This is a genomic window from Herbaspirillum sp. WKF16, from assembly GCF_028993615.1.
GTDB lineage: Bacteria > Pseudomonadota > Gammaproteobacteria > Burkholderiales > Burkholderiaceae_D > Herbaspirillum.
In genome coordinates this window covers 4,760,450-4,815,998 of the sequence record NZ_CP118632.1, presented here as the reverse complement: position 1 = coordinate 4,815,998, position 55,549 = coordinate 4,760,450, and the positions used below count along the sequence as shown (strand labels likewise).

General features: G+C 67.0%; 51 protein-coding genes and 1 pseudogene (2 of these 52 cut by a window edge). 14 read left to right on the top strand and 38 right to left on the bottom strand.

Going from position 1 to position 55,549, the window contains the following annotated elements:
• Nucleotides 1-13: the end of a methyl-accepting chemotaxis protein gene (locus tag Herbaro_RS21720; protein WP_275011678.1), read on the top strand. It extends 1,751 nt beyond the left edge of the window; 13 of the gene's 1,764 nt are visible here — the last part of the coding sequence; the start codon falls outside the window, past its left edge; it ends in the stop codon at nucleotides 11-13.
• Between the two features lie 10 nt (nucleotides 14-23).
• Here Herbaro_RS21720 and Herbaro_RS21715 read toward each other — a convergent pair whose 3' ends face one another.
• From Herbaro_RS21715 to Herbaro_RS21675, 9 genes are all read right to left on the bottom strand, one after another.
• Nucleotides 24-932 (bottom strand): hydroxymethylglutaryl-CoA lyase, encoded by a 909-nt coding sequence (locus tag Herbaro_RS21715; RefSeq protein WP_275011677.1) that lies wholly within the window; start codon nucleotides 930-932, stop codon nucleotides 24-26.
• A gap of 55 nt (nucleotides 933-987) precedes the next feature.
• Entirely contained in the window at nucleotides 988-1,509 is a 522-nt protein-coding gene (locus Herbaro_RS21710; protein ID WP_275011676.1) for a YbaK/EbsC family protein, read from the bottom strand.
• 67 nt (nucleotides 1,510-1,576) lie between these two features.
• A complete protein-coding gene (locus tag Herbaro_RS21705) occupies nucleotides 1,577-2,506 on the bottom strand; it encodes an MBL fold metallo-hydrolase (RefSeq protein ID WP_275011675.1) in 930 nt (309 codons plus the stop codon).
• 3 nt (nucleotides 2,507-2,509) lie between these two features.
• Nucleotides 2,510-4,534, bottom strand: a complete 2,025-nt coding sequence (locus Herbaro_RS21700; protein ID WP_275011674.1) for an acetyl-CoA carboxylase biotin carboxylase subunit — start codon at nucleotides 4,532-4,534, stop codon at nucleotides 2,510-2,512.
• 42 nt (nucleotides 4,535-4,576) lie between these two features.
• On the bottom strand, nucleotides 4,577-6,211 hold the full coding sequence (locus Herbaro_RS21695) for a carboxyl transferase domain-containing protein (protein ID WP_275011673.1): 1,635 nt from the start codon (nucleotides 6,209-6,211) through the stop codon (nucleotides 4,577-4,579).
• Nucleotides 6,212-6,262: 51 nt separating this feature from the next.
• Nucleotides 6,263-6,685, bottom strand: coding sequence for a YchJ family protein (locus Herbaro_RS21690; RefSeq protein WP_275011672.1), 423 nt, complete (start codon nucleotides 6,683-6,685; stop codon nucleotides 6,263-6,265).
• Complete coding sequence (locus tag Herbaro_RS21685; protein WP_275011671.1) at nucleotides 6,685-7,287, bottom strand: 2-hydroxychromene-2-carboxylate isomerase; 603 nt, start codon at nucleotides 7,285-7,287, stop codon at nucleotides 6,685-6,687. The genes Herbaro_RS21690 and Herbaro_RS21685 overlap by 1 nt, the downstream gene beginning before the upstream one ends.
• 18 nt (nucleotides 7,288-7,305) lie before the next feature.
• Complete coding sequence (locus tag Herbaro_RS21680) at nucleotides 7,306-8,490, bottom strand: isovaleryl-CoA dehydrogenase (RefSeq protein WP_275011670.1); 1,185 nt, start codon at nucleotides 8,488-8,490, stop codon at nucleotides 7,306-7,308.
• A 74-nt stretch (nucleotides 8,491-8,564) separates the two neighbouring features.
• Nucleotides 8,565-8,984, bottom strand: coding sequence for a MerR family transcriptional regulator (locus Herbaro_RS21675; RefSeq protein WP_275011669.1), 420 nt, complete (start codon nucleotides 8,982-8,984; stop codon nucleotides 8,565-8,567).
• A gap of 251 nt (nucleotides 8,985-9,235) precedes the next feature.
• Here Herbaro_RS21675 and Herbaro_RS21670 point away from each other — a divergent pair, with 251 nt between their 5' ends.
• On the top strand, nucleotides 9,236-10,300 hold the full coding sequence (locus tag Herbaro_RS21670) for an MBL fold metallo-hydrolase (RefSeq protein ID WP_275011668.1): 1,065 nt from the start codon (nucleotides 9,236-9,238) through the stop codon (nucleotides 10,298-10,300).
• Between the two features lie 67 nt (nucleotides 10,301-10,367).
• On the opposite strand, the gene def is transcribed toward Herbaro_RS21670, so the two are convergent.
• Nucleotides 10,368-10,892 (bottom strand): peptide deformylase, encoded by a 525-nt coding sequence (gene def, locus Herbaro_RS21665; RefSeq protein ID WP_275011667.1) that lies wholly within the window; start codon nucleotides 10,890-10,892, stop codon nucleotides 10,368-10,370.
• Nucleotides 10,893-11,133: 241 nt separating this feature from the next.
• Between def and Herbaro_RS21660 the strand changes: the two genes are divergently transcribed.
• From Herbaro_RS21660 to Herbaro_RS21645, 4 genes are all read left to right on the top strand, one after another.
• Nucleotides 11,134-11,949 carry a hypothetical protein gene (locus tag Herbaro_RS21660; protein WP_275011666.1) on the top strand — a complete coding sequence of 272 codons (816 nt, stop codon included), beginning with the start codon at nucleotides 11,134-11,136 and terminating at the stop codon, nucleotides 11,947-11,949.
• Nucleotides 11,946-13,145, top strand: a complete 1,200-nt coding sequence (gene dprA / locus Herbaro_RS21655; protein ID WP_275011665.1) for a DNA-processing protein DprA — start codon at nucleotides 11,946-11,948, stop codon at nucleotides 13,143-13,145. Before Herbaro_RS21660 ends, dprA begins: the two co-directional genes overlap by 4 nt.
• A gap of 86 nt (nucleotides 13,146-13,231) precedes the next feature.
• A complete protein-coding gene (locus Herbaro_RS21650) occupies nucleotides 13,232-13,708 on the top strand; it encodes a Smg family protein (protein ID WP_275011664.1) in 477 nt (158 codons plus the stop codon).
• A 324-nt stretch (nucleotides 13,709-14,032) separates the two neighbouring features.
• Nucleotides 14,033-16,705, top strand: a complete 2,673-nt coding sequence (locus Herbaro_RS21645; protein ID WP_275011663.1) for a DNA topoisomerase III — start codon at nucleotides 14,033-14,035, stop codon at nucleotides 16,703-16,705.
• Between the two features lie 233 nt (nucleotides 16,706-16,938).
• Here Herbaro_RS21645 and Herbaro_RS21640 read toward each other — a convergent pair whose 3' ends face one another.
• Nucleotides 16,939-17,712, bottom strand: coding sequence for an exodeoxyribonuclease III (locus Herbaro_RS21640; protein WP_275011662.1), 774 nt, complete (start codon nucleotides 17,710-17,712; stop codon nucleotides 16,939-16,941).
• Nucleotides 17,713-17,869: 157 nt separating this feature from the next.
• On the opposite strand from Herbaro_RS21640, the gene pyrE reads away from it, so the two are divergent.
• Nucleotides 17,870-18,529, top strand: coding sequence for an orotate phosphoribosyltransferase (gene pyrE, locus Herbaro_RS21635; RefSeq protein WP_275011661.1), 660 nt, complete (start codon nucleotides 17,870-17,872; stop codon nucleotides 18,527-18,529).
• An 81-nt stretch (nucleotides 18,530-18,610) separates the two neighbouring features.
• Here pyrE and Herbaro_RS21630 read toward each other — a convergent pair whose 3' ends face one another.
• The 6 genes from Herbaro_RS21630 to Herbaro_RS21605 all read right to left on the bottom strand — a co-directional run bounded on the left by Herbaro_RS21630 (nucleotide 18,611) and on the right by Herbaro_RS21605 (nucleotide 23,004).
• Nucleotides 18,611-19,108 (bottom strand): LapA family protein, encoded by a 498-nt coding sequence (locus Herbaro_RS21630; RefSeq protein WP_275011660.1) that lies wholly within the window; start codon nucleotides 19,106-19,108, stop codon nucleotides 18,611-18,613.
• Nucleotides 19,109-19,336: 228 nt separating this feature from the next.
• Nucleotides 19,337-19,864 carry a peroxiredoxin family protein gene (locus Herbaro_RS21625; RefSeq protein WP_275011659.1) on the bottom strand — a complete coding sequence of 176 codons (528 nt, stop codon included), beginning with the start codon at nucleotides 19,862-19,864 and terminating at the stop codon, nucleotides 19,337-19,339.
• A gap of 143 nt (nucleotides 19,865-20,007) precedes the next feature.
• Nucleotides 20,008-20,667, bottom strand: a complete 660-nt coding sequence (locus tag Herbaro_RS21620; RefSeq protein WP_275011658.1) for a BON domain-containing protein — start codon at nucleotides 20,665-20,667, stop codon at nucleotides 20,008-20,010.
• A complete protein-coding gene (locus tag Herbaro_RS21615; RefSeq protein ID WP_275011657.1) occupies nucleotides 20,660-21,256 on the bottom strand; it encodes a phosphoheptose isomerase in 597 nt (198 codons plus the stop codon). The genes Herbaro_RS21620 and Herbaro_RS21615 overlap by 8 nt, the downstream gene beginning before the upstream one ends.
• 115 nt (nucleotides 21,257-21,371) lie before the next feature.
• Nucleotides 21,372-21,770, bottom strand: a complete 399-nt coding sequence (locus Herbaro_RS21610; RefSeq protein WP_275011656.1) for a YraN family protein — start codon at nucleotides 21,768-21,770, stop codon at nucleotides 21,372-21,374.
• 10 nt (nucleotides 21,771-21,780) lie between these two features.
• Nucleotides 21,781-23,004 carry a penicillin-binding protein activator gene (locus Herbaro_RS21605; protein ID WP_275011655.1) on the bottom strand — a complete coding sequence of 408 codons (1,224 nt, stop codon included), beginning with the start codon at nucleotides 23,002-23,004 and terminating at the stop codon, nucleotides 21,781-21,783.
• A gap of 13 nt (nucleotides 23,005-23,017) precedes the next feature.
• Between Herbaro_RS21605 and rsmI the strand changes: the two genes are divergently transcribed.
• A complete protein-coding gene (gene rsmI, locus Herbaro_RS21600; protein ID WP_275011654.1) occupies nucleotides 23,018-23,914 on the top strand; it encodes a 16S rRNA (cytidine(1402)-2'-O)-methyltransferase in 897 nt (298 codons plus the stop codon).
• Here the strand turns inward: rsmI and Herbaro_RS21595 are convergent, their stop codons facing one another.
• From Herbaro_RS21595 to Herbaro_RS21565, 7 genes are all read right to left on the bottom strand, one after another.
• On the bottom strand, nucleotides 23,915-24,247 hold the full coding sequence (locus Herbaro_RS21595; protein WP_275011653.1) for an SMR family transporter: 333 nt from the start codon (nucleotides 24,245-24,247) through the stop codon (nucleotides 23,915-23,917). It lies immediately after the preceding gene.
• Between the two features lie 70 nt (nucleotides 24,248-24,317).
• Complete coding sequence (locus tag Herbaro_RS21590) at nucleotides 24,318-25,490, bottom strand: septal ring lytic transglycosylase RlpA family protein (RefSeq protein ID WP_275011652.1); 1,173 nt, start codon at nucleotides 25,488-25,490, stop codon at nucleotides 24,318-24,320.
• A 131-nt stretch (nucleotides 25,491-25,621) separates the two neighbouring features.
• Complete coding sequence (rodA, locus tag Herbaro_RS21585) at nucleotides 25,622-26,731, bottom strand: rod shape-determining protein RodA (RefSeq protein WP_275011651.1); 1,110 nt, start codon at nucleotides 26,729-26,731, stop codon at nucleotides 25,622-25,624.
• A gap of 67 nt (nucleotides 26,732-26,798) precedes the next feature.
• Nucleotides 26,799-28,769 (bottom strand): penicillin-binding protein 2, encoded by a 1,971-nt coding sequence (gene mrdA / locus Herbaro_RS21580; RefSeq protein WP_275011650.1) that lies wholly within the window; start codon nucleotides 28,767-28,769, stop codon nucleotides 26,799-26,801.
• Between the two features lie 21 nt (nucleotides 28,770-28,790).
• Nucleotides 28,791-29,300 (bottom strand): rod shape-determining protein MreD, encoded by a 510-nt coding sequence (gene mreD / locus Herbaro_RS21575; RefSeq protein ID WP_275011649.1) that lies wholly within the window; start codon nucleotides 29,298-29,300, stop codon nucleotides 28,791-28,793.
• Complete coding sequence (gene mreC / locus Herbaro_RS21570; RefSeq protein WP_275011648.1) at nucleotides 29,297-30,352, bottom strand: rod shape-determining protein MreC; 1,056 nt, start codon at nucleotides 30,350-30,352, stop codon at nucleotides 29,297-29,299. Before mreC ends, mreD begins: the two co-directional genes overlap by 4 nt.
• Nucleotides 30,353-30,630: 278 nt before the next feature.
• Nucleotides 30,631-31,674, bottom strand: coding sequence for a rod shape-determining protein (locus tag Herbaro_RS21565; RefSeq protein ID WP_180666880.1), 1,044 nt, complete (start codon nucleotides 31,672-31,674; stop codon nucleotides 30,631-30,633).
• Between the two features lie 371 nt (nucleotides 31,675-32,045).
• Here Herbaro_RS21565 and gatC point away from each other — a divergent pair, with 371 nt between their 5' ends.
• The 3 genes from gatC (at nucleotide 32,046) to gatB (ending at nucleotide 35,428) form a co-directional block, all read left to right on the top strand.
• Nucleotides 32,046-32,348 carry an Asp-tRNA(Asn)/Glu-tRNA(Gln) amidotransferase subunit GatC gene (gene gatC / locus Herbaro_RS21560; protein ID WP_275011647.1) on the top strand — a complete coding sequence of 101 codons (303 nt, stop codon included), beginning with the start codon at nucleotides 32,046-32,048 and terminating at the stop codon, nucleotides 32,346-32,348.
• Between the two features lie 104 nt (nucleotides 32,349-32,452).
• Nucleotides 32,453-33,919, top strand: a complete 1,467-nt coding sequence (gene gatA / locus Herbaro_RS21555; RefSeq protein ID WP_275011646.1) for an Asp-tRNA(Asn)/Glu-tRNA(Gln) amidotransferase subunit GatA — start codon at nucleotides 32,453-32,455, stop codon at nucleotides 33,917-33,919.
• A gap of 30 nt (nucleotides 33,920-33,949) precedes the next feature.
• Nucleotides 33,950-35,428 carry an Asp-tRNA(Asn)/Glu-tRNA(Gln) amidotransferase subunit GatB gene (gatB, locus tag Herbaro_RS21550; RefSeq protein WP_275014073.1) on the top strand — a complete coding sequence of 493 codons (1,479 nt, stop codon included), beginning with the start codon at nucleotides 33,950-33,952 and terminating at the stop codon, nucleotides 35,426-35,428.
• Between the two features lie 74 nt (nucleotides 35,429-35,502).
• Here gatB and Herbaro_RS21545 read toward each other — a convergent pair whose 3' ends face one another.
• On the bottom strand, nucleotides 35,503-37,170 hold the full coding sequence (locus Herbaro_RS21545) for an NAD(P)H dependent flavin oxidoreductase family protein (protein ID WP_275011645.1): 1,668 nt from the start codon (nucleotides 37,168-37,170) through the stop codon (nucleotides 35,503-35,505).
• 81 nt (nucleotides 37,171-37,251) lie between these two features.
• Between Herbaro_RS21545 and Herbaro_RS21540 the strand changes: the two genes are divergently transcribed.
• Nucleotides 37,252-38,748 (top strand): aminotransferase-like domain-containing protein, encoded by a 1,497-nt coding sequence (locus Herbaro_RS21540; protein ID WP_275011644.1) that lies wholly within the window; start codon nucleotides 37,252-37,254, stop codon nucleotides 38,746-38,748.
• 6 nt (nucleotides 38,749-38,754) lie between these two features.
• On the opposite strand, the gene Herbaro_RS21535 is transcribed toward Herbaro_RS21540, so the two are convergent.
• Entirely contained in the window at nucleotides 38,755-39,687 is a 933-nt protein-coding gene (locus tag Herbaro_RS21535) for a cupin-like domain-containing protein (RefSeq protein WP_275011643.1), read from the bottom strand.
• A gap of 176 nt (nucleotides 39,688-39,863) precedes the next feature.
• Between Herbaro_RS21535 and Herbaro_RS21530 the strand changes: the two genes are divergently transcribed.
• On the top strand, nucleotides 39,864-40,754 hold the full coding sequence (locus tag Herbaro_RS21530; protein WP_275011642.1) for a TauD/TfdA dioxygenase family protein: 891 nt from the start codon (nucleotides 39,864-39,866) through the stop codon (nucleotides 40,752-40,754).
• On the opposite strand, the pseudogene Herbaro_RS21525 reads toward Herbaro_RS21530, so the two are convergent.
• From Herbaro_RS21525 to Herbaro_RS21470, 12 genes and pseudogenes are all read right to left on the bottom strand, one after another.
• Nucleotides 40,679-42,320: pseudogene (locus tag Herbaro_RS21525) on the bottom strand (methyl-accepting chemotaxis protein). The gene Herbaro_RS21530 and the pseudogene Herbaro_RS21525 sit on opposite strands and share 76 nt — an antisense overlap.
• Before the next feature lie 189 nt (nucleotides 42,321-42,509).
• Nucleotides 42,510-43,433: a DMT family transporter gene (locus Herbaro_RS21520; protein WP_275011641.1), complete on the bottom strand. Its 924-nt coding sequence runs from the start codon at nucleotides 43,431-43,433 to the stop codon at nucleotides 42,510-42,512.
• Nucleotides 43,434-43,442: 9 nt separating this feature from the next.
• Nucleotides 43,443-44,936: a M81 family metallopeptidase gene (locus tag Herbaro_RS21515; RefSeq protein ID WP_275011640.1), complete on the bottom strand. Its 1,494-nt coding sequence runs from the start codon at nucleotides 44,934-44,936 to the stop codon at nucleotides 43,443-43,445.
• A gap of 8 nt (nucleotides 44,937-44,944) precedes the next feature.
• Nucleotides 44,945-46,204: a Zn-dependent hydrolase gene (locus tag Herbaro_RS21510; RefSeq protein WP_275011639.1), complete on the bottom strand. Its 1,260-nt coding sequence runs from the start codon at nucleotides 46,202-46,204 to the stop codon at nucleotides 44,945-44,947.
• 89 nt (nucleotides 46,205-46,293) lie between these two features.
• A complete protein-coding gene (locus Herbaro_RS21505; protein ID WP_275011638.1) occupies nucleotides 46,294-46,998 on the bottom strand; it encodes an ABC transporter ATP-binding protein in 705 nt (234 codons plus the stop codon).
• Nucleotides 46,995-47,762, bottom strand: a complete 768-nt coding sequence (locus Herbaro_RS21500) for an ABC transporter ATP-binding protein (protein ID WP_275011637.1) — start codon at nucleotides 47,760-47,762, stop codon at nucleotides 46,995-46,997. Before Herbaro_RS21500 ends, Herbaro_RS21505 begins: the two co-directional genes overlap by 4 nt.
• Nucleotides 47,759-48,751, bottom strand: coding sequence for a branched-chain amino acid ABC transporter permease (locus Herbaro_RS21495; RefSeq protein WP_275011636.1), 993 nt, complete (start codon nucleotides 48,749-48,751; stop codon nucleotides 47,759-47,761). Before Herbaro_RS21495 ends, Herbaro_RS21500 begins: the two co-directional genes overlap by 4 nt.
• Before the next feature lie 10 nt (nucleotides 48,752-48,761).
• Nucleotides 48,762-49,628: a branched-chain amino acid ABC transporter permease gene (locus Herbaro_RS21490; RefSeq protein ID WP_275011635.1), complete on the bottom strand. Its 867-nt coding sequence runs from the start codon at nucleotides 49,626-49,628 to the stop codon at nucleotides 48,762-48,764.
• Between the two features lie 167 nt (nucleotides 49,629-49,795).
• Nucleotides 49,796-50,989, bottom strand: coding sequence for an ABC transporter substrate-binding protein (locus Herbaro_RS21485; protein WP_275011634.1), 1,194 nt, complete (start codon nucleotides 50,987-50,989; stop codon nucleotides 49,796-49,798).
• A gap of 60 nt (nucleotides 50,990-51,049) precedes the next feature.
• Nucleotides 51,050-51,190 carry a hypothetical protein gene (locus tag Herbaro_RS21480; RefSeq protein WP_275011633.1) on the bottom strand — a complete coding sequence of 47 codons (141 nt, stop codon included), beginning with the start codon at nucleotides 51,188-51,190 and terminating at the stop codon, nucleotides 51,050-51,052.
• Nucleotides 51,191-51,526: 336 nt separating this feature from the next.
• Entirely contained in the window at nucleotides 51,527-53,020 is a 1,494-nt protein-coding gene (locus tag Herbaro_RS21475) for a CoA-acylating methylmalonate-semialdehyde dehydrogenase (RefSeq protein ID WP_275011632.1), read from the bottom strand.
• A 25-nt stretch (nucleotides 53,021-53,045) separates the two neighbouring features.
• On the bottom strand, nucleotides 53,046-54,368 hold the full coding sequence (locus Herbaro_RS21470) for an omega-aminotransferase AptA (RefSeq protein WP_275011631.1): 1,323 nt from the start codon (nucleotides 54,366-54,368) through the stop codon (nucleotides 53,046-53,048).
• A 338-nt stretch (nucleotides 54,369-54,706) separates the two neighbouring features.
• On the opposite strand from Herbaro_RS21470, the gene Herbaro_RS21465 reads away from it, so the two are divergent.
• Nucleotides 54,707-55,549 carry the 5' portion of an aminotransferase-like domain-containing protein gene (locus Herbaro_RS21465; protein ID WP_275011630.1) on the top strand. The gene runs 576 nt beyond the window's last position, so the window shows 843 of its 1,419 coding nt (coding positions 1-843); it begins with the start codon at nucleotides 54,707-54,709; the stop codon falls past the right edge of the window.

The following is a 55,549-nucleotide window of genomic DNA, read 5'->3' as shown; positions in this document are numbered from 1 at the left end:
GGGCGAGTTCTGAAGCGGCGCGCTCAGGCCGCGCGCTTGGCGGCGATGGCATTGCCGGCGCGGCTGACCGACTTGCGTCCCAGGTGCTGCGAGATGAACTGGCCGGCGTCGACCACCGCGTCGAGGTCGATGCCGGTGTCGATGCCCAGTCCCTTCATCATGTACAGCACGTCCTCCGAGGCGACGTTGCCAGTCGCGCCCTTGGCGTAGGGGCAGCCGCCCAGGCCGGCCACCGACGAGTGGTAGATGGTGATGCCGGCCTGCAGGCTGGCGTAGATGTTGGCCAGCGCCTGGCCGTAGGTGTCGTGGAAGTGGCCGGACAAGCCCTCGATGTGGAACTCGCGGATCGCCGTCTCCATCACCGGCCTGACCTTGTCGGGCGTGGCCACGCCGATGGTGTCGGCGATGTCGATCTCGTCGCAGCCCAGTTCGCGGAAGCGGCGCACCACGTCGGCCACCGCCGCCAGCGGCACTTCGCCCTGGTAGGGGCAGCCGAAGGCGCAGCTGACCGCCGCGCGCAGGCGCTTGCGATGCTGCTTGGCGGCCGCGGCCACCTCGCGGAAACGCTCGATCGATTCGGCGATCGAGCAGTTGATGTTCTTCTGGGAGAAAGCCTCGGAGGCGGCGCCGAAGATCACCACTTCATCCGCGCCCGCCTCCAGTGCCGCCTCGAAACCCTTCATGTTGGGCACCAGCGCCGAATACACCACGCCCGGCTTGCGCGCGATGCCGTGCATCACCTCGCTGGAGGTCGCCATCTGCGGCACCCACTTGGGCGAGACGAAGGAGGCCGCCTCGACGTTGGGGAAGCCGGCGGCGGTCAGCCGGTTCACCAGTTCGATCTTCACCTCGGCGGAGATGGTTTCCTTCTCGTTTTGCAGGCCGTCGCGCGGGCCGACCTCGACGATTTTGACTTTGCTGGGCAGGTTCATCTGGCTTGTCTCCGATGGTATTGGTGTTGCTGGCGATTGGGTTGAGGATGGCCGATCATACGGCCGATGCCTGTGGCGCGGGGTCGAGGCGCACGTCGGCCACCATGCCGCCGGTCATCTTCTCCAGCTGCGCGGCGGTCAGGTTGAACACCGCGTGCGGATGGCCGGCCGCGGCCCACACGCTGGAAAAGTTGAAGAGGTCGCGATCGATCAGCATCACCGGCTTGACCACATGGCCCACCGGGCAGACGCCGCCGATGGCATAGCCGGTGGCGTCGCGCACGAATTTGGCGTCGGCCTTGCCCAGCGCGCCCACCAGCGCGGTCACCTTGGCCTCGTCGACGCGGTTGCCGCCGCTGGCGATCACCAGCACCGGCGCGCCGTCCGAGACACGCCGGAAGATGATCGACTTGGCGATCTCGGCCACGCTGCAGCCCAGGCCGGCGGCGGCCTCGGCCGAGGTGCGGCCGGTCGCCGGCAGCATCGTCACCGGCTTGTCGTGGCCCAGCTGCGCCAGCAGGTCGGCCACGCGTTGGGCGGAGGAGGGCAGGGCGGCGGAAGCGGTGGTGTCGTTCATGAAAAAAAGAGAATTGGTGAGCAGGAGCCCAAAATGATAGCAGCATGCCCGGCGGTGTTCAGGCGGCTCATGCGTCCAGCAAGAACACGCCGTCGCTGCGCGCAGCGCCCGCGCGTTCCAATTGCGCCACGGTCCAGCGCGCCAAAGCATCGTCGCTCATCTTCATGAAACGCCGGTTGGTGATGCGCAGCAACGGGATCTCGCGCATCATCGCCGGCAGTTTTTCCAGCGCGATGCGCTGCTGGTCCAGCAGCAGGAACTTCACCAGTACCTTGATGCCGTTGTGCGCGTTGCGCAGCGGATCGGCCTGCAGGTAATCCAGCCGCGAGAAAGCCTTGCCCAGCGCATCGCCGACCTCGGTGAAGGGCGCGCCGTGGCCGGGGATGACCAGCCTCACGTCCAGCGTGCGGATCAGCTCCAGCGTGGCGCGCGCCTCGTCGAAACCGGTCTCGCCGTCCAATTCCGGGAAGATGATGCCGAAGCCGTTGCGCCACAGCGCGTCGGCCGAGATCAGGATGCCTTCCTGCTCGCAAAAGAAGATCAGCGAGTGCGGATCATGGCCGGGCGCGGCCAGCGCGCGCCAGTCCAAATCGCCCAGGCGCAGCACCTCGCCATCGGCAATGGTGTGGCTGAAGTCGAAACGCGGGCAACGCTGGCCGGTGGCGCGATAGCTGAGCGCTTCTTCGTCCCAGTCGCACACCTTGCCCGCCTCGGCCGCCGGGATCGCGGTGCGGCAAGCGTAGGCCGACTGCAGCGCCGCGTTGCCGCCGCAGTGGTCGGAGTGCAGGTGGGTGTTGAGCAAGAGATCAAGCCGGTCGCGCCCACGCGCATGGAGCACATGGCGCACCAGCGTCAGCGTCTGTTCGCCGTGCGAAACATAGCCGCTGTCGATCATCGCCACCTCATCGCGGCCGAACAGCAGCACATTGTTGGACGACAGCCAGCCGCGCTCCAGCACATGGATGGAAGGATGCACCTGCAGCGCCGGCGCGTTCATGTATCAGGCCGTCTTGAATTCGAGCAGCTGCGCGCCTTCGGCCACCTGGTCGCCGACCGCGTACAGCAGGTCTTGCACGATGCCGTCGGCCGGCGCGGCGATGGTGTGCTCCATCTTCATGGCTTCCATGATCAGCAGCGGCGCGCCCTTGGCGACGCTGCTGCCCTTCTGCGCCAGCACGGCCACGATCTTGCCCGGCATCGGCGCGGTCAGGCGGCCGCCTTCGGCCTCACTGTGGCCGGCGTGCGCCATCGGGTCGGCGTAATGCAGGGTGCGCTGGGCGCGGCCGTCGAACACGTGTAGCAGCTCGCCCTCGCGCACCACGTCGGCGCGCAGGGAACGGCCGTCGAGCGACAGGCCGAGCGCGTCATCGCCAGAGGACTCAAGGCGCAGCGCGTGTGTCGCGCCATCGGCATGCAAGGTCCAGCCGCTGCCGTCGCCGGCATATGCCAGCTGCAGCCGCGTCTTGCCGGCCTCGCCGGAAAATTCCAATGTCCGCGTGAGCGCGCCGTTGAGCCGCCATCCGGCGGTCGAGGACCATGGGTCGGAGGCATCGGCGCCGCTGCGTTCCTGGCCCAGCACCGCTGCGGCGGCGAAGGCCAGCGTCTCCACCGACGGCGGCGCCGGCGGTGGGAACAGCGCATCGTGGTGACGCTCGATCAGGCCGGTGTCGAGGTCGGCCTGCGAGAACGCCGCGCCCGACACCAGGCGCTGCAGGAAGCCGATGTTGGTGGCCAGGCCCACCACCTGGTACTGCGCCAGCGCGCGCGCCATGTTGCGCAGGGCGGCGTCGCGGTCGGCGCCCCACACGATCAGCTTGGCGATCATGGGATCGTAGAACGGCGAGATGGCGTCGCCTTCGCGCACGCCGGAATCGATGCGCACCGCGGCCGGCGCGGCGGACGGGGGCGCGTCGGCCTCATGCAGCCGGAACTCGACCGCGCCGGCCGTGCGCAGGCGCGCCAGCGTGCCGATCGAGGGCAGGAAGCCCTTCTCGGGATTCTCGGCGTAGATGCGCGCCTCGATGGCATGGCCGGCGATGCGCAGCTCATCCTGGCGCAGCGGCAGCGCCTGTCCGGCCGCCACGCGCAGCTGCCATTCGACCAGGTCCTGGCCGGTGATCATCTCGGTGACCGGGTGTTCGACCTGCAGGCGCGTGTTCATCTCCATGAAGTAGAAGCTGCCGTCCTGGTTGGCGATGAATTCCACCGTGCCGGCGCCGACATAGCCGACCGCGCGGGCGGCGGCCACCGCGGCCTCGCCCATGGCGGCACGGCGCTGCGGCGTCATGCCCGGGGCCGGCGCTTCTTCCAGCACCTTCTGGTGGCGCCGCTGCACCGAGCAGTCGCGCTCGAACAGGTAGACGCAATTGCCGTGCGTGTCGGCGAATACCTGGATCTCGACATGGCGCGGCCGCGTCAGGTATTTCTCGACCAGCACGCGGTCGTCGCCGAAGCTGGAGATCGCCTCGCGCTTGCAGGAGGCCAGCGCGGCCTCGAAGTCTTCCGAGCGCTCGACCACGCGCATGCCCTTGCCGCCGCCGCCGGCGCTGGCTTTGAGCAGCACCGGATAGCCGATGCGGTCGGCTTCGCCGCGCAGGAAGGCGCCTTCCTGGCGCTCGCCGTGATAACCCGGCACCAGCGGCACCGCGGCCTTTTCCATCAGCGCCTTGGCGGCCGACTTGGAGCCCATGGCGCGGATCGCCGAAGCCGGCGGGCCGATGAAGACCAGGCCGGCATCGGCGCAGGCCTGGGCGAAGTCGGCGTTTTCCGACAGGAAGCCATAACCGGGATGGATCGCCTGCGCGCCGGTGGCCAGCGCGGCGGCGATGATCAGTTCGCCGCGCAGGTAACTCTCCTTGGCCGGCGCCGGCCCCAGGTGCACGCTTTCATCGCAGGCTTGCACGTGTTTGGCGCGGGCGTCGGCGTCCGAATACACGGCGACCGTGGCGATGCCCATGCGGCGCGCGGTGGCGGCGACGCGGCAGGCGATTTCGCCGCGATTGGCGATCAGGATCTTGTTGATCATCTTGTCTCCTTTTGCTTCTTTCTTATTTATTGCGCGCGCGGCTCAGATGCGGAACACGCCGAATTTGGTCTCTTCGATGGGCGCGTTGAGCGCCGCCGACAAGCCCAGCGCCAGCACCGTGCGGGTATCGGCCGGATCGATCACGCCGTCGTCCCACAGTCGCGCCGACGCATAGTAAGGATGGCCCTGCGTTTCGTACTGCGCGCGGATCGGCTCCTTGAACGCGGCTTCCTCTTCGGCGCTCCAGCTGCCGCCGCGCGCCTCGATGCCATCGCGCTTGACGGTGGCCAGCACGCTGGCGGCCTGCTCGCCGCCCATCACCGAGATGCGCGCGTTGGGCCACATCCACAGGAAGCGCGGCGAGAACGCGCGGCCGCACATGCCGTAGTTGCCGGCGCCGAAGCTGCCGCCGATGATCACGGTGAGCTTGGGCACCGCCGCCGTCGACACCGCCGTCACCATCTTGGCGCCGTGGCGCGCGATGCCTTCGTTCTCGTATTTCTTGCCGACCATGAAGCCGGTGATGTTCTGCAGGAAGATCAGCGGGATCTTGCGCTGGCAGCACAGCTCGATGAAGTGCGTGCCCTTCTCGGCCGCCTCCGAGAACAGGATGCCGTTGTTGGCGACGATACCCACCGGCATGCCGTGCAGGTGGGCGAAGCCGCACACCAGCGTGGTGCCGTAGCGCGCCTTGAATTCGTCGAACTCGCTGGCGTCGACGATGCGCGCGATGACCTCGCGCACGTCGAAGGGCTTGCGGGTGTCGGTGGGGATGACGCCATACAGCTCCTGCGCCGCATACCGGGGTTCGCGGCTCTCGCGCAAGGCCAGCTGTTGCGGCTTTTGGCGATTGAGGTGGCCGACGATGCCGCGCGCGATCGCCAGTGCGTGGGTGTCGTCCTGCGCCAGGTGGTCGGCCACGCCGGAGAGGCGCGTGTGCACGTCGCCGCCGCCCAGCTCCTCGGCCGTCACCACCTCGCCGGTGGCGGCCTTCACCAGCGGCGGGCCGGCCAGGAAGATGGTGGCCTGGTCCTTCACGATGATGGACTCGTCGCTCATGGCCGGCACATAGGCGCCGCCGGCGGTGCAGGAACCCATCACCACGGCGATTTGCGCGATGCCCTTGGCCGACATGTTGGCCTGGTTGAAGAAGATGCGGCCGAAGTGGTCGCGGTCGGGGAAGACCTCGTCCTGGTTGGGCAGGTTGGCGCCGCCGCTGTCGACCAGGTAGACGCAGGGCAGGCGGTTGAATTCGGCGATCTCCTGCGCGCGCAGGTGCTTCTTGGCGGTGATCGGGTAATAGGTGCCGCCCTTGACGGTGGCGTCGTTGCAGACGATCACGCACTCCTGCCCGGCCACGCGGCCGATGCCGGTAATGATGCCGCCGGAAGGCGCGGCGTCCTTGAGGTTGCCGTCGCGGTCCTTTTCGCGGTACATGCCGTAGGCCGCCAGCTGCGAGAATTCAAGGAAGGGCGTGCCGGGGTCGAGCAGCATCTGCACGCGCTCGCGCGGCAGCAGCTTGCCGCGCGCCAGGTGTTTCTCGCGCGCGGCCTGGCCGCCGCCCTCGGCGATGGCCGCGACCTTTTGCTTCAGGTCGTCGACGATGCGCTGCATGGCATCTCGGTTGTTCTGGAAATCCTCGCTGCGCGGGTTGAGCTTGCTTTCGATCTGCGGCATGTCGTCTCTCTCTTCAGTTTCTTTTTTCTGCTGCCGGCGCCTGGCGCGGGCTTACCGGTCGCCGGGGAATTCACCGTCCACGTAGTACCAGCGCGGCGTGCCCTCGGCATCGGGCTGGCGCACGAAGTTGCTGATCTCATGCATGCGGTGCGCCTTTCCGCCCACCTTGAAGCGCGCCACGAATTCCACCGTGGCCTCGTCGCTGCCGGCCACGTGGACCTGCTTCTTGATGTCCAGGCCGATCCAGCTGACATCGGTTTCCCCGGTCAGCTCTTCCTCGGGCAAGGTCTCGGGGAACCAGGTCGAACGCAGGTAGGCCTCGTCGCGCAGCGCATAGGCGCTGTAGCGCGAGCGCATCAGCAGCTCGGCCGTGGCCGGGATCTCGGCGCCGGAGATGAAACGGCCGCAGCATGCGGCAAACGCCCCTTTGCCGCAGGGGCAGGCGGCGCCGGCCTTGTCTTTCTTGTTGCTCATCAGATTTTTCCGTCTTTCAAAAATACGTCCAGCTGCGTGAAGCGGTCGAAGCCCCAGAAGGGTTCGCCGTCCACGATCACGAAGGGCGAGCCGAACACGCCCTTCCTGGCGGCGTCTTCGGTCGCCGCGCGCAGCTTGTCCTTGAGTTCCTGCGTGCCCAGCGCGGCCTCCAGCGCGGCGGTGTCGATCCCGAGGTCGGCGGCGATGCGCAGCACATTGGCTTGCGCGCTGATGTCGATGTCCTCGGTGAAGTAGGCGCTGTAGAGCGTGCGGATGAAATCCACGGCCTGCTCCGGATGCCGTTCCTGCGCCCACAGCACGGCGCGCGCGGCGACCTGGGTGCCGATGGGGAAGTTGGAGGGTTCCTTGAAGAAGATGTCGTGGAAGCGCGCGGTGCGCCCCATGTCGTGGCGCGAATACTCGCCCTTGACCGGGATCAGCACCAGCGAGTTGGTGCCGATCTGCTTGAAGATCGGCCCCAGCAGGATGGGATGCCAGTTGACCTGGCGGCCGTATTTTTGCGCCAGCTTGCCGATCTCGACGGCGCCGAAGTAGCCGTAGGGCGAACTGAAGTCGAAGTAGAAGTCGATGGGATTGCTCATGGCGGTTCTCGTTGAAGTTCAGAGCGTGTCGGCGAACAGTTCGCGGCCGATCAGCATGCGGCGGATCTCGCTGGTGCCGGCGCCGATCTCGTAGAGCTTGGCGTCGCGCCACAGGCGGCCCACCGGGTATTCGTTGATGTAGCCGTTGCCGCCCAGCGCCTGGATCGCCTCGCCGGCCATCCAGGTGGCCTTCTCGGCCGAATACAGGATGGCGCCGGCGGCGTCCTTGCGCAGCGCGCGCACGCGGTCCGGCGTGCCGGCGCGGTCGCAGGCCTGGCCCACCGCGTAGACGTAGGCCTTGCAGGCCATCATGGTGGAGTACATGTCGGCCAGCTTGCCCTGCATCAGCTGGAATTCGCCGATGGCCTGGCCGAACTGCTTGCGGTCGTGCACGTAGGGCACCACCACGTCCATGCAGGCCTGCATGATGCCCAGCGGGCCGCCGGAGAGCACGGTGCGCTCGAAGTCCAGGCCCGACATCAGCACGTTGACGCCGCGGCCGACGCCGCCCAGCACGTTCTCTTCCGGCACCTCGCAATCCTGGAACACCAGCTCGCCGGTGTGCGAGCCGCGCATGCCCAGCTTGTCCAGCTTCTGCGCCACCGAGAAACCCTTGAAGCCCTTCTCCACCAGGAAGGCGGTCATGCCGCGCGCGCCGGCGTCGAGGTCGGTCTTGGCGTAGACCACCAGCACGTCGGCGTCGGGGCCGTTGGTGATCCACATCTTGCTGCCGTTGAGCACGTAACGGTCGCCCTTCTTGTCGGCGCGCAGCTTCATGCTGACCACGTCGGAGCCGGCGTTCGGTTCCGACATCGCCAGCGCGCCGATGAAGTCGCCCGAGATCAGCTTGGGCAGGTATTTGCGTCGTTGTTCCTCGCTGCCGTTGCGCTTGATCTGGTTCACGCACAGGTTGGAGTGGGCGCCGTAGGACAGGCCGACCGAGGCCGAGGCGCGCGAGATCTCTTCCATCGCCACGATGTGCGCCAGGTAGCCCATGTCGGCGCCGCCGTATTCCTCGCTGGCGGTGATGCCCAGCACGCCCAGCTGGCCCAGTTTCTTCCACAGGTCCATGGGGAACTGGTCGCTGCGGTCGATCTCGGCCGCGCGCGGGGCGATCTCGGTCTTGGCGAATCCGGCGACCGCGGCGCGCAGCGCCTCGATGTCTTCGCCGTGGTCGAAACTCAGGCCTGGCAGGTGGATCATGCTTGTCTCCTCGTTGGGTTTGTTTTGTCTTGTGGCGCTCTCAATTGACGTATACGTCAATCATCGAACCTTGCTCATGCCGCCTTGCGTCTGGCCTTGGCGGCGCCTTGCTTCTTGCCGCCATCCAGCAAGCGGCGGCATTCATCCTCATGGGCGGCGATCTCGGCCAGCGTCAGCTCCAGGTCCTCGCGCTGGCGCTCCAGCTTTTCGCGGTGCTGCTGCAGCACGCCCATGAAGCGTTGCAGCTGCGCCTCGGTGTCCTTGGGCGACTCGTACATGTCGATCAGGTCCTTGATCTCCGAGAGCGTGAAGCCCAGCCGCTTGCCGCGCAGCGTCAGCTTCAGGCGCGTGCGCTCGCGCGCCGGGTAGACGCGGTTGCGCCCGCCCGCGCCTTCGCGCTTGGGATTGAGGATGCCGTGATCCTCGTAGAAGCGGATGGCCCTTGGCGTGACTTCGAATTCTTCCGCCAGTTCGGTGATCGTGTAGGTGGGCATGGTGGCGTCGTCTGCGTCGGGCGGAAATATTGGTTAAGCTGGTCCTCGCGCGCTGGTTGAGGTCGATATTCCACGGCGGGGAACATCGGCGCGCAGCCTTGCACCGGAACTGGCACTTTACGTTAACGTAAAGTATATTGTGCCTGTCCGTCCAGTGAAAAATGCAGGCGCCGCGCTCGTCGCGCGGCGTGTTGTCGCCGCAGCAATTCACGGCATCCCGATTTCCATGTTCCAGATAGCCCAGGTATTTCATGAACGCACTTGAATCCCAGCTCGACTACGCCTTCGGCGACGCCATGCCGGACACCGGCCGCACCATGGAGGTCGCGCCCGGCGTGCGCTGGCTGCGCATGGGCCTGCCCTTTGCGCTGAACCATATCAACCTGTGGCTGCTGGAGGACGAGGTGGAGACGCCGCAGGGCCTGCGCCGCGGCTGGACCGTGGTCGATTGCGGCATCGCCACCGACGCCACGCGCGAGGCCTGGGAGAGCATCTTCGCCGGGGAGCTCGGCGGCCTGCCCATCGTGCGCGTGCTGGTCACCCACTGTCATCCCGATCACGTCGGCCTGGCCGACTGGCTGTGCCGGCGCTGGCAGGCGCCGCTGCTCATGAGCACCGGCGACTACGCGTTTGCGCGCGTGATGTCGGCGGCGCTGCCGGGCGCCGAGGGCACCGCGGCGACGCCGCATTTCCGTCGCCACGGGCTGGCCGACGTCGACACCGTGGCCAAGCTGCAGGGCCGCAACACCTACTACCAGGACCTGGTGCCGGCCGTGCCGCACGCCTACGTCCGCCTGCAGGACGGCCACAGCGTGAAGATCGGCGGGCGCGACTGGGAGATCATCACTGGCTTCGGCCATTCGCCCGAGCACGTGTCGCTGTACTGCCCGGTCATCGACGTGCTGATCTCCGGCGACATGGTGTTGCCGCGCATCTCCACCAATGTCTCGGTGTTCGCCATCGAGCCCGAGAGCAACCCGGTGCAGCAATACCTGGATTCGCTGAAGAAGTATGGCCACCTGCCGGCCGGCGCGCTGGTGCTGCCGTCGCATGGCAAGCCCTTCCGCGGGCTGCATACGCGCATCGACCAGTTGAACGAGCACCATCGCCTGCGCCTGGCCGAGGTGCTGGAAGCCTGCGCCACGCCGCAGTCCGGGGTCGATATCCTGCCCATCATGTTCAAGCGCCCGCTCGACACGCACCAGCTGTCCTTCGCCCTGGGCGAGGCGGTGGCCCACCTGCACAAGCTGTGGCATGACGGCGTGCTCAGGCGTCACCTGGACGAGGACGGCGTCTACCGTTTCACCGCCGCCTGAGGGCGCGCTCGCCAATGAAAAACGCCGGACATGTCCGGCGTTTTTTTCATGCTGGCGGCGGTGCCTATCAGCCGTTGGCGGCGCTCTTCTTCAGCTCGCGCTCTTCCTTCTGCAGCTTGGTCTTGATGCGGTTGCGCTTCAGCGGCGACAGGTATTCCACGAAGACCTTGCCCTTCAGGTGGTCCATCTCATGCTGGATGCACACGGCCAGCAGGTCGTCGGCTTCCACTTCGAAGGGCTTGCCGTCGGCGTCGAAGGCGCGCACCTTGACGCGCGCCGGGCGTTCCACGCCATCGTAGATGCCGGGCACCGACAGGCAGCCCTCGTCATAGACGCGCTTGTCGTCGCTGGCCCACAGCACTTCCGGATTGATGAACACGCGCAGCTCGCGGCCCTCGTCGGAGACGTCGATCACGATCACCTGTTCGTGCACGTCGATCTGGGTGGCGGCCAGGCCGACGCCGGGCGCGGCATACATGGTCTCGGCCATGTCGGCGACCAGGGTCTTGATGCGCTCGTCGAACACGGTGACGGGTTTGGCGACCTTGTGCAGGCGCGGGTCGGGGTAACGGAGGATGTTGAGCAGGGCCATACGCGTAAATCTCGGCAGTCGATCTTGGAAATGCGGGGAAGCGCGCTGCGCTTCGCCTCGTGCGCCCGCCATTTGGCGAGCGATCTGGAAATTGTTTCGGGATTGTTTCTTAAATAAGGCCTGTCCGGGCGGCTTCAAGCGCGGCAATAGCAGAATTCCCAGCTTCACCGGCCGGATGACGTCCGGCCATTCGAGCCCGCCGCGGCGCCGTGGCGCTGTTGGATTTCACTCCCCCGACAACATGAAAAAGTTTAGCACAGAGCTGTCCGTTTCCCGCCGGTTTGTGGGCTCGCTTGCCCGGCTGTCGCCTCGTTTGTTGCTGGCCGGCCTGGCCTGCGCCGCCGGCGCGCAAGCCTTGCCCGAGTATCGCCAGTGGCCGCAGCCGCGTCCCTTGCCGGTGGCATCGCGCGCGCCGATCGCCGGCGACGACGCCTGGCCGCAGGTGATCGTGCTCGACGAGGAGTCCGGCCCCACGGCGGTGGTCGCAGGTCGGGACGGGGCGCGGCTGTTCATCGCCGGCGAGGTAGTGCGCCTGGCGCCGGCGCTGGAGCAGGGCGGCGCCCGGCGGCTGCCGGTATATCGTCCGGGACCATGGTTGGCGCCGTCGCATTGCCCCGCTGACACCGGCCGCCTCGCCGTGCGCGTGGGCACGGTGGAGGCGCGCGCCGCCGGCGCCGCGCAAGCGATCTCCGAGGCGATGGTCGTGCGCGGCAGCGGCGAGCTGGCGCCCGGCGACCTGGTGCCGCACGGCGCCTGGCCCCGGTGGCCGCAGCGGGCATCGCCGGCGCATGGCATCGCAGCGCGCGTGGCGCGCCGGCACGGCGACGACCGCATGGGCTGGACCGCCTCCGGCCAGGTGCATGCGCTCGATCGCGGCGCCGGCGACGGAGTGCGCCGCGGCATGTGCGTGCAGGTCGGCGCCTGCACCGGCGGCAGCCGTGCCGCCGGCCGCATCCTGCATGCCGGGGCGCACGCATCGGCCGTGTTGCTGGACGGCGCGGTCGCCTCGCTGGAGAGCGGGGATGAGGTCTGCATCGCCGCGTGTCCCGCGCCATGAGCGCCGCGACGGAAGGCGGCGCCAACGCCGACGCGCCGCTGGCGGCGCAGCGTTCGCATGATGCCGCCTGCGACGATCCCGGCAGTCTGGCCGCATGGTTGCGGCTGGCGCTGACCGAGGGCGTGGGGGCCGGCAACGGCCGCCGCCTGTTGGCTGCCTTCGGCTTGCCGGGAGCGGTGTTCCAGGCTCCGCGCCAGGTGCTGGAAGCGCTCGCCGGCCCACGGCTGGCGGCCGCGTTGCGCCAGCCGTCCTCCGCTGCATTGCGCGCCTCGGTCGAGGCTGCCCTCGACTGGGCGCGGCAACCGGGGCACGCCATCGCCACGCTGGCCGACACGCACTATCCGCAAGCCCTGCTCACCATTCCCGATCCGCCGCTGCTGCTGTACGTGGACGGCAATCCCGCGCTGTTGCAGGCCGAGGCGCTGGCGGTGGTCGGCAGCCGCAATGCCACCGCCCAGGGGCTGGCGCACGCGGAACGCTTTTCCGAGGAGCTCAGCCGCGCCGGCCTGGCCATCGTCTCCGGCCTGGCGCTGGGCATCGACGCGGCGGCGCATACGGGCGGCCTGCGCGGTCCCGGCTCGACCGTCGCCGTGATCGGCACCGGCATCGACATCGCCTATCCGTCGCGCAACCGCGCGCTGGCCCAGCGCATCGTCGAAGACGGCTGCATCGTCAGCGAATATCCCCTGGGCATGCCGCCGCTGGCGGCCAATTTCCCACGCCGCAACCGCCTGATCTCGGGGCTGGCGCGCGCGGTGCTGGTGATTGAGGCGGCCGCGCAATCGGGTTCGCTGATCACTGCGCGCATGGCGGCCGAGCAAGGGCGCGACGTCTTCGCCATTCCCGGCTCCATCCATTCGCCCCTGGCCAAGGGCTGCCACCAGCTCATCCGCCAGGGCGCCAAGCTGGTGGAGACCACGCAGGACGTGCTGGAGGAAATGCCGCGCTTTGCGCGCCGCGCAGCGCTCCCGGCGCAGGTGTTTCCAGGCGCCGCAGATGAGTCCGAGATGCGCGCCGATGACGATGCGGCAACATCCATTGTCATCCAGGCAATGGGGCACGATCCGCTCGGCGCCGACCTGCTCGCATCGCGCTGCGGGCTAGACGCGGCGCGGCTTGCGGAGCTGTTGCTGGGTCTTGAGCTGGAGGGCCGCATCGAGGTCTTGCCGGGGGCTCGCTACCGTCGCCTGGGCTGAGCAAATTAATGCACGCGGCTGCTGAAATCCTGCCATACTGGGACGGCTGACTTGTGTATTCACACCCTTCGCGATAGAGTAGACCTATGTTTGATGTCCTCGTTTACTTGTACGAAACCTACTATCGCCCCGATGCCTGCCCCGAACCGGAGGCGCTGGTGAAGAAGTTGTCCGCGATAGGTTTTGAAGAAGATGAAATCTCGCAGGCGCTGGGCTGGCTGACCGATCTTGAAGTCGCCAACCATGAGTTCGCCGACAACTATCCCCGGCAGACCGCTTTTTCCTTCGGCACCCGTATCTATGCGCGTCAGGAGACCGACGTGCTGGGCGTGGAAGCCATCGGCTTCATCCAATTCCTCGAATCGGCCAAGATGCTCGACGCCATGCAGCGCGAGATCGTGGTCGAACGCGCGCTGGCGGCAGGCGAAGTGCCGATCACCCTGGAAAAGCTCAAGGTCATTGTGCTGATGGTGCTGTGGAGCCAGGGCAAGGAGCCGGACGGCCTGATGTTCGAGGAGCTGTTCCTGGACGAGGACGACACCGAACCGCGCCTGCTGCACTGAGTGCGGCGGCGGCAAGCGGCGCCAAAAGGGGGCGCGGCGTTGCCGACTTGTCCATACGAAACACTGAAACGGCAGGCCCTCGGGCTTGCCGTTTCATTTGCATCACGCTTATCATTCCCCCGCATTGGCCGGATATTGGCTACTATATAAAATTCCGTTGTCCGCAAGCAATGAAAGCGCTGGCCGCGCGCCACGCAGGCCGCAGGCAGGGCTTTCCGGCACTTCGGGCGACATGGAGTTGTTTCGGGACGTCCCGGCCCCAGATGGGCAGGGTGCAAGCCCCAACCGCTCCAGCAACCGACCTCTCTGACGAGACCCATACCTATGAGCAAGACCCTCATCATTGCCGAGAAGCCCTCTGTCGCGAACGACATCGCGAAGACGCTCGGCGGCTTCACCAAGCACGATGAGTACTTCGAATCCGACGATTACATCCTCTCCTCCGCCGTCGGTCACCTGCTGGAAATCGCGGTGCCCGAGGAATACGACGTCAAGCGCGGCAAGTGGAGCTTCACCCACCTGCCGATGATCCCGCCGCACTTCGCGCTCAATCCGATCGCCAAGACCGAGTCGCGCCTGAAGGTCCTGTCCCGGCTCATCAAGCGCAAGGATGTGACCGCCCTGATCAACGCATGTGACGCGGGCCGCGAAGGAGAGCTGATCTTCCGCCTGATCGCCCAGTACACCAAGGCCAAGCAGCCGGTGAAGCGCCTCTGGCTGCAATCGATGACGCCGGGCGCGATCCGCGACGGCTTCAAGCAGCTGCGCGACGACGACGAGATGATGCCGCTGGCCAATGCCGCCCGCTGCCGCAGCGAGGCCGACTGGCTGATCGGCATCAACGGCACGCGCGCCATGACCGCCTTCAACTCCAAGGAAGGCGGCTTCTACCTGACCACAGTGGGCCGCGTGCAGACGCCGACCCTGTCGATCGTGGTGGAGCGCGAAGAGAAGATCAAGAAATTCGTCTCGCGCGACTACTGGGAAGTGCACGCCGAGTTCGTCTGCGCCGCCGGCATCTACAAGGGACGCTGGCTGGACAAGCTGCACAAGAAGGACGAAGCCGATCCCGAAAAGCGCGCCGAGCGCCTGTGGAGCCGCGCCGCGGCCGACTCCATCGTGGCCGCCTGCCGCGACAAGCAAGGCAGCGTCACCGAAGAGTCCAAGCCGACCACGCAGATGGCGCCCGGCCTGTTCGACCTCACCAGCCTGCAGCGCGAGGCCAACTCGCGCTTCGGCTTCTCGGCCAAGAACACCCTGGGCCTGGCGCAGGCGCTGTATGAAAAGCACAAGGTGCTGACCTACCCGCGTACCGATTCGCGCCACCTGCCGGAAGACTACCTGCAGACCGTCAAGGACACGATGGAGGCCCTGTCGGAGAACAACAATTACCACCAGTTCTCCAAGCAGATCCTGAAGCAGGGCTGGGTCAAGCCCAACAAGCGCATCTTCGACAACACCAAGATCAGCGACCACTTCGCCATCATCCCCACCCCGCAGGTGCCCAAGAACCTGTCCGAGCCGGAACAGAAGCTCTACGACCTGGTGACGCGCCGCTTCATGGCGGTGTTCTTCCCGGCCGCCGAGTTCCAGGTGACCACGCGCTTCACCGAAGTGTCGGGCCACCAGTTCAAGAGCGAAGGCAAGGTCATGATCAACCCCGGCTGGCTGGCCATCTACGGCAAGCAGGTCGAGGAGAGCGACAAGGACGGCGACAAGGAAAAGGAAGGCGGCGGCAACCTGGTCGCCGTGGCGCCGGGCGAGGAGGTGCTGACCGACAAGGTCATCGCCAACGGCCTGGCCACCAAGCCGCCTGCGCGCTACAGCGAAGCCACGCTGCTGTCGGCCATGGAAGGCGCCGGCAAGCTGGTCGATTCCGACGAGCTGCGCGAGGCGATGGCCGGCAAGGGCCTGGGCACGCCGGCCACGCGCGCGGCCATCATCGAAGGCCTGCTCAACGAGAAGTACCTGCTGCGCGAAGGGCGCGAGATGATGCCCACCGCCAAGGCCTTCCAGCTGATGACGCTGCTGCACGGCCTGGGCGTGGATGAACTGACCGAACCCGAACTGACCGGCGAGTGGGAGCACAAGCTGGCGCAGATGGAGCGCGGCAAGATCAGCCGCGACGAGTTCATGCGCGAGATCGCGCAGATGACCCAGATCATCGTCAAGCGCGCCAAGGAATACGACAACGACACCATCCCCGGCGACTACGCGACGCTGCACACGCCCTGTCCGAATTGCGGCGGCGTGGTGAAGGAAAACTATCGCCGCTTCGCCTGCACCAAGTGCGAGTTCTCGATGACCAAGGTGCCGGGCGGCCGCCAGTTCGAGATCGCCGAGGTCGAGGAGCTGCTGAAGAACCGCACCATCGGTCCGCTGCAGGGCTTCCGTTCCAAGATGGGCCGCCCGTTCGCGGCTATCCTGAAGATCTCGCGCGACGAGGAAATCAAGAACTTCAAGCTGGAGTTCGACTTCGGCCAGAACGATGGCGAAGGCGAGGGCGGCGAGCCGGTCGATTTCAGCGAGCAGACGCCGCTGGGCCCGTGCCCCAAGTGCGCCTCCGGCGTGTACGAGATGGGCCTGGCCTACGTCTGCGAGAAGACGGTCGCCAAGCCCAAGGCCTGCGACTTCCGCAGCAGCCGCATCATCCTGCAGCAGGAGATCCTGCCCGAGCAGATGGCCAAGCTGCTCAACGAAGGCAAGACCGACCTGCTGCCGGGCTTCATCTCGCAGCGCACGCGCCGGCCGTTCAAGGCCTTCCTGGTGCGCGGCAAGGATGGCAAGATCAGCTTTGAGTTCGAGGAGCGCAAGGCCAAGGCGCCGGCCAAGGGCAAGGCCGCCGCGGCCGATGCCGAAGGCGGCGCCGATGAGGCCACGGCCAAGCCGGTGAAGAAGGCCGCTGCCAAGCCCAAGGCCGCGGCAGCGAAGAAACCGGCTGCGGCCAAGAAGCCGCCGCTGAAGAAGGCGACGCCGAAGAAGGCGGCCAGCGCGTAAGCAAGCCTGACGGTTGCGCCTGTAAAAAAACCTCGTGATGTGAATCACGAGGTTTTTTTTATGGTGGCAGATAGCGACACAGATTCCGTTCGCCCTGAGTAGCCGCGGTCAGCGGCGTATCGAAGGGCAGGGATGACGCGCCGGCCATGGCGATCTGGCTTCGATACGCCTGCGGCTACTCAGCCCGAACGGGTGGCGAGGGCAGTTATTCGGACTAAGCCGTCCCGACGACCTCAGCCGTATACCACCGTCAGCGGCGCATGATCCGAGAACCGCGCTTCCTTGTAGATCGCCGCGCTCTGCGCGCGCGAGGCGATGCCCTTGGTGGCGACGTGGTAGTCGATGCGCCACCCCACGTTGTTGGCCCAGGCCTGGCCGCGGTTGCTCCACCAGGTGTAGGCGTCGCCCGTGGTCTCCGGGTGCAGCACGCGGTAGACGTCCACCAGGCCGAGCTGGTCGAAGATGCGCGTCATCCAGGCGCGCTCCTCGGGCAGGAAACCGGAGTTCTTCTGGTTGCTCTTCCAGTTCTTCAGGTCGATCTCCTTGTGGGCGATGTTCCAGTCGCCGCAGATGACGATTTCGCGGCCGCTCTTCTCCAGCTTCATCAGGTGCGGCAGGAACACTTCCATGAAGCGGAACTTGGCCTGCTGGCGCTCGTCGCTGGAGGAACCGGAGGGCGCGTACAGCGAGATCACGGTGAGGTCGCCGAAGTCGCATTCGACGTAGCGTCCCTCATCGTCGAACTCGGTGTTGCCGAAGCCGATGCGCACCGCATCCGGTTCCCGCCTGCTGTAGACGCCCACGCCCGAATAGCCCTTTTTCTGCGCATAGTGGAAGTGCCCGACATAGCCCTCCGGCGCCAGGAAATCCGGCGTCATGTCCGGCGCCTGGGCCTTCAGTTCCTGCACGCAGACGAAGTCGGGGGCCTCTTTCCGCATCCATTCGAAGAAGCCTTTCTTGGCCGCGGAGCGGATGCCGTTGAGGTTGGCGGAGACGATTTTTGTCATGGGTGATTCCTGCAAAGTAAGGCAGATGAAGGCCGGTAGCATAACCGATAGGAGGCTTTCATTTAAAATGACGCTCTGATTTGGCCGCGCGGGCGGCTTGCCGGAGGGCAAGCATGCGCCGCGCCGGCTTCGTTACACTTTTCCCCGGGAATGCATCTTGAGCAATTTGAGACAGGAATTCATTGAATTCGCCGTGTCGGCCGGCGTGCTGCGCTTTGGCGAGTTCGTCACCAAGGCGGGCCGCACTTCGCCTTACTTCTTCAACGCCGGCCTGTTTTCGGAAGGCGCGACTCTGGCCCAGGTGGCCCGTTTCTACGCGCAGACGCTGGCCGACTCCGGCATCGAATACGACATGCTGTTCGGCCCCGCCTACAAGGGCATCACGCTGGCCTCGGCCACCGCCGTGGCGCTGGCCGGCATGGGCCGCAACGTGCCCTTCGCCTTCAACCGCAAGGAAGCCAAGGACCACGGCGAAGGCGGCACCATCGTCGGCGCCAAGTTGTCGGGCAAGGTCGTCATCATCGACGACGTGATCTCGGCCGGCACCTCGGTGCGCGAGTCGGTGGACATGATCCGCGCCGCCGGCGCCACGCCTTGCGCAGTGCTGATCGCGCTCGACCGCATGGAGCGCTCGGGCAAGGACGGCGCGCTGTCCGAGCATTCGGCGGTGCAGGAAGTGGCCAAGGAGTACGGCATGCCCGTCATCTCCATCGGCAACCTGGGCGACCTGTTCGAGTACATCTCCAACGGCGGCGACGCACGGCTGACCCAGTACAAGGATGCGGTGGCGGCCTACCGGACGCGCTACGGCGTCTGATCTGCGGCAACAGGCGAGCGATTCAGGCAAGGGCTGCATCGGAAGATGCAGCCCTTTTTATTGTCCGCGCCGGGACGGGTTTCAGAGCGGCTTGATCGCCCCTGCCGCGCTGTGCCGCTGCAGGCGGTCGTCCAGTTCGCCGACCTGCGCCGCCACGGCGTTCTCGGTCTGCTCCACGCGCAGGCTCAGGTCTTTCTGCAGCGCATCCAGCCGTTGCGCCAGCAGCGTCTGCTGCTCGGTCTGGCGGCGCGCGAGCTGCTCCAGTTCGGCCTTGAGGAAGCCGCGCAGCTCGTTGAAGCGCGAATGTTCGGCCTGGTCGGCCAGGTCGCGCTGCGCTTCCAGTTGCTTGGTCAGGCGCCGGCTTTCCAGCATCACGCTGGTCTGCAGCGCCAGGATGTAGAGCAGGAAGAAGGCGGTCAGCAGCACCACCACGCCCAGCATCACGGCGCCCAGCGGCGCCTGGAACTCGGAATAGATCAGCGACAGCGTGGTAGGCGCCGTGAAGGCGGTCCAGTTGACGGCGGCGAAGATGGCGACCAGCGCCAGCAGCACGATGAGGAAAACGGTTCGGAATCTCATTGCAGCCTCCTGTTATGGTTTGTTTGCAGGCGCGCCGATGCGGCGGAAATGCCGGCATCGCAGCATCGCGGCCAGGGAAGGCTTGCCGGCCTGGCAAGTTGAAGCCGTTGGACTGCGGCGGGGCGGGGGATGTTCCGCCGCGATGTGTCCGGGGCAACTTTTTGCGCGCTGGCCGCAGGCATAAAAAAACGCCGGCAGGGCCGGCGTTCGATGTCACGACGACAAGCCTCAGCCGGCCGCCAGCGCCTTTTCCAGCAGCTGGTGCAGCTCGGCGAACTGCGGCTCGCCCACGTAGCGCTTGATGATGTTGCCGTCCTTGCCGATCACGAAGGTGGTCGGGGTCAGCTTGACGTCGCCGAAGGCGTTGGCCAGCTTGTCCTGGGTGTCCAGGGCGACCTTGAAGGGCAGCTTGCGCGTCTCGGTGTAGTTGAGGACGTAGTTCGGAGGGTCGTAGCTCATGGCCACGGCGACGAAGTCCAGGCCGCGATCCTTGAACTTGTTGTAGGTCTCGATCATCTGCGGCATCTCGCCCACGCAGGTGGTGCAGCTGGTGGCCCAGAAATTGACCATCACGACCTTGCCGCGCAGGTCCTTCAGGGCCACGCGCTCGCCGTCGAGCTTGGTGAAGGTGACGTCGGGGGCGGCATTGCCGGCGTTCACCTTGAAGAAGGCGAAGGCGGCGATGACGGCGACCACAGCCAGGCCGGCCAGTTTGATCCAGAGGCCGCTGCGCGGGGAGGTTGCCTGTGCTTGCATGGGTGGGCTCCGATGCCGGAAAGAAAACCCGGCCATTATAGCGCCGCGCGCCAAAACCTGCGGCGCCGGTCCGGACGTGAAAACCGCCGGACGGGCCGGCGGTTTGATCTGCATCAGGCGGACATCTGCGCAACAGGCAGCGCTTAGCTGGAGGACTTGTTCTCTTCGGCCGGCTTGCGCTGGTATTCCTGCAGCTGTTCCTCGGTGATGTACTCGAACAGGGTCACGACCTTCTGCACGCCCGATACGCCGCTGGCGATCTTGGCGGCGCGCTGGCCTTCGCGCTGGGTGACGCGGCCCATCATGTAGACGATGCCGCGCTCGGTGGTCACCTTGAAGGCGCTGGAGTACAGGTCCTTGTCGTCCACCAGGCTGGCCAGGACCTTGCTGGTGATCAGCGCGTCGCTGGAGCGCGAGCCGAAGCTGGAGGCCGGGCCCACCTGCAGTTCATCGAACACGGTGTCGACGTTGGAGATGGCCTTGGTTTCGCGCACGGCGGCTTGCCTGGACGCATCGTCGACCACTTCGCCGCTGAGCAGGACCTTGCGGTTGAAGGCCGTCACGTTGACGTGCGAGCCGGCGGCCACGACGTCGGGAATGCGGCTCTCGCCCTTGACGACGATGGACTTGTCTTCGGTCTGCGCGCCCAGGGTGCGGCGGTCGGTCGCCGCGAAGGTGGTCGCCAGCGCACCGCCGGCGAATACCGCGAAACAGCCTTGCAGGCTGACGGCGAGCATGCCGCCCAGCGCCACTGCGGCCAGGGGACGGCGCATCTTTACCAGCAACGATCGTGCTTCATTCATTCGCATCATCTCCAAAAAGCGCGACGTCGATGCCGTCGCAAATGCAGTGCAGGGACACCAGATGGACCTCCTGGATGCGCGCGGTGCGGTCGTGCGGCACGCAGATATGGACATCGGTGTCGTTCAGGATCTTGCCGATCTTGCCGCCGCCCTTGCCGGTCAGCGCCACCACGCGCATGTCGCGCTCGTGCGCCACTTCGATGGCGGCCAGGACGTTGCCCGAGTTGCCCGAGGTGGAGAACGCCAGCAGCACGTCGCCGGCCTGGCCGAAGGCCTGGACCTGCTTCGAGAAGATTTCCATGTAGCTGTAATCGTTGCCGATCGCGGTCAGGATGGAGGTGTCGGTGGTCAGCGCGATGGCCGGCAGCGGCAGGCGCTCGCGCTCGAAACGTCCAACCAGTTCGGCCGCGAAGTGCTGGCTGTCGGCGGCCGAACCGCCGTTGCCGCAGGCAAGAATCTTGTTGCCGTTCGACAGCGCCGTAAACATAAGTTCAATCGCCTGTTCGATCGGCTGCGCCAGCACGCTGGCTGCCTTCAACTTCAGGTCGGCGCTTTCCTGGAAGTGGGCGAGGATGCGAGGGTTCGTCATAGTGGCTGGGATTATAGATGAGTTGGGTAAAGGCCTGCCCGCACAAATCGTAAAGAAAGGTTTCGGGCCGGCGACACCCGCATGATACCGCCGCGCGGGGGCTGCGGCCCAGCGCCTAGGCCTCGATGGCGTTGCGCAGCCATTCCAGGCGGTCGCCGTCGAAGCCGACCACGTCGAAGCGGCAGGGCGGCGGGAAAGAATAGCGTTGCAGGAAGGAATGGGCCGCCACGATCAGGCGGCGCTGCTTGGCCGGCGTCACGCTGGCCGCCGCGCCCCCATGCGAGCTGCCGGCGCGGGCGCGCACTTCGACGAACACCAGCGCGGCGCCGTCGCGCATGACCAGGTCGATCTCGCCGCCCTTGCAGCGGAAATTGCGCTCCACCAGTTGCAGGCCATGCCGGCGCAGGTGTTCCAGCGCGGCATCCTCGGCGGCGTCGCCGGCGCGCTGGCGGCTGGTGCGGACATCGGCCGCGTCATTGGGGGCGCCGCCTCGCAGGATGTCGAGCAGGCCCATCGTCCTGGCCTCAGTACTGGTCGGCGGTGGGCACCGGCAGGCCGTTCTGGAACACCGCCTGGGTTTCCTGGCGCTGGAAATAGGTGGCGCCGCCGCCGATCATGTTCACGTTCAGCCGCCCGGTCACGCCATCCAGGTCGAAGCCGGAGCGCTGCTGGGCGATCTCGTGGGCGACCCGGAAGGCGTCGATGCCCAGCGCGTACAGGCGCGCCAGGTCGGGGTTGGGGCGGTCGTTCTCGCCGGTGGCCGGACGCGGGTAGCGCGAGACGGCGACGTTGTCGGGTTCGAGCTGCCAGGGGATGTCGATCAGCCTGACGCCATCGAGTTCAGGCAGCTTGTCGTTGGGATTGTCGCGATTGAGCGTGAACGGGTTGAGCTGCGAGGTGCCGTAGATCGGCAGTTCGGCGCCCACCGCGCTGCGCAGCTGCACGGCCTGGGCCGAATCCAGGGCGGCGAAGATCAGCGCCGGCCTTTCCTGTTCGATGCGCCTGGCCAGCTGCGCCAGCCCCGGCGCCGAGAGCGCGTTGGCGGGCGTGGTCAGCTCCAGCGTTTCCACCTGCAGGCCGAGCTGGCGGGCGCGCGCCTGGAACGAGCGCGCCGCGCGCTTTTGCCAGGCCACCGAGGTGGCGACGGCGAAGATCTTGCCCGGCGCCTTTTCCTTCTCGACCCAGTTGGCCACCTGGCGCGCCTCGTCGTCGATCGACAGGCCCACCGTGAGCATCATCGGCGGCAGTTGGGCTTCGGCCTCGGCGGGCAGGTCGGGCTGGGCCAGCGCAATGGTGGGCTTGCTCACCCGACCGCTCTGCGCCACCGCGGTGACGGCGCTGCGCGAGAGCGGGCCGATGAGGATGTCGAACTTGGCGGACGCGTCGTCATAGGCGCGCTGCATGTCCTGCACGGTGTCGCCGGTTTCGATCACGGCCAGCTGGATATTGGCCTTCTGGCGCGAATAGGCGGTCAGGAAGCCGGTGCGCACCGCATCGGCGGCGGCGCCGAACATGCCGCCGCGATTGGGCAGCAGCAGCGCCATGCGCACCTGCGCGGGAACCGGTGCGGCAGCCGGATCGGCCGGCGGCGCCGGGTCGGCGCGCAGCGCGGGCGCCGCGGCCTGGGCCAGCAGGGGTACACTGTCGGCTGCCGCAGCGGAACCCGCTGGCAGCCATAATCCGGCGACGCCGCCGGCCAGGCCGACGAAGCCCGCCAGTACGGTCATTTTTTTCAATCCAGTGAACATCCCGCCTCCTCCAATGAATCAGAACTTGAGCGCAGCCGCTTCCATCCTGTCTGATGCCGCCCAGCAAAACTATCCGGTGTCGGCATTATATGTGCTGGCCACGCCCATCGGAAACGCCTGCGACATCACGTTGCGCGCCCTCCACGTGCTGGCCATGGCCGACGCCGTCGCCTGCGAGGACACCCGCAACACCAGCCAGCTGCTGCAGCGCTACGGCCTGTCCAAGCCGCTCCTGGCCGCGCATGAGCACAACGAGCGCGAGGCCGCCGACAAGATCGTCGAGCGCCTGCGCGCCGGCCAGCGCGTGGCGCTGGTGTCGGACGCCGGCACGCCGGCGGTGTCGGATCCGGGCGCGCGCGTGGTCGACGCGGTGCGCGCCGCCGGCCTGCAGGTGGTGCCGCTGCCGGGCGCCTCGGCGGCCGTGACGGCGCTGTCGGCCTCGGGCTTGGCGGACCAGCGTTTCCATTTCGTGGGTTTCCTGCCCAGCAAGACGCGCCAGCGCGAGACCGCGCTGCAGGAGCTGGCGGCGATGCAAGCCGCGCTGGTGTTCTACGAGGCGCCGCACCGCATCGTCGAGACCCTGCAATCGATGCTGCAGGTGTTCGGCCCCGGACGCCAGGTGGTGCTGGCGCGCGAGCTGACCAAGCTCTTCGAGAGCATCCACCGCTGCCCGCTGGGCGAGGCGCCGGCCTGGCTGGAGGCGGACGCCAACCGCCAGCGCGGGGAGTTCGTGGTGCTGGTCGAGGGCGCGCCGCCCAGCGACGGCGACGATGCCGAGGTGGAGCGGGTGCTGCGCATCCTGCTGGAGGAGTTGCCGGTCAAGCAGGCGGCCGCGCTGGCCGCGCAGATCACCGGACAAAAGAAGAACGCGCTCTACGAGCGCGCGCTGGAGATTCGCGACGGCGCCTGATCAGTGCGCCGAGGCCTTGGAAAACACATTGAGCACCACTACGCCGGCCACGATCAGGCCCATGCCGATGATGGCCGGCGCATCCAGCTTCTGGCCGAACAGCAGCCACGCCGCCAGCGAGATCAGCACCACCCCCAGGCCCGACCAGATCGCGTAGGCGATGCCCACCGGGATCGACTTGAGCGTGGCCGACAAGAAGAAGAACGCCAGCCCATATCCCACCACCACCAGCACCGACGGCCACAGGCGCGAGAAGCCGTCGGAGGCGCGCAGCGCCGAGGTGGCGATGACTTCGGAAACGATGGCGATGCCCAGGGCGAGATAGGGATGCATGTGCTTGCTCCGCGTGAGGGGAAAGGGAGGACATCCGGCGCCCGCGTTCGCGGCGCGCCGGAAGGGATGGTCAGCGTTCGACCACGAAGGGCGTGCCGGCGCTGCGCTGGCGCACCATCAAGGCGGCGTTCTGCGCGGCCGGACGGGTGGCGTAGGGGCCGGCGTAGAGCCGGTACAGGCCGTTGACCTGCACCGCCTGCAGGCTGTCGATCACACCCGACAGGCTGGGCAGCAGCTTGTCGCGCGCCTGCAGGGCGTTGGCCTCTTGCGAGTAGGCGCCGAACTGCAGGTAGTAGCCGGCCGACAGCGGCACCGCCTGCGGCATCGCGGGTGAGGGCGCGGAGCCGCTGGCCACCGCGTTGATGATGCCGCCGCCGCCGGCCATGCCGGCGCCGTTGGCCGAGCTCGAGGTGGTGGCGTTGATCGGTTGCACCGCCGCCACGGTAGGCTGCGGCGCCATGTTCTGCGCGCTCACCGAGTTGATCGCGACGGCCCCGGTGGAGACGCCGGCGCCGGTTTCTGCGGCCGCGTTGAGCGGATCGGCCGTCGCCACCTGGGTGCCGTTGCGGCGGGCGTCGGCCATGCGCTGGGCCTCTTCCGGCAGGATGCGTTCGACTTCCAGCTCGCTGCTGCCGCTACCCAGGTAACCCAGCTTGAGCGCCGCGGTGTAGGAGAGATCGATGATGCGGCTGGAGTGGAACGGGCCGCGGTCGTTGATGCGCACGATCACCTGCTTGCCGGTCTTCAGGTTGGTGACGCGGGCGTAGGAGGGGATCGGCAGGGTCGGGTGCGCTGCCGTCATCTTGTACATGTCGTAGAGCTCGCCCGACGAGGTCTTCTGGCCGTGGAATTTCTTGCCGTACCAGCTGCCGATGCCGCGCTGGATGAAGGGCTGGGTGTCGGTCACCGGCACGTAGGTCTTGCCGAACACGACATAAGGCTTGCTGGCCGCCCTGGAGACCGGCTCGACCTGCGGCTCGGCGTCGGCCACGTCGAGCAGGCCGTCGGGGATATGGTCGCCCGGGCCGTCATCCTTGTAGTAGCCGCCGCGACCCGAGCCTGCCGCCGGCAGCGCCGGCGCGTTGTTGGGGCGGGTCGCGCCGCCGGCCTTGGCCGGCGCGCTCGCTTGCGGCGCGCTCTGGCGCGCCGGCGGCGCGGTGCTGCAGGCGGCCAGCAGCGCAGGCAGCGCCAGCGCCGCCAGGCGCAGCGCGCGCCCATATTGTCCGATTGATATTGTTCGCATGGTTGGTCGCATTCCCGATCCTTAAGCAATGCGGCCGTTGTGTCCGGCCGGAATTTTTTCGCAACGATACCAGAGTGCATCGCCGCATGGCTGACAAGCAGTCAGTGGCGCAAGTTCATCGCCGCGGCGGTTCAGGTCTGCACCAGCTTGCGGTGGCGCTGGATGCTCATCAGGATGCCCGTGCCCAGCCCCAGCGTCACCAGCGCGGTGCCGCCGTAGCTCATGAACGGCAACGGCACGCCGACCACCGGCAGGATGCCGCTGACCATGCCCATGTTGACGAAGGCGTAGGTGAAAAACATCATCGTGATGGAGCCCGCCATGAGGCGCGTAAAGAGCGTCGGCGCGTTGGCCGCGATCATCATCCCGCGCCCCACCAGCAGCAGGTACAGCACCAGCAGGACGGTGTTGCCGATCAGGCCGAACTCTTCCGAAAAGACCGAGAAGATGAAGTCGGTGGTGCGCTCCGGGATGAATTCGAGGTGGGTTTGCGTGCCCATCAGCCAGCCCTTGCCGGCCACGCCGCCCGAGCCGATCGCGATGGTCGACTGGATGATGTGGAAGCCTTTGCCCAGGGGATCGGAGGTGGGATCGATCAGCATCATGATGCGCTGGCGCTGGTAGTCGTGCATGAAGGACCACACCACCGGCAGGCTGGCCGCCCCGGCCACGAACAGGCCCAGCAGCACCTTCCAGGGCAGCCCGGCGAAGAAGATCACATAGAAGCCCGCGCCCAGCACCAGCAGGCCGGTGCCCAGGTCGGGCTGGCGGATGATCAGGAAGCCGGGGATCACCAGCAGCAGGGTCGCCACCAGGAAGGCGTCCCAGCGCAACATGCCCTCGCGCTTCTGGAAGTACCACGCCAGCATCAGCGGCATGGCGATCTTCATGATCTCGGAAGGCTGCACCACCACGCCGATGTTGAGCCAGCGGCGCGAGCCCTTCTTGATAATGCCGAACAGGGCCACGGCGATGAGCAGCGTCACCCCCACCGTATAGACCGGTACCGCCAGCCGCAGCAGCAGCTGCGGCGAGACGTTGGCGGCGATCCACATGACGATGAAGGCGATCAGGATGTTGCGCAGCTGGTCTTCCACCCGGCCCGGGAAGTTCATGCCGGCCGAGTATAGCGTGACGATGCCCACCGACAGGATCAGGAACACGATCAGCGACAGCGCGCCGTCGAACACCGTCAGGTGCGGCTTGATGAGTTGCCACAGAGGGGGGCGTTGCAGGCTCATGCCGGCTCCTTGAACGCGGCGCCGGCACCGAAGCGGCGCGCACGGGAATGATAAACGAAGGCCATCCTCACTCCTGCACGTCCGGCTGGACGGTCGGGGTGTTGCCGGCGTCGTCGGCGGTCGGGCCCTCCACCGGCTGGTCCGAGGTCACGGCCTCGGCCGGCGCCACCGACTTGATCGGCTCGTTGGGTTTCTTGCCCAGCATGAAGTAATCCATCGCCTTGCGCACCAGCGGCGCGGCCACGCCGGCGCCCCAGCCGCCGTTCTCGACCACCGCGGCGATCGCGATGCGCGGCGCGTCGGCCGGCGCGAAGCCGATGTACAGGCCATTGTCGTGGTAGATGCGCGAGAGCTTCCTGGAGTCGTACTTCTGGTTCTTGGCGATGTTGACCACCTGCGCCGTGCCGGTCTTGCCGCCCGACTCGTAGGGCGCGCCGCGGAAGGCGGCGCCGCCGGTGCCTTCCTTGACCACACCGACCATGGCGCGCTTGATGAAGTCGATGTTTTCCTGCTTCAGCGGGATACGGTAGCTTTCCTTGGGCACGGTCTCGGTGCGCTCGTGGGTCACGCCGTCCTCGATGATCTTGACCAGGTGGGGCTTCATCACCACGCCGTTGTTGGCCAGGATCGAGGTGGCCTGCGCCATCTGCAGCGGGGTGAAGCTGTTGTAGCCCTGGCCGATGCCCAGCGAGACGGTGTCGCCGGCGATCCAGCGCTTCTGCTCCGGCTTGCGGAAGGAGGTGCGCTTCCATTCGGTGGAAGGCAGGATGCCGCGCTTCTCGTGCTCCAGGTCGATGCCGGTGATCTGGCCGAAGCCGAAGGGCTTCATGAAGTCATGGATCGCGTTGACGCCCATGTCGTTGGCCAGCATGTAGTAATAGGTGTCGCAGGAGATGGCGATCGAGCGGTACATGTCGACCACGCCGTGGCCGCCTTCCTTGTCGTCGCGGAAGCGGTGGTTGCCGAGGATGAAGTAGCCGGGGTCGCGGATGGCGTCCTGGGGGCGGCGCTTGCCCAGTTCCAGCGCGGCCAGCGCCATGAAGGGCTTGTAGGTCGAGCCGGGCGAATAGGTGCCGGAGAGCGGGCGGTTCAGGAGCGGCCGGTCGGGCGACTTGTTCAATTCGTCCCAGCTCTGCTGGTCGATGCCCTCGACGAACAGGTTGGGATCGTAGGATGGCTGCGAGACGTAGGCCAGGATGTCGCCGGTGGCCGGGTTGATCGCCACCAGCGCGCCCTTCTGGTCGCCGAAGGCTTCTTCCACCACCTTCTGCAGTTCGATGTCGATCGACAGGATCAGGTTCTTGCCCGGCGTGGCCGGCGTGCGCGAGAGCGAGCGCACCGCGCGGCCGCTGGCCGAGATCTCCACTTCCTCGTAGCCGGTGGTGCCGTGCAGCTGGCTCTCGTAGCTCTTTTCCAGGCCTTCCTTGCCGATGTAGTCGGTGCCGTTGTAGTTGGCCTCGTCGTCGGAATCGGCGATGCGCTCGGCGTCGCGGGCGCTGATGCGGCCGATGTAGCCGATCACGTGCGCCGCCGTCTTGCCGTAGGGGTACTGGCGGAACAGGCGCGCCTGCACCTCCACGCCCGGGAAGCGGTAGCGCTGCGCGGTGAACTTGGCCACTTCCTCGTCGGTCAGGCGGGTGCGGATGGGCACGCTCTCGAAGTTCTTGGATTCTTCCTGCAGGCGGCGGAAGCGGCGGCGGTCGCGCGGCTGGATTTCCACCAGCGTGCCCAGCTCGTCGATGAGGTCGTCGATATTGCTGCGGATCTTGGAGGGCGTGATTTCCAGCGTATAGGCGGAGTAATTGCGCGCCAGCACCACGCCGTTGCGGTCCAGGATCAGGCCGCGGTTGGGCACGATGGGGACCACCGAGATGCGGTTTTCCTCGGCCTGCGCGGCGTAGGCGTCGTGGCGCACCACCTGCAGCCACAGGAAGCGCGCCAGCAGCAGGCTGAAGCAGACCAGCACCAGCACGCTTCCCGCGAGCAGGCGCAGCCTGAACAGCTTGAGCTCATGCGCGGTGTTCTTGAATTCGGTCATGCGGAGTCAGTCTCAGGACCGTCAGATGGGGCGGTTGGCGTCGCGGTTGATGGCGCGCCGCTGGGGCGCCAGGAGCAGCAGGCTCACCACCGGCCACAGGATGGCCGAGATGACGCTTTCGCTGAAATAGAACCAGTGCGGGAACTTGCCGGTTACCAGCAGCTGCACCAGCAGCTGCACCGCCTGCGTGAGCAGCAGCAGCGGCAGCACGTGCAGCGCCTGCGTGCGCAGCGGGAACCACAGCACGCGGCGGTGGATCATGATGGCGAAGTAGGACAGCAGGGTGTACGCCAGCGCGTTCTCGCCCAGCAGCGTGGCCTCGTTGACGTCCATCAGCAGGCCCATCAGGAAGGCGATGCTGATGCCGACCTTGCGCGGCTGGTGGATGCTCCAGAACACCAGCGCCAGCGCCACGAAGTCGGGCACGCCGACGATCTGGCCCCAGGGCATCAGGTTGAGCAGGAAGGCGACCACCAGGCTGAACGCGATGAACAGCGGGTTGGCCGGCAGGAGGATGTAATGATCGTTCATCGTGCGGATTCCTTGGCGGCCGGCTTGGCCGCGTTCGCCGGCGCCGCAGGGGCGGGCGCCGGAGCGGCGACGTTGGCCGCGCCCTTGCGCTCGTCGACCGGCTTGTCCTTGGGCGTGGCGTTGGCGTCGTCGGCGGAGGTGTCGCGGGTGCTGTCGCGCAGGCGGCGCTTGAACAGCTTGGCGGATTTTTCGTCGGTCACGTCAGGTTCGGGACGCGGCGGCAGGTTCTGTTCCACCAGCAGGATCAGCAGCTGGCGATGGCGGTCGATGCCGGCCAGCGGCTGGCAGACGATGCGCGCGAAGGAGTCGGCCGAGCGGGTCTCCATCAGCACCACGGTGGCCACCGACAGGCCTGGCGGGTAGACGCCGTCGATGCCCGAGGTGACCAGCGTGTCGCCCTTCTGGATGTCGGCGTTGGCCGGCATGAAGCGCAGGTCCAGCGCGCCGGTCTGGCCGCGGCCGTAGGCCACGCTGCGCAGGCCGTTGCGCAGCACCTGCACGGGGATGGCCTGGTCCTTGTCGGTCAGCAGCGTGACTTCCGAGGTGAACGGGAAGACGCGCGTGACCTGGCCGACGATGCCCACCTCGTCGATCACCGGCTGGCCGGTGGCCACGCCCTGCTGGGAGCCGCGGTTGAGGATGATCTTGCGGGTGAAGGGGTCGCGCGCGTCGTACAGGATCTCGCCCACGATGGACTTGACCGGCACCTTCTGCTGCATGTCCAGCAGCTTGCGCAGCTGCGCGTTCTCGGCCGCCAGCTGGCGCTCCTGCTGCATCAGCTGCGAATTGACGATCTGCTGCTGACGCAGGCCCTGGTTTTCCTTCTGCAGCGCGGAGACCGAGGTGAAGTAGTCTGCCACGCTGGCGGCCGCGTCGCGCGGCACCATGGCCACGGTCTGGAACGGGTAGAGGACGGCGCCGATGCCCTGGCGCACCGTGCCCAATACATGCATGCGGGCGTCGACCACCAGCATCACGATGGACAGCAGGGCGAAGACGGTGACGCGAACGCGGGCCGAGGCGCCCTGCTTGAAGAGTGGTGGGATTTCCATGGCGTCAGGCCGCCCGCAGCGGCGCAGGATGCTGATCCTGCGGCCGGCTGCAGGAGGGCGCACTCACTTCCTGCGTCGAAAACGATATGAAAAGGGGAGCCGGATCGCCCGTGCGACGGTCCGCCAGCCGAGCCTTCGCCGCGGGCGCAATGATGTTGCGCGCCTGAGGGAAAGTCGGAGTGAACTGCGTCATATCGAACGTATCGGTTCCCCGGAAAACCGGCGCCTTGCGGCTGCCGGCGGTGCTGCTGGCCGGCGCAGGGCCGGCCGCGGGAGGCTTACTCGGACGAGAAGATCGAACCCAGCTTGTCCATGCGGTCCAGCGCCATGCCCGAGCCGCGCACCACGCAGGTCAGCGGGTCTTCGGCCACGATCACCGGCAGGCCGGTTTCTTCCATCAGCAGGCGATCCAGGTCGCGCAGCAGCGCGCCGCCGCCGGTCAGCATCATGCCCTTCTCGGCGATGTCGGCGCCCAGTTCCGGCGGGGTTTGTTCCAGCGCGTTCTTGACGGCCGACACGATGTTGTTCAGCGGATCGGTCAGCGCTTCCAGGATTTCGTTGCTGGAGATGGTGAAGGAGCGCGGGATGCCTTCGGACAGGTTGCGGCCCTTGACTTCCATTTCCTTGACTTCCGAGCCCGGGAAGGCCGAGCCGATTTCCTTCTTGATCGCCTCGGCGGTCTGTTCGCCGATCAGCATGCCGTAGTTGCGGCGGATGTAGTTCACGATGGCTTCGTCGAACTTGTCGCCGCCCACGCGCACCGAACCCTTGTAGACCATGCCGCCCAGCGAGATGATGCCCACTTCGGTGGTGCCGCCGCCGATGTCGACCACCATCGAGCCGGTGGCGTCCGAGACCGGCAGGCCGGAGCCGATCGCCGCGGCCATCGGCTCCTCGATCAGGTAGACCTGCGAGGCGCCGGCGCCCAGGGCCGATTCGCGGATCGCGCGGCGCTCCACCTGGGTCGAGCCGCAGGGGACGCAGATGATGATGCGCGGGGAGGGACGGAACAGCTTGGAGTCGTGCACCATGCGGATGAACTGCTTGAGCATCTGCTCGGTGACCGTGAAGTCGGCGATCACGCCGTCCTTCATCGGGCGGATCGCCTCGATGTTGCCGGGCACCTTGCCCAGCATCTGCTTGGCTTCCTTGCCCACCGCCTGGATGGTTTTCTTGCCGTTGGGGCCGCCCTGTTGACGGATCGCCACCACCGAAGGCTCGTCCAGGACGATGCCGTGGCCGCGCGCGTAGATCAGCGTGTTCGCAGTGCCCAGGTCGATCGCCAGGTCATTCGAGAAGTAACTACGTAAAAATCCAAACATGAATTGTCCTGATGCGCCCTCGCGGGGCGCCTAGCTTTTTGATAGGGGGGGTGTTCGTTCATGACCGCGGCGACGCGAAAAACCCGCGCCAGCAAGGCATTAATCCGACATTCTACCTTATAATTCCACAGAAACCAGCAAGCAGAACCGCCAAAACTTCCCGATCTTCGGGGCCGCCCGGCGGCCATTTGGCGCGGTTTTCTCGACTTTTCGGCCGCGAGGTCGAAGACCCCGGAGACGCGTCGCGCGAGAAGGCGATCCCGGCCGCGGCCGCACCACGGAAACCTTCTTCCAGCGGGGCTTGCGGCGCACCCAACTGCTTGTCAACCGTCTTTCAACATTACGTGGCGCCCTTCGCGCGCCCTTCGACCATGTCACTAGCCCTTTCCGACGTCAAACGCATCGCCAATCTTTCCCGCCTGGAGCTGACCGACGCCCAGGCCGGCGAAACCTTGGAAAAGCTCAACGGCATCTTCGCCCTGGTGGAGCAGATGCGGGCCGTCGACACCGCCGGCGTGGAGCCGCTGTCGCACCCGATCGCCGCCATCGAGCCGGCGCTGGCCCTGCGCCTGCGCGAGGATGCGGTGACCGAGGGCAATCGCCGCGAAGACTACCAGCAGCCCGCCCCGGCGACCCAGGACGGCCTGTACCTGGTGCCCAAGGTCATCGAATAAATTCGGAAACGGGCCGCCGGATCGACGCGGCCCCGTCACGACACCGGGGCCGGCGCATTTGGCGGCGCCCTCAGCAACGCAAGACACGCAGCGACATCACATCCATGCACAAGCTCACTCTCAAAGAATTGTCCGCGCAGCTGCAAGCGCGCAAGATTTCCGCCGCCGAACTGGCGACGCTGTTCCTCGACCGCATCGAGGCCAGCGATCTCAACGCCTTCCTGCACGTCGACCGCGAACTGACGCTGGCCCAGGCGCGCGCCGCCGATGCTCGCCTGGCCGGCAACGACGCCGGTCCGCTGACCGGCGTCCCGATCGCCCACAAGGACATCTTCGTCACCCGCGGCTGGCGCACCACCGCCGGCTCGAAGATGCTGCAGAACTACGTGAGCCCCTTCGACGCGACCGTGGTGGAACAGTTCAACGCCGCCGGCGCGGTCACGCTGGGCAAGCTCAACTGCGACGAATTCGCCATGGGCTCGGGCAACGAGAACTCCTTCTACGGCCCGGTCAAGAACCCTTGGGACAAGGTCGCCGTGCCGGGCGGTTCCTCCGGCGGCTCGGCCGCCGCCGTGGCCGCGCGCCTGGCGCCGGGCGCCACCGCCACCGACACCGGCGGCTCGATCCGCCAGCCCTCGGCGCTGTGCGGCGTGACCGGCATCAAGCCCACCTACGGCAGCGTCTCGCGCTTCGGCATGATCGCCTTCGCCTCTTCGCTGGACCAGGGCGGCCCGATCGCCAAGACCGCCGAAGACTGCGGCCTGCTGTTGAACGCCATGAGCGGCTTCGACGAGCGCGACTCCACCAGCCTGCAGCGTCCGAAGGAAGACTTCAACCGCGCGCTGGACAAGAGCCTGCAAGGCTTGCGCATCGGCGTGCCCAAGGAATTCTTCGGCGCCGGCCTGGCCGCCGACGTCGAGCAGGCCGTGCGCGCCGCGCTGGCCGAGTTCGAGAAGCTGGGCGCCACGCTGGTCGACATCTCGCTGCCCAAGACCGAACTGTCGATTCCCGTGTACTACGTGATCGCGCCGGCCGAAGCGTCGAGCAACCTGTCGCGCTTCGACGGCGTGCGCTACGGCCATCGCGCCGCCGACTACAAGGACCTGGCCGACATGTACAAGAAGTCGCGCGCGGAAGGCTTCGGCGAGGAAGTGAAGCGCCGCATCCTGGTCGGCTCCTATGTGCTCTCGCACGGCTACTACGACGCCTACTACCTGCAGGCGCAGAAGATCCGCCGCCTGATCGCTCAGGACTTCCAGCGCGCCCTCGAAGGCCCGGACCGCCAGTGCGACGTGATCATGGGCCCGGTGGCGCCCACCGTCGCCTGGGATCTCGGCGACAAGACCAACGACCCGGTAGCCAACTACCTGGCCGATATCTTCACGCTGTCCACCAGCCTGGCCGGCCTGCCGGGCATGTCGATTCCCTGCGGTTTCGGCCAGGGCGAGAAGAACGGCAAGCGTCCGGTCGGCCTGCAGATCATCGGCAACTATTTCGACGAAGCCCGCCTGCTGAACGTGGCGCACCAGTTCCAGCAAGCGACCGACTGGCACCTGCGCGAACCGGCATAAGCCGCGCGCCCCAGTCAACATCAACGCAGAATCAGCAAGGACAACATCATGCAGTGGGAAGTCGTCATCGGCCTCGAAACGCACACCCAGCTTTCGACGCAATCCAAGATCTTCAGCGGCTCGTCGACCCGTTTCGGCGCCGAGCCCAACACCCAGGCCAGCCCGGTCGACCTGGCGCTGCCGGGCGTGCTGCCGGTATTGAACAAGGGCGCGGTCGAACGCGCCATCCAGTTCGGCCTGGCCATCGGCGCCACCATCGCGCCGCGCTCGGTGTTCGCGCGCAAGAACTACTTCTATCCGGATCTTCCGAAGGGCTACCAGATCAGCCAGTATGAAATCCCGGTGGTCCAGGGCGGCAAGATCTCCTACGTGCTGGAGAAGGACGGCAAGAGCGAGATCCGCAGCTTGCAGCTGACCCGCGCCCACCTCGAGGAAGACGCGGGCAAGTCGCTGCACGAGGACTACCAGGGCATGTCCGGCATCGATCTCAACCGCGCCGGCACGCCGCTGCTGGAGATCGTCACCGAACCCGACATGCGCAGCGCCGCCGAGGCGGTGGCCTACGCCAAGGCGCTGCACTCGCTGGTGATGTGGCTGGGCATCTGCGACGGCAACATGCAGGAGGGTTCATTCCGCTGCGACGCCAACGTCTCCGTGCGCCCGGTCGGTCAGCAGGAATTCGGCACGCGCTGCGAGATCAAGAACCTGAACTCCTTCCGCTTCATGGAAGATGCGATCAACTACGAAGTGCGCCGCCAGATCGAGCTGATCGAGGACGGCGGCACCGTGGTGCAGGAAACCCGTCTCTACGATCCGGACAAGAAGGAAACCCGTTCCATGCGCAGCAAGGAAGACGCGCAGGACTACCGCTACTTCCCCGACCCCGACCTGCCGCCGCTGGTCATCGCCCAGGAGTGGATCGAACGCGTGCGGGCCACCATGCCGGAACTGCCGGGCGCGATGCGCGAGCGCTTCGTGGCCGACTACGCGCTGCCCGACTATGACGCCGCCGTGCTGACCCAGTCCAAGGCCATGGCGTCCTACTTCGAAGCCGTGGTGGCCGCCGCCGGCCGCGACCAGGCCAAGACCGCCGCCAACTGGATGATGGGCGACGTCGCCTCGACGCTGAACCGCTCCGGCACCGACATCGCGCAGTCGCCGGTATCGGCTGCGCAGCTGGCGTTGCTGATCCGGCGCATCGCCGATAACACGATCTCCAACAAAAGCGCCAAGGAAGTGTTCGCGGCGATGTGGGAAGCCGGTTCCGACAAGGACACGCTGGCCGACGACATCATCGAAGCCAAGGACCTCAAGCAGACCTCCGACAGCGGCGCGCTGGAAGCCATCGTCGACCAGGTGCTGGCCGCCAACGAGAAGTCGGTAGCCGAGTTCCGCGCCGGCAAGGAGCAGGCCATCAATGCCCTGATCGGCCAGGCCATGAAGGCTTCGCGCGGCAAGGCCAATCCGGCCCAGCTGACCGAGCTGCTGCGCAAGAAGCTGGCCGGCTGATCCAGGCGTCGGCCCGCAACGCAAAAAGCCGCATCCGGGGATGCGGCTTTTTTTTCGGCGCGGCGACGCCGACCCTATTGGCCAGGCAATCCGATCAGGATGTCCTCGTAGAAGGCGCCGATGGCCAGCTCCGGGTGGCGCAGCTGGATCTCCAGCACCCACACCGCCTCGCCCGGCACGATGTCCATCTCGGCCAGCCTGGCCGGCCCGAACAGCGCGTGCGGGAAATCCGAGACGCGGTGGCCGGCCAGGTTGCGCTCCAGCGCCCAGCCGCCGCGCATGGCTTCGTCCTGCGCGAAGTCGTACAGCTCGCGGCCGGTGAGGCCGGTCTTCCAGGCCTGCCTGGCGGCGCTGAAAACGTCGCGCGCGGCCTGCGCGCAGGCGCGGTGCAGGCGGTCGTCGCCGAACACGAAGGTGTCGCCGAAATCGCCCTCATAGCCATCCCACACCGGGCCGATGTCGACCACCACGATGTCGCGCTCGCGCAGCGCGCGTTGCTTGCGCACGCCCTGGCGCGGCGTGCGCACGGTGTCGTCGCCGAAGCGGATGTAGGTCGGGTGCCAGGTGTGCGAGGCCCCCATGTCGCGCAGGTGGCGGTCGGCCATCTCCAGCGCCTGCGCGGTCGTCATGCCCACGCGCAGCTTGCCGGCGATCTGCGCGACCGCGCGTATCGACTGCTCGCGCGCGGCCAGCATGCCATCCAGGGAATAGCGCGGGCCAACCCGCTCCAGCACGGGATCGAGACTGCCAGGCGCCATCGGCGCGCTGCTTGCGCCGGAGGGGACGAAGGCTTCCGTCACCAGCTCATGCGAAGCCACGCCCCACTCGCCGCAGCCCGCGCGCACCGCGGCGATCATCGCCGGATTGCCGCAGGCATAGACGCGCGCTGCCGGCCAGTCGTACCGGTGGCCGTGGGCCGTGTCCTGCACATGGCCTTCGACGCCGAACCAGCGGAAGCGGGCATTGCGCGCGGCCAGCGCATCGAGGAAGGCGCGGTCGTAGAAATCGCCGGCCTCCTTGCCGCCCCAGTACAGCGTCACCGGCGACGATGCGCCGGCATCCGCCAGCGCCGCCAGCAGGATCGGCTTCACGCCCGCGTAGCCGGTGCCGGTGGCCAACAGCACCAGCGCCGACGCGCCCGAGGCCTGCCAGGTGCAGGCGCCGAAGCCGCCCTCCAGGCTGAGCCGGTCGCCGGCCTGCAGCGCGTCCAGCATGGCGTGCGAGAAACGCCCGCCGCGCACGCGCCGGATATGGAATTCGAGCCGTCCGTCGTCGTCCCGGGGCAGGTTGGCGACCGAGAAGCAACGGCTGCTGCCGTCCTCCAGGTAGAACTTCATGTATTGCCCGGGGCGGATCTCAGGCGACTGTCCCGGCGCCGGCTGCAGCAGCAGGCGCATGATGTCGGCGGCCAGCGCGCTCTTCTCCAGCACCGTGGCCTCGAAGCGCAGGGCCTGCGTTTCCAGCGACCAGCCGGGGATGTCGATGCGCATGTCGCCGCAGGCGTGGCTTTGGCACAGCAGCATCTCATTCGCGGCCAAGGAATAAGGCGTACCCAGCGCGGCGTAGGGCTCGGCGCGATGGCGCCCCGCCAGCACCCGCACCTTGCAGCAGCCGCATTCGCCGCGGCGGCAGGAAAAGGGCACCGCCACGCCGGCGGCCAGCGCCGCGTCCAGCAGCAATTCGTCGCCGGCCTCGAAACGCTTGCCGCCGTCGCCGATCTCAATGACGTGTCTGTCCCGCACCTGATCCTCCGTTGTTCATTCGATGGGGGGATTGTGCGGCTAGAATAGGACCGTACAAACCTCCAGTTTTCGAAAGTTCACATGGTCCAGATGAGAAACTGGCGCATCCTGCTCGACCTCGATCGCGCCTCGCCCGCGCTGTCCTACCGCGACATCCTGGGCGGCCTGTCGCGCGCCATCAGGGACGGCCGCCTGCCGCCCGGCGCGCCGCTGCCGGGCACGCGCGAGATGGCCCTCATGCTCGGGGTGAATCGCAAGACCGTGATCGTGGCCTACGAGGAAGCCGTCATCAAGGGCTGGCTGGTGAGCCGCCAGCGCAGCGGCACTTTCGTCAGCGACGCCTTCGACGCCGGCGCCGCGCCGCCCGTCGCGCGGCGCGCCGGCCAGCGCAGCTTCCTGCCGCCGTTCCGGTCGCCGTCCCTGCCGGCCTACTTCGACGGCCTGCCGCCGCATGGACGCATCCAGGACGGGCGCATGATGTACTTCGACAATGGCGCGCCCGACCATCGCCTGCTGCCGCAGGCGGTGCTGCATCGTCACTACCGCAATGCGATGCGCGACAGCCTGCGCTCCGGCGGCGTGCGTTACGGCAATCTCGAAGCGGAGCAGCAGCTGCGCGCGGCGCTGGCGGGCATGCTGGGCGCCACGCGCGCACTGGCGGTCTCGCCCGATTGCATCTGCGTCACGCAGGGCACGCAGATGGCGCTGCACCTGGCCGCCGCGGCGCTGATCCGGCCCGGCGATACGGTGGTGATGGAGCGCCTGAGCTACCCGCCGGCCTGGGCCATCTTCCGTGCGCTGGGCGCGCGGGTGGAGGTGGTGGACATCGACGCCGACGGCTGCGTGGTGCAGCAGGTCGAAGACCTGTGCCGGCGCATGCCCATCCGCTTCATCTACCTGACGCCGCACCACCAGTTCCCCAGCACCGTCAGCCTGCGCGCCGACCGCCGCGAGAAGCTGCTGGCGCTGGCCGCGCAACATGCGTTCTCCATCATCGAGGAAGACTACGACCACGAATACCACTTCGCCGGCCGCCCCTATCCGCCGCTGGCCAGCGGCCCGCGCCAGCGCAGCGTGATCTACGTCGGTTCGCTGTCCAAGCTGCTGGGCTCGAGCTTTCGCTGCGGCTTCGTGGTGGCGCCGCCCAACCTGATCGGCGCGCTGGAGAAAAACCAGCGGCTGCTCACCAGCCACGGCGACGCCGTGATGCAGAAGATGCTGGCCGCGCTGATCGCCGGCGGCGAGCTGCAACGGCACGTGCGGCGCAGCAGCAAGCACTACCGCGCGCGCCAGGAAGTGCTGCTGGGGTGCCTGCACCGCAGCTTCGGCGCGCTCGCCGCGACGCGCCCCCCGGAGGGCGGGCTGGCCTTGTGGGTGACCTTTGGTGAAGAGGTCGACGTCGACGCCATGGCGCGGCATGCCGTCGATGAGTCGCTGTTCGTGCGCAGCGGCAGCCAGTTCTCGCCCACGGGCGAATCCATCAACGGCCTGCGCCTGGGGTTCGCATCGATGTCGGCCGACGAGCTGGCGCGCGCGGTGGCGCGGCTGCACCGGGCCTGGCTGCGCAGTCGGGAGTGAGGCGCCTCAGCCGGCGCCGGATAGCGCCAGCGGAAGCGCCCTGGCCCAGCGGTTGGCCGAGAGCGAGAAGCTCAGCGACCTGACCTGGTGGTACCAGCCCGCAGGCAGGTAGAGCAGCTCGCCGGGCTGCATCACGCATTCGGTCAGCGCCGCCTGGCGGGCCAGCGGGAAGCGTTCGTAGTCGGGCCGGTCGGGGTCGAAGGGCGAGCCGAACAGGATGGCGTTGGCCTCCCTGGGATAGAGGAATTCATCGTGATGCGGCGGCGCCAGCCAGATGCGCTTGCTGCCCCAGATCTGCGCGAAGATGTTGTCGTCATAGTCGCAGTGCAGCGGCGTCACGGTGCCGGCCGGGCCGATCCAGAAGCGCGGCGGCCCCATCTTGTCGAACCAGCTGGGCCAGTGGCACAGCGCGTTGAGCTCGCGCAGCTCCAGGTTGCCCAGGTAAGGGGGCAGCTCCTGCGCGCCGCCGGCCACCAGATCCAGGTAATCGAGCAGCGACATATCCTGCATCGCCCGGTCCGGGGCGAAGGCGGTATTGATGTAGTCGCCGGTGCGCGCCCGCACCGCCAGCCGGCCGAAGCGCTCGCGCAGGCCGGCCGGCGTGAGCGCCGACAGCGGCCACTTGCCGACCAGGCCGGTGATGACGAAGGGCAGGCCCAGCGCCGCGCGGGCGCGGAACGCCGCGGCGCCGGGCGGCCTGATGCGGGGCACTTCTGAGATCGCCGGCAGCGCGCCGCCGGCGCGCCTGATGTCCCGGCGCATCTGGTCGATCGAGGCGACGCCGCGCACCTGCGCATCCTTTTGCTCGCGCGCCTGTTTCCGGGCGGCCACTTCGGCCTCCGACATGCCCGCCCAGGACGGGCGCGGCGGCAGCTCGCGCGCCGCCTGCCGCGGCTGCGGCAGCGGGATTTGATCCAGGTCGGGGTCGGGCTTGTCCATGGCGCGTATTGTAGCGTTGCGCAAGGTCGGGGTTGGGCAAGGTAGACGACGGGCGAATAAGGATATGCGTTCTTATTCGTTGTCCGCATGATCGGCCGGGAGTGTAATGAATGCTTTTCGCTGCCGGGCCTTTTCCTGTGCCGTCGGCGGCCATTCACGCAAGCTCAGGAGCTGACATGTCGCTGGATACCCTGGAACGCGCAAACGCCTCGCGCCAATCGTTCGAAATCCGTCCGCTGGGCGGTCCGCTGGGAGCGGAAATCATCGGTCTCGACCTCAACCGTCCGGTCGCCGACGACGAGCTGGCCGGCATCCGCGCCGCCTTCGTCAGGCATGGCGTGGTGGTCTTCCGCGACCAGCGCATCACGCCCGAGCAGCACATCGCATTCAGCCGCCGTTTCGGCCCGCTGCAGGTGCACGTGCTGAACCGCTTCCACCTGAAAGATCATCCGGAAATCCTGATCGTCTCCAACGTGGTGGAAGACGGCAAGCCGATCGGCCTGGTCGACGCCGGCGCCGACTGGCATTCCGACCTCTCCTACATGCCCAAGCCCAGCCTGGGCGCGCTGCTGCACTCGCAGGAGCTGCCGGCCGAGCGCGGCGATACGCTGTACGCCAACACCGCCGAGGCCTACGACACGCTTCCGGCCGAGGTGAAGAAGCTGCTGGAAGGCAAGCGCGCGGTGCACTCCTACGTCTATCGCTACGAACGCCTGCGCAAGCTCTCGCCGTGGCGCCCGGATCTCACGCAAAAGCAGATCGACGAGGTGCCGCCGGTGGAGCATCCGGTGATCACCACCCATCCCGAGAGCGGGCGCAAGATCCTGTTCGTCAGCGAAGGCTTCACCTCGCACATCGTCGGCATTCCGCGCGACGAGAGCGATGCACTGTTGAAGGAGCTGCATCTGCACATCACCCGCCCCGACAACGTCTACACCCACAAGTGGCAGCCGCACGACATGGTGTTCTGGGACAACCGCAGCACCCAGCACTATGCGGCCATCACGCCGCAGCACCTGCGCCGCACGCTGTACCGCACCACCGTCGAAGGCGACGTGCCGCGCTGATCACGCCGCCGGCGCAGCGGCGCGCCCGCCTTCCAGGCGGAACACGCTGACCGCTTCCGACAAGGCCGCCGCCTGGTCCTGCATGGACTGCGCGGCGGCCGCCGCTTCTTCCACCAGCGCCGCGTTCTGTTGCGTGGCTTCGTCGATGTGGGTGATGGCCTGGTTGACCTGCTCGATGCCGTCGCTCTGCTCGGAGCTGGCCGCGGTGATCTCGCGCACGATGTCGGAGACCCGCGCCACGCTGGCCACCACCTCGCTCATGGTGTCGCCGGCCTTGGCCACCAGGCGGCTGCCGTCGTCCACCTTCGCCACCGAATCGTCGATCAGCTGCTTGATCTCCTTGGCCGCCGCCGCCGAACGCTGCGCCAGCGTGCGCACCTCCGACGCCACCACCGCGAAGCCGCGCCCCTGCTCGCCGGCGCGCGCCGCTTCCACCGCCGCATTGAGCGCCAGGATATTGGTCTGGAAGGCAATGCCGTCGATCACGCCGATGATGTCGGCGATCTTCTGCGACGAGGCGTGGATCGCGCCCATGGTTTCCACCACCTGATCCACCACGTCGCCGCCCTGGGTCGCGATCTCGGAAGCCGAGGCCGCCAGCTGGTTGGCCTGGCGCGCGTTGTCGGCGTTCTGTTTCACGGTCGAGGTCAGCTGTTCCATCGCCGAGGCGGTCTCCTCCAGCGAGCCGGCCTGCTGTTCGGTGCGGGCCGAGAGGTCGAGGTTGCCGGTGGCGATCTCGCGCGAGGCGTTGCTGATGGTGTCGGTGCCGCTGCGCACGCGGCCGACGATATCGAGCAAGTTGCCGTTCATGGTGCGCAGCGCCGCCAGCAGCTTGCCGGTCTCGTCCTGCGCGTCGCTGGTGATGTGCGAGGTGAGATCGCCCGCCGCCACGTTCTCGGCGATCGCCACCGCCTGGTTCAGCGGCCGCGTGATGCTGCGCGTGAGCAGCCAGGCCAGCGCGGCGCCGAGCAGCAGCTCGATGCAGCCCAACGCGATCAGCATGCTGCGCCCGGAGCGATAGTTGTCGTCGATGCTGGTGGCGGCGTCGTCGATGAATTTCTTCTGGAACTCGGCATAGCGCTGCACGCTGTCGGCATAGCCATCCATCATCTTGACCAGCGTGGCGTCGGTCATCTCGCGCGCCCGTTCGACGTCGCCGGCCTTCTTCATGTCGAAGATCTTCTGTCGCGTGTCGCGGTAGACGGCGCGCAGCTTGCCGACCTCGTCGAACAGGCGCTTTTCCTCGGGATCGTTGATGGCGGACTCGACCCGCTTCTGCAGCTGGCTGACCTTGTTCGACTCGGCGTCGATCTGTTTCTGGAAATATTGCTGGAAGGCCGCGTCGTCGCTCTTCATCACCGCGAAGGTGCGCACGCCGTTTTCCTTGATCGCGGCATGCCACTGCACCGCGTCGCGCTCCTTCTTGAGCGCCACCTTGACCATGTCGTCGGTGGCGTCGCCGATGTCCTCCAGGCGCCATACCGCCAGGCCCACCATGATGGCCATCAGGGCCAACAGGGAAACAAAGCCGATGCCGAGGCGCACGCCTATCCTGAGGTTTTTCATCCCGTCTCCCATTCTCTTGGCTGCGCGCCGTTTTACTTGTAGTTGGTGTGGCGGCGCGCCTGTCGTTATCCGGCTAACGATATAAACAATATCGCGGCCTCGATTGAGCCTAACACAGCAATGGCGGTTTGCGTCCCGGCAGGCGGATGGAAAAATGCCGTGCTGTTGTATTGCCGTATGGCCGCGCGCTCAGGGCGCGTCGCGGCGCGCACCCATGTTGCGGGGCAACAGCACGCACAGCGCCGCGCAGAAGATCAGCGCGAAGCCGCCCAGGTCGGATAGCCCGGGACGCTCCCCCAGCAGCAGCACGGCCCCGGCCACGCCTACCACCGGCACCAGCAGCGTGCCCAGCGCCGCCACGCCGGCCGGCAGGCTGCTGATGATGTTGAACCACAGGATGTAGCCCAGCGCCATGCCGAAGACGATGTGGTAGGCCAGCGCCACCAGCACCGCGTTGTGCACCGCATGCCAGTTGGGCCAGTGCGGCATGCCTTCGAAACTGAGCAGGCCGGTGAGCGCCACCAGTGCGCCGATCAGCAGTTGCCAGGCGGCCACCGCCAGCGGCTCGGCCGAGATGCGCGCCCACTTGGTGTAGATGGTGCCGGCGGCCCAGGTGAAGGCCGCGCCCAGCGCCAGCAGGATGCCGCGCGGCAGCCCGCCCCCGGCCAGCGGCGCCAGCAGCAATGCCAGTCCGCAGGCGCCCAGCAGCAGGCCGGCAACGCGCACGCGATCGAGCCGCTCGCCCAGCGCGAAGCGCGCCAGCAGCGTGGCCCACAGCGGCATGGAGTAGGTGATGATGGCCACCCGCGAGGTGGCCGCGCCCAGCTGGGCGAAGGTGAGGAGGATGTTGAAGGCGGCGATGTTGAGCACGCCGGCCACGGCGATGTGCAGGCGGTCGCGGCCGGCGCGCACCGCCAGCTTGCGCCGGCGCGCCAGCCCCAGCGCGAACACGGTGCAGGCCGCGGCGCCCAGCCCGATGCTGCGCAGGCCCCAGGGCGACACGCCCGACAGCGCCACCTTCACCGCCGGCCAGTTCAGGCCCCACACCACGCCGAGGAGCAGCAGCAGGATCCGCGCCCGGCCGGCGTGGGGAGCGGTGGCGGCAGTCGTCACGTCAACGGCTTACCAGGCCATGTCCGCGTCCAGCGGATAGACCGGGCGCCGCACCTTCTTGATCGGGAACAGCTTCAGGTTGGAGCTGGTCGGGCCGCCGCTGTCGGAATCGCACTCGACCAGCCCGCGGCTGATCGGCACGAACACCGGCCGGCAATACATGCGCGACTTCAGGATCAGGAAGGACTGCCGCGCCGGATCCAGGCCCAGGCTGGTGAACACGCCGAGATCGTAGGGCTCGACGCGCTCCTCGGTCACCACGATCTTCGCGCGGCCGATGTCGAGCAGCACGCTGCGGCCCATCTGGATGGTCGATCCGGTATAGATCGGACCGGTCACGGTGAACCTGCCGTCGGTGATCGCCGCCACCTTGCCCGACAGCAGCGGCGGCACCTTGCTGATGCCCTGCTGCGTGAGCTGCACCTTGTTGCCTACCGCCAGCGTGACGGTCGCGCCCAGGCCAGCCTCGACCATGTGCGCCACCGCTTCCGGATCGCTGATCGGGCCCACCGCGATGCCGTCCAGGCCGGCCTCCAGCGCCGCCTCCAGCACGTCCATGGTGTTGCAGGTGCCGCCCGACATGACGTTGTCGCTGTGGTCCAGCAGCAGCACCGGGCCGTTGCCGGCGCCGAGGCTGCGCAGCTTGGCCTGGGCCAGCGATTCCCTGAGGGGCAGGCTGTCGTAGACGAAGTCGTCGCGTTCGGTCCAGATCTGGCGGGCGATCTTCTCGGCCACGGCGTCGGCCAGGATGTTGTCGTTCTCGGTCACCACCACCACCGACATGCCGGCGTCGCGGAAGTCGGACAAGGGGAAGCCGGCCAGCACCGAGACGGCCAGCACGCCGTCCTGTTTCTCCGCCTCCTGCGCGGCCTGCACCGCGCGCTGCATGGCCGAGGCCGAAGTGTTGCTGGTCAGCGTGGCCGACAGCAACGGCACCTGGCGCCAGGCCACCAGCGGCCTGGATGTTCCGTTGAGCAGATCGACCAGCAGGCGCCCGGCATGTTCGCCGGTCTCGTACATGTCGATGTGCGGATAGGTCTTGAAGCTGACCACGATGTCGGCATGCTCGATCATCTTTTGCGTGACGTTGCCGTGCAGGTCCAGCGCCACCGTCATCGGCGTGTCGGGCGCGACCTTGCGGATGCGCTCCAGCAGCGCGCCTTCGCCGTCGTCGGCGTTTTCGGCCACCATGGCGCCGTGCAGGTCGAGCATGATGGCGTCGCAGCCCTGCTCGATGGCGCGCACGATGCCGTCGCACATCACGGTGTAGGCGTCGGCCGCCACCGCCGCGCTGGGATTGGCCCAGGCCGCCAGCGGCGTGACGATCTCGGCGCCCATCTTCCCGGCGATGTCGAGGAAGGCGCCCATCGCGGTGCGCGCGCCTTTCTGGTCGCGGTAGGCGGCCTCGTCCCACTGCGGGTCGAAGGCTTCCAGCGGCGTGGGAATCGGCGAGAAGGTATTGGTCTCGTGATTCATGCGGGCAATGACGATCCTGGGTTTCATCTCTATCCTCACTCGTTGACCACGCCGGCGCTGGCCAGCATGGCTTGCAGCAGCACGTTGCAGCCCGCCTCCAGGTGCTCCGGCTTGGCGTCCTCGATCTCGTTGTGCGACACGCCGTCCTTGCAGGGCACGAAGATCATGCCGGCCGGCGCCAGGCGCGCGGCGTAGATGGCGTCGTGGCCGGCGCCGGAGACCACGTCCATGGTCTTGTAGCCGAGCGCGCCGGCGGCGCCGCGCACGTTGTCCACGCAGTCCGGATGGAAGGGGCAGGGCGGGAAGTAGGAGACGCGCTCCAGCTCGATGGCAAGGCCGGTCTTCCGGCGCATCGCCTCAAGATAGGCCAGCAGGTCCTCGTGCATGCGGTTGAGCGTCTCGTCGCTGACGTTGCGCAGGTCGATGGAGAACTTCACCTGGCCGGGGATCACATTGCGGCTGTTGGGCATCACCTGCACCTGACCCACCGTGCCGCGGCCGTAGGGCGGATAGCGGTTGGCGATGGCCACCACCTCTTGCATGATGTAGGTGGACACCTGCAGCGCGTCCTTGCGGATCTCCATCGGCGTGGGGCCCGCGTGCGACTCGAAACCGGTCACCGTGCAGTCGTACCAGGACAGGCCCAGCACCGCCGGCACCACGCCGATCACGGTGTCGGCGTTCTCCAGCACCGGGCCCTGCTCGATGTGCGCCTCGTAGTAGGCGCCGATCGGATGGTCGCCGCAGGTCTGCTCGCCGATGTAGCCAATGCGCTCCAGCTCATCTCTGACCTTCTTGCCGTCGACGTCGGTGGCGTTGTAGGCGTGCTCCAGCGTGAAGGCGCCGCAGAACACGCCCGAACCCATCATTACCGGCACGAAGCGCGAGCCTTCCTCATTGGTCCACACCGCCACCTCGATGGGCGCCTCGGTCTGGATCTTGTGCTGGTTCAGCGTGCGGATTACCTCGATGCCGGAGAGCACGCCGTAGTTGCCGTCGAACTTGCCGCCGGTCGGCTGGGTGTCGATGTGCGAGCCGGTCATCACCGGCGGCAGGTCGTTGTTGCGGCCGGCGCGGCGCATGAAGATGTTGCCGATCTGGTCGACCACCACGCTCATGCCTTCGGCCCGGGCCCAGGAGGTCACCAGGTCGCGGCCTTGCTTGTCGAGGTCGGTCAGCGCCAGCCGGCAGACGCCGCCCTTGGCGGTGCCGCCGATCTTGCCCAGCGCCATCAGCGAATCCCACAGGCGGTCGCCGTCGATGCGCAGGGCGCTTGCTTTGGTTTTCATGTCCATGATTGCTTTTCCTTCTTGCCAGATGATCGATATTCCAATTGCCGTTCGGCCTGGGCAGGCCGCAGGCCGAACCGGCGACATGAGATTTGTCACGCCGCCAGGTTCACGCCCAGGTAGCGGTCCTTGATGCCGTCGTCGGCCAGGAACTCGGCGTTGCCGCCGCTGTAGACGACACGTCCCTGCTCCACGATGTAGTGGCGGTCGGCCAGTTGCGTGCACACCTCCAGGTTCTGCTCCACCAGGATGATGGACATCCCGGTGGCCTTGATCAGCTTGATCTGCGCCACGATCTCGTCGACGATCACCGGCGCCAGGCCTTCCACAGGTTCGTCCAGCATCATCACGCGCGGGTGCGTCATCAGCGCGCGCGCGATCGCCAGCATCTGCTGCTCGCCGCCGGAGAGCTGGCCGCCGCCGTTCCTGCGGCGCTCCTTCAGGCGCGGGAAGATCTTGTAGACGTCTTCCAGGCCCCAGGCCGATTCCTTGCGGGCGGCCATGGTGAGGTTCTCTTCCACGGTCAGCAGCTTGAAGATGCCGCGGTGCTCCGGCACCAGGCACACGCCGCGCGCGGCGATCTTGTGCGGCGGCAGGCCGCTGACCTGCTGGCCCTCGAACAGCACGCGCCCCTGGGTCGGCGGCACCACGCCGACGATGCTCTTGAGCGTGGTGGTCTTGCCGGCGCCGTTGCGGCCCAGCAGGGTCACCACCTCGCCCGCGTCCACCTCCAGCGACACGCCTTGCAGGATATGGCTCTTGCCATAGTAGCCGTGAACGTCTTGCACTTGCAGGATCATGCTTTGCCTCCGGTGATCATGCTGCCGAGATAGGCGCGGCGCACGCGTTCGTCGCGGCGGATCTCGTCGGGTTTGCCCTGCGCCAGGATCTGGCCCAGCTGCATCACGGTGATGCGGTCGGAAATGTCCATCACGATATCCATGTTGTGCTCGATCAGCACCACCGTGTAGTCCTCGCGCAGGCTGTGGATCAGGCGCTTCATGTCGGCGATGTCGTCGATGCCCATGCCCGAGGTCGGCTCGTCGAGGAAGATCACCTTGGGCTGGCCGGCCATGGCCATGCCCACTTCCAGCCGGCGCTGCTGGCCGTGCGACAGTTCCGAGGACTGTCGCTGCGCCACATGCTGCAACGACAGGCGCGTCACCAGCTTGTCGGCCAGCTCGCAGGCCGCGCGCATCTGCTCGGCGCGGCGCCATGGGTTGAGCGCCGCCAGCGGCGCGCGTCCCTGCGCGGCCAGGCGCAGGTTCTCCCACACCGTCAGGTTGGGAAACAGGCTGGTCACCTGGAACGAGCGCGCCAGGCCTTTCTGCACCCGCTTGTAGCCGGGCAGGTGGGCCACCTCCAGGCCCTCGACGCGGATGCTGCCCTCCGTGATCGGCGTGGTGCCGGTCAGCGTGTGGAACAGCGTGGTCTTGCCGGCGCCGTTGGGGCCGATCACCGAGTGCACGGTGCCGGGCATGATGTCCAGCGTGATGTTGTTGACCGCGGTGAACTTGCCGTAGCGCTTGGTGACGTTCAACGCCTGCAGGATGGGGGCGCTCATGAATGCTTCTCCTTGGCGATGCTCTCCTGCGCGCCGCTTTTCGCCGGACGCAGGAGCTTGACCAGTTTCACGGCCAGGCCGAACAGGCCCTTTTGCATGTACAGGCTGACGGCGATCAGCAGCAGGCCCAGCAGCATCAGCCAGCGCGGCCACAGCGTCGAGAGCCAGTTGCCGGCCAGCACGTAGAAGGCCGCGCCCAGCAGCGAGGCGAACAGGTTGCCGGTGCCGCCGATGACGGTCATCACCAGGATCGATTCGCTGGTGTGGTACTCGATGTTGGAGAGCGGCGCCACGCCCGTCATCATCGCGTGCAGGCCACCGGCAAGCCCCGTCACGGCGCCCGAGATCACGAAGGCGGCGAGCTTGAGCAGGCGCACGTCATAGCCCAGCGCCGAGGCGCGCGCCTCGTTGTCGCGCACCGCCAGCAGGGTCTTGCCCAGCACCGAATCGACCACCCGCTGCAGCATCCAGAACACCAGCACGAACAGGATCGCCACCACCGTGTAGTACTGCCAGGAGGTGCCGGTCGGCAGCAGCGTCAGGCCGAACACCGAGAGCGGCGGGCGCGGAATGTCCAGCAGGCCGTTGTCGCCGCCGGTGACATCCTTCATGGTGTAGGCCAGGAAGTAGAACATCTGGGCGAAGGCCAGCGTCAGCATCACGAAATAGGTGCCGCGCTGGCGGATTGAGAACCAGCCCACCAGCAGCGCCACCGCGGCGCCGCCCAGCGCGGCCAGCGCCAGCGAAGGCAGCAGGCCCAGCTTCAACTGCAGCAGCACCACGCCGGTGGCGTAGCTGCCCACGCCGAAGAAGATGCCCTGGCCGAACGACATCAGTCCGGTGTATCCCAGCAGCAGGTTGCAGCCCAGCGCGGCCAGCGCGAACACCAGCACCTCGGTTGCCAGCGTGCCTGAACTCAGCAGCAGCGGCAGCAGCAGCACCACGGCGGCGGCCAGCAGGGTATAGCGGAAATGCACGATATGTTTCATGTGTTGCTCCTCACGCCGCGCCCGGTCGGCCGAGCAGGCCGTTGGGCCGCAGCAGCATGACCGCGGCCATGGCGACGTAGATCATCAGGTGCGCGCCTTCGGACCACACCGTGCTCATCACGCTTTGCACGATGCCCACCAGCAGGCCGCCGATCAGCGCGCCCCAGAAACTGCCCAGGCCGCCCACCACCACCACCACGAAGGCGATGCCCAGCGCCTCCACGCCCATGAAGGGATCGGCGCCGCGGATCGGAGCGGCCAGCGCGCCGGCCAGGCCGGCGGTGGCCGCGCCCAGCGCGAACACCAGGCTGAAGATGCGGTTGATGTTCAGGCCCAGCAGCGACACCATCTCGGTGGATTCGCTGCCGGCGCGCACGATCGAGCCCAGGCGCGTGCCTTCCAGCACCCACCACAGGACCAGCGCCATCACCGCGGTCAGGCCGATCACGAACAGCCGGTACTTGGGGTAGACGAAGCCGCCGGCCATCACCACGCCTTGCAGCATGTCGGGCGGCGAGACGTTGTTGCCCAGCGGCCCCCAGGCCGAGATCACGGCCTCCTGCAGCACCAGCGCCAGGCCGACCGTGAAGAGGATGTGGAAGTGGTGCGGCAGCGCGTACACATGCCGCAGCACGAAGCGTTCCACCACCCAGGCGAACAGGCCCACGGCCAGCGGCGCGATCAGCAGCGACCACCAGAAGCCGATGCCCATGTCGACCACCTGGAAGCACAGGTAGGCGCCCAGCAGGAAGAAGGCGCCATGCGAGAAATTGACGAAGCGCAGCAGGCCGAAGACGATCGACAGGCCCACCGCCAGCAGGAAGTAGAGCATGCCGATGCCGACGCCGTTGGCGATCTGCAGCAGGTAGATATTCATGAGACCTCGTGACGTTCAGTAATACATCAATGACCGTTCGGACTGAGTAGACCCGAAGGGTCGTATCGAAGACGCGCCGTCGCGCTTCACGCGCAGGGCGCCCTCGATACGCCGCTCGCGCGGCTACTCAGTCCGAACGGTTGAGTAGCCGCGCGAGCTCAAACGCATCACAGCTTGCATTGCGTCTTGTCCAGCGCCAGGAACGACTTGCCGGAAGACACGATATCCGCGTAGTCGTTCTTGTTGGCCATCTTGGACTTCGCCTTGCCCTTGAGCAGGTAGTAGTTCTTGATGACCTGGTGGTCGCCCTTGCGGATTTCCTCGGTGCCGGTCAGGCCTTCGTACTTCATGCCTTCCATGGCCGCGATGACCGCCTTGGGATCGGTGCTGTTGGCCTTGATGATGGCGTCCAGCATGATCTTGGTGCAGATGTAGGAGCCGGCCAGGCTGTAGTTGGGATCGATCTTCAGCGTGTCGTTGACCAGCTTGACGAATTCCTTGTTGAAGGGCGAATCGATCGCGTGCCAGTACTGCGCGCCGAAGTAGACGCCGTCGCAGATGTCGGCGCCCAGCGTCTCGAACTGCTCCAGGCCGGAAGCCCAGGCCATCAGGATCGTACAGTTGTTCTTCATGCCGAAGCTGACCGCCTGGCGCAGCGTGTCGGAGGATTGCGAGCCGAAGTTCAGAAGCAGCAGCACGTCCGGCTTGGCGGCCATGGCGTTGGTCAGGTAGCCGGAGAACTCCTTCTCGGTCAGCGAGTGGTAGCTGTTGCCGACGTGCTCGATGCCCTTTTCCTTGAAGATGTTCTTGGCCGCCGACAGCAGGCCCTCGCCGAACACGTATTGCGGCGTGATGGTGTACCAGCGCTTGGCGTTGGGCATCTTCTCCAGCAGCGGGCGCACGGTCTGCTCGATGGCGCCGAAGGTCGGCACCGACCAGCGGAAGGTCGAGCGGTTGCAGTCGGTGCCGGTGATCTCGTCGGCGCCGGCGGTGGTGATGAAGATGCTGCCGGCCTTGTCGGCTTCCTTGCCCATGGCCAGCGCTTCGCCCGAGAGGATGCCGCCGGCGAAGAAGCGCGTGCCCTTCTCGATGGTCTCCTGCATCTTGCGCACGGCGGTGGCCGGCTTGCCCTCGGTGTCCAGCGTCACGTAGCTGGTGTTCTTGCCCAGCACCTTGCCGTATTTCTGCAGCGCCAGCTTCATGCCCATGTCGGCGAACTTGCCGTTGGCGGCGAACGGACCCGACATCGGCACCGGGCAGCCGAAGGAAATCGCATCGGCTTGCGCGAACACATCGGTGACGCTCAGCGCTCCCGGCGCGGCCAGTGCGGACAGTTTCAGAAAATCGCGACGGCTGATCATATTCACATCTCCCTCAGGATAAAAAATTCACAAGTGACATCCACGAAACTTCAACGGCTCTCAACGCAAATTCCATGCCCAGCAAGAGTGAAAATCCGGATGAAACGAGACGCCTGCGATGCCGGCGGACGAGCGCATTCCTCCGCCAAAAAAACGCGGATAAGCGAGGTCGAACGGGCGTGACATGATGCGAACGATCATGGCGGGCTCCTCCTGGCCGTGAAATGCTGTGTCTCTGTTTCTGTTCGGTATCCGTTGCCCATGCCCCGATGTATTTTTCATGCGGTGGCGATGCGGATTTTCTTCTTGCCGGGGACTCCTTCGCCGCGTCCTGCGGCGAATCGCTCCATCAGGATTGTCTTCCTTTCCCTCCCTTTGTGCGCTTAAAAATTTTCATCGACATCGCGGTGCATTTCGGTTCCCGCCGTTTGGCATCTGCACCACGTTCCCTGCTTTTTGCACCAACAACCGGCAGCGCATTTTCGCCCTGCCGAAATGAAAAACGGCATGAAGGATTTCATGCCGTTTTTCGTCACATCATTTCATCTGCGGGAAGGCGAACTCGGCGCCCGCGCTGGCGGTGTTGGGCCAGCGCTGCATCACCGCCTTGGCCCGGGTGTAGAAGCGCACGCCTTCCGGTCCGTACATGTGATGGTCGCCGAACAGGCTGCGCTTCCAGCCGCCGAAACTGCTGAAGGCCATCGGCACCGGCAACGGCACGTTCACGCCCACCATGCCGACCTCGATCTGGCGCACGAATTCGCGCGCCACGCCGCCGTCGCGCGTGTACACCGCCACGCCGTTGCCGTACTCATGGGCGTTGATCAGCTCCACCGCGCTGGCGATGTCGGGCGCGCGCAGCACGCACAGCACGGGGCCGAAGATCTCTTCCTTGTACACCGTCATCTCCGGCGTGACATGGTCGAACAGCGTACCGCCGACGAAGAAGCCCTGCTCGAAACCCGGCACCTTGTAGCCGCGCCCGTCGACCACCAGCTTGGCGCCTTCTTCCACGCCGCGCGCGATCAGGCCTTCGATGCGTTGCTTGGCGGCCGCGGTGACCACCGGTCCCATTTCGGCGCCGGCCGCGTTGCCTTCGTTGATCTTGAGATTGCGCGCGCGTTCGGCCAGGGCCTGCACCAGCTGGTCGCCGGCGGAGCCGACCGCCACCGCCACCGAGATCGCCATGCAGCGCTCGCCGGCCGAGCCGAAGGCCGCGCCCATCAAGGCATCGACCGCCAGCGACATGTCGGCGTCGGGCATCACCACCATGTGGTTCTTGGCGCCGCCCAGGGCTTGCACGCGCTTGCCCTTGGCCGAGCCGCGCGCATAGATGTATTCGGCAATCGGGGTCGAGCCGACGAAGCTGATGGCCTTCACCTGCGGATGGTCGAGCAGGGCGTCCACGGTGACCTTGTCGCCCTGGATGACGTTGAACACGCCATCCGGCAGGCCGGCTTCCTGCAGCAGCTCGGCGATCAGCAGCGCGGCGGAAGGATCGCGCTCGGAGGGCTTGAGCACGAAGCTGTTGCCGCAGGCGATGGCGATCGGGAACATCCACATCGGCACCATGGCGGGGAAGTTGAACGGCGTGATGCCGGCCACCACGCCCAGCGCCTGGCGCATCGACCAGGCGTCGATGCCGCGCGCGATCTGGTCGGTGTATTCGCCTTTGAGCATCTGCGGGATGCCGGCGGCGAACTCGACGATCTCGATGCCGCGCGCGACTTCGCCCTGGGCGTCGGAGAAGGTCTTGCCGTGCTCGCGCACGATGATGCGGGCGAAGTCGTCGGCGCGCTGCTGGATCAGGTGCAGGAAGCGGAACAGCACGCGCGCGCGGGTCAGCGGCGGCGTGTTGGACCAGGCCGGGAAGGCGGCGGCGCCGGCCTTGACGGCGGCGTCGACCTCATCGGCCGTGCCCAGCGCGACCTGCGCCACCGGCACGCCCTGCGCCGGATTGAAGACATCGGCGTAGCGGCCGCTGACGGTATCGACGCGCTTGCCGCCGATGTAGTGGGTAATCTTTTCCATTGTTGCTTGTGGCTCCGGATATCGGTTAGGCGAGGGTCTTGAGGATCGCGGCGAGCTTGCCGAACAGCTCGTCGATCTGTTGCTTGCTGATGATCAGCGGCGGCGACAGCGCGATGATGTCGCCGGTGACGCGGATCAGGATGCCGTCGTTGAAGGCGCGCACGAAGGCGTCGTAGGCGCGCGCGCCGACCCGGCCCTGGATCGAGGCCAGCTCGATGCCGGCGATCAGGCCGATGGTGCGCACGTCGATGACGTGCGGCAGGCCGCGCAGCGCGTGCGCCGCATCCTGGAAGTAATCGGACACCGACTGCGCATGCTCCAGCACGCCTTCCTGCTCGAACACGTCCAGCGAAGCCAGGCCGGCGGCGCAGGCCAACGGGTGGCCGGAGTAGGTGTAGCCGTGGAACAGCTCGATGCCGTCCGGGCCGTTCATGAAGGCGTCGTGGATCTCTTGCTTGACGAACACCGCGCCCATCGGCACCACGCCGTTGGTGAGGCCCTTGGCGGTGGTGAAGATGTCCGGCTCGACGCCGAAGTAGTCGGAGGCGAACGGCGTGGTCAGGCGGCCGAAGCCGGTGATCACTTCGTCGAAGATCAGCAGGATGCCGTGCTTGGTGCACAGTTCGCGCAGGCGCTTCAGGTAACCCTTGGGCGGCACCAGCACGCCGGTGGAGCCGGCCACCGGTTCGACGATCACGGCGGCGATGTTGGAGGCGTCGTGCAGCGCGACCAGGCGCTCCAGCTCGTCGGCCAGGTGCGCGCCGTATTCCGGCTCGCCCTTGGTGAAGGCGTTCTTCTCCAGGTTATGGGTGTGCGGCAGGTGGTCCACGCCGGCGATCAGCGCGGTGCTGAAGGTCTTGCGGTTGCCGCCGATGCCGCCCACCGACATGCCGCCGAAGCCCACGCCATGGTAGCCCCGCTCGCGGCCGATGAAGCGGGTGCGGGTGGCGTTGCCCTTGGTGCGGTGATAGGCCAGCGCGATCTTCAGCGCCGTATCCACCGCCTCCGAGCCGGAGCCGGTATAGAACACGTTGGAGAAACGGTTGCCGGTGTAGGCCTTGAGGCGCTCGGCCAGTTCGAAGGCGCTAGGGTGGCCGAGCTGGAACGACGGCGCATAGTCCAGCGTGGCGACCGATTTCTGCACGGCAGACACGATCTTGGGATGGGCGTGGCCCAGCGGCACACACCACAGGCCGGCGGTGCCGTCGAGGATGGCGTTGCCGGCGTCGTCGCGGTAATGCATGCCCTCGGCCGAGACCAGCATGCGCGGGCTGGCCTTGAAATTGCGGTTGGCGGTGTACGGCATCCAGTAGGCGGAGAGGCCGGCTTGTTGTTCGGTGTTGGACATGGGGCGCACCATCTGTAGTCGGAGTTGAGAACGACTTGATTATTGCCAGACAGTCGCAGTATTGTTAGCTACACTTTTTAATTTGATCCGAAACTGTATTGTTTGTTTCGGTGAACTGTGTTGAGTCATCCGGCGGGAACGACAACGTCGGGCGCCACCGCGCCGTACTGCCCTTATTTGCCGGAAGGCGGCGGGTCGTGGCTGTTTGCTGCACATGCACAGGATGCATGCGGCCGCCGGTGGCGCCTATGCGATGATCAATACACTTTGACGGAATGCCGAACACCCGCGCCGGACGGCCAATGAGGTCGCCAGGCGCCACGCGTAAAGGAATCTCCATGGCCAAGCCCCAGCGCCAGGCGCTGCAGCTGGATCTGCAAAGAAACACCGCCGCCCGCCTGGTTGAACAGGTGGCCGACGGCCTGGCGCAACTGATCGAGGGCGGCGAGCTGCGCTCCGGCGAACGCCTGCCCTCGGTGCGGCAACTGGCCGAGAGCCACGGCATCGGCGCCTCCACCGTGGTCGAGGCGTATGAGCAGCTGGTGGCGCGCGGCATGTTGCTGGCGCGGCGCGGGGCCGGCTTCTTCGTCGCCGCGCGGGCCGGGCAGAACGGCGCGCGCGCCGTGTTCACGCCGCATGAGCCGGTGATCGACTCGGCCTGGCTGCTGTCGGAAATGTTCGCCGACGAGCGCGTGCCCATCAAGGCCGGCTGCGGCTGGCTGCCCGGCAAGTGGTTGAACGACGAAGGCCTGCACCAGGCCGAGCGCCGCATCATTCGCTCGCCCGGCGCGCAGCAGGTCGGCTACGGCCATCCCTTCGGCTATGCGCCGCTGCGCCAGCTGATCGCGCAGTTCCTCGGCCACTGGGCGCTGGACGTGGCGATCGACCAGGTGCTCACCACCCACGGCGCCACCCAGGCGCTGGACCTGGTGATCCGCACCATGACCCAGCCCGGCGACACGGTGATGATCGACGACCCCGGCTACTGCAACCTGATCGCCATGCTGCGCCTGGCCGGCCTGAACGTGATCGGCGTGCCGCGCGTGCCCGGCGGCGTCGACACCGACATGCTGGAGACGCTGGCGCGCGCGCACCAGCCCAAGATGTTCTTCACCACCAGCGTGCTGCAAAATCCCACCGGCACCTCCTACACGCCGGCCTGCGCCATGCGCGTGCTGCAG

What these genes read in the sequence shown, in the direction of transcription:
- Herbaro_RS21715 (WP_275011677.1), bottom strand. Translation starts at nt 932, where the DNA reads ATGAACCTGCCCAGCAAAGTCAAAATCGTCGAGGTCGGCCCGCGCGAC.
- Herbaro_RS21710 (WP_275011676.1), bottom strand. Translation starts at nt 1,509, where the DNA reads ATGAACGACACCACCGCTTCCGCCGCCCTGCCCTCCTCCGCCCAACGC.
- Herbaro_RS21705 (WP_275011675.1), bottom strand. Translation starts at nt 2,506, where the DNA reads ATGAACGCGCCGGCGCTGCAGGTGCATCCTTCCATCCATGTGCTGGAG.
- Herbaro_RS21700 (WP_275011674.1), bottom strand. Translation starts at nt 4,534, where the DNA reads ATGATCAACAAGATCCTGATCGCCAATCGCGGCGAAATCGCCTGCCGC.
- Herbaro_RS21695 (WP_275011673.1), bottom strand. Translation starts at nt 6,211, where the DNA reads ATGCCGCAGATCGAAAGCAAGCTCAACCCGCGCAGCGAGGATTTCCAG.
- Herbaro_RS21690 (WP_275011672.1), bottom strand. Translation starts at nt 6,685, where the DNA reads ATGAGCAACAAGAAAGACAAGGCCGGCGCCGCCTGCCCCTGCGGCAAA.
- Herbaro_RS21685 (WP_275011671.1), bottom strand. Translation starts at nt 7,287, where the DNA reads ATGAGCAATCCCATCGACTTCTACTTCGACTTCAGTTCGCCCTACGGC.
- Herbaro_RS21680 (WP_275011670.1), bottom strand. Translation starts at nt 8,490, where the DNA reads ATGATCCACCTGCCAGGCCTGAGTTTCGACCACGGCGAAGACATCGAG.
- Herbaro_RS21675 (WP_275011669.1), bottom strand. Translation starts at nt 8,984, where the DNA reads ATGCCCACCTACACGATCACCGAACTGGCGGAAGAATTCGAAGTCACG.
- Herbaro_RS21670 (WP_275011668.1), top strand. Translation starts at nt 9,236, where the DNA reads ATGAACGCACTTGAATCCCAGCTCGACTACGCCTTCGGCGACGCCATG.
- def (WP_275011667.1), bottom strand. Translation starts at nt 10,892, where the DNA reads ATGGCCCTGCTCAACATCCTCCGTTACCCCGACCCGCGCCTGCACAAG.
- Herbaro_RS21660 (WP_275011666.1), top strand. Translation starts at nt 11,134, where the DNA reads ATGAAAAAGTTTAGCACAGAGCTGTCCGTTTCCCGCCGGTTTGTGGGC.
- dprA (WP_275011665.1), top strand. Translation starts at nt 11,946, where the DNA reads ATGAGCGCCGCGACGGAAGGCGGCGCCAACGCCGACGCGCCGCTGGCG.
- Herbaro_RS21650 (WP_275011664.1), top strand. Translation starts at nt 13,232, where the DNA reads ATGTTTGATGTCCTCGTTTACTTGTACGAAACCTACTATCGCCCCGAT.
- Herbaro_RS21645 (WP_275011663.1), top strand. Translation starts at nt 14,033, where the DNA reads ATGAGCAAGACCCTCATCATTGCCGAGAAGCCCTCTGTCGCGAACGAC.
- Herbaro_RS21640 (WP_275011662.1), bottom strand. Translation starts at nt 17,712, where the DNA reads ATGACAAAAATCGTCTCCGCCAACCTCAACGGCATCCGCTCCGCGGCC.
- Herbaro_RS21630 (WP_275011660.1), bottom strand. Translation starts at nt 19,108, where the DNA reads ATGAGATTCCGAACCGTTTTCCTCATCGTGCTGCTGGCGCTGGTCGCC.
- Herbaro_RS21625 (WP_275011659.1), bottom strand. Translation starts at nt 19,864, where the DNA reads ATGCAAGCACAGGCAACCTCCCCGCGCAGCGGCCTCTGGATCAAACTG.
- Herbaro_RS21620 (WP_275011658.1), bottom strand. Translation starts at nt 20,667, where the DNA reads ATGAATGAAGCACGATCGTTGCTGGTAAAGATGCGCCGTCCCCTGGCC.
- Herbaro_RS21615 (WP_275011657.1), bottom strand. Translation starts at nt 21,256, where the DNA reads ATGACGAACCCTCGCATCCTCGCCCACTTCCAGGAAAGCGCCGACCTG.
- Herbaro_RS21610 (WP_275011656.1), bottom strand. Translation starts at nt 21,770, where the DNA reads ATGGGCCTGCTCGACATCCTGCGAGGCGGCGCCCCCAATGACGCGGCC.
- Herbaro_RS21605 (WP_275011655.1), bottom strand. Translation starts at nt 23,004, where the DNA reads ATGTTCACTGGATTGAAAAAAATGACCGTACTGGCGGGCTTCGTCGGC.
- rsmI (WP_275011654.1), top strand. Translation starts at nt 23,018, where the DNA reads ATGAATCAGAACTTGAGCGCAGCCGCTTCCATCCTGTCTGATGCCGCC.
- Herbaro_RS21595 (WP_275011653.1), bottom strand. Translation starts at nt 24,247, where the DNA reads ATGCATCCCTATCTCGCCCTGGGCATCGCCATCGTTTCCGAAGTCATC.
- Herbaro_RS21590 (WP_275011652.1), bottom strand. Translation starts at nt 25,490, where the DNA reads ATGCGAACAATATCAATCGGACAATATGGGCGCGCGCTGCGCCTGGCG.
- rodA (WP_275011651.1), bottom strand. Translation starts at nt 26,731, where the DNA reads ATGAGCCTGCAACGCCCCCCTCTGTGGCAACTCATCAAGCCGCACCTG.
- mrdA (WP_275011650.1), bottom strand. Translation starts at nt 28,769, where the DNA reads ATGACCGAATTCAAGAACACCGCGCATGAGCTCAAGCTGTTCAGGCTG.
- mreD (WP_275011649.1), bottom strand. Translation starts at nt 29,300, where the DNA reads ATGAACGATCATTACATCCTCCTGCCGGCCAACCCGCTGTTCATCGCG.
- mreC (WP_275011648.1), bottom strand. Translation starts at nt 30,352, where the DNA reads ATGGAAATCCCACCACTCTTCAAGCAGGGCGCCTCGGCCCGCGTTCGC.
- Herbaro_RS21565 (WP_180666880.1), bottom strand. Translation starts at nt 31,674, where the DNA reads ATGTTTGGATTTTTACGTAGTTACTTCTCGAATGACCTGGCGATCGAC.
- gatC (WP_275011647.1), top strand. Translation starts at nt 32,046, where the DNA reads ATGTCACTAGCCCTTTCCGACGTCAAACGCATCGCCAATCTTTCCCGC.
- gatA (WP_275011646.1), top strand. Translation starts at nt 32,453, where the DNA reads ATGCACAAGCTCACTCTCAAAGAATTGTCCGCGCAGCTGCAAGCGCGC.
- Herbaro_RS21540 (WP_275011644.1), top strand. Translation starts at nt 37,252, where the DNA reads ATGGTCCAGATGAGAAACTGGCGCATCCTGCTCGACCTCGATCGCGCC.
- Herbaro_RS21535 (WP_275011643.1), bottom strand. Translation starts at nt 39,687, where the DNA reads ATGGACAAGCCCGACCCCGACCTGGATCAAATCCCGCTGCCGCAGCCG.
- Herbaro_RS21530 (WP_275011642.1), top strand. Translation starts at nt 39,864, where the DNA reads ATGTCGCTGGATACCCTGGAACGCGCAAACGCCTCGCGCCAATCGTTC.
- Herbaro_RS21515 (WP_275011640.1), bottom strand. Translation starts at nt 44,936, where the DNA reads ATGAAACCCAGGATCGTCATTGCCCGCATGAATCACGAGACCAATACC.
- Herbaro_RS21510 (WP_275011639.1), bottom strand. Translation starts at nt 46,204, where the DNA reads ATGGACATGAAAACCAAAGCAAGCGCCCTGCGCATCGACGGCGACCGC.
- Herbaro_RS21505 (WP_275011638.1), bottom strand. Translation starts at nt 46,998, where the DNA reads ATGATCCTGCAAGTGCAAGACGTTCACGGCTACTATGGCAAGAGCCAT.
- Herbaro_RS21500 (WP_275011637.1), bottom strand. Translation starts at nt 47,762, where the DNA reads ATGAGCGCCCCCATCCTGCAGGCGTTGAACGTCACCAAGCGCTACGGC.
- Herbaro_RS21495 (WP_275011636.1), bottom strand. Translation starts at nt 48,751, where the DNA reads ATGAAACATATCGTGCATTTCCGCTATACCCTGCTGGCCGCCGCCGTG.
- Herbaro_RS21490 (WP_275011635.1), bottom strand. Translation starts at nt 49,628, where the DNA reads ATGAATATCTACCTGCTGCAGATCGCCAACGGCGTCGGCATCGGCATG.
- Herbaro_RS21485 (WP_275011634.1), bottom strand. Translation starts at nt 50,989, where the DNA reads ATGATCAGCCGTCGCGATTTTCTGAAACTGTCCGCACTGGCCGCGCCG.
- Herbaro_RS21480 (WP_275011633.1), bottom strand. Translation starts at nt 51,190, where the DNA reads ATGATCGTTCGCATCATGTCACGCCCGTTCGACCTCGCTTATCCGCGT.
- Herbaro_RS21475 (WP_275011632.1), bottom strand. Translation starts at nt 53,020, where the DNA reads ATGGAAAAGATTACCCACTACATCGGCGGCAAGCGCGTCGATACCGTC.
- Herbaro_RS21470 (WP_275011631.1), bottom strand. Translation starts at nt 54,368, where the DNA reads ATGTCCAACACCGAACAACAAGCCGGCCTCTCCGCCTACTGGATGCCG.